This is a genomic window from Streptomyces sp. NPDC046261, assembly GCF_040646235.1.
In the GTDB taxonomy this organism is placed as follows: domain Bacteria; phylum Actinomycetota; class Actinomycetes; order Streptomycetales; family Streptomycetaceae; genus Streptomyces.
Map to the genome: position 1 here is coordinate 57,672 of NZ_JBEYZU010000005.1, position 57,671 is coordinate 115,342.

At 71.6% G+C, this 57,671-nt stretch carries 43 protein-coding genes and 3 pseudogenes (2 of these 46 cut by a window edge); 22 read left to right on the forward strand and 24 right to left on the reverse strand.

The features are described from left to right. From ABZ956_RS11670 to ABZ956_RS11680, 3 genes are all read right to left on the reverse strand, one after another. Positions 1–665 carry the start of a trypsin-like peptidase domain-containing protein gene (locus ABZ956_RS11670; RefSeq protein ID WP_361890653.1) on the reverse strand. It extends 1,231 nt beyond the left edge of the window, so only the first 665 of its 1,896 coding nucleotides appear in the window; its start codon is at positions 663–665; its stop codon lies off the left edge, out of view. Between the two features lie 109 nt (positions 666–774). After that, positions 775–2,364 (reverse strand): S1 family peptidase, encoded by a 1,590-nt coding sequence (locus tag ABZ956_RS11675; protein WP_361890656.1) that lies wholly within the window; start codon positions 2,362–2,364, stop codon positions 775–777. Between the two features lie 54 nt (positions 2,365–2,418). After that, complete coding sequence (locus ABZ956_RS11680) at positions 2,419–2,919, reverse strand: hypothetical protein (RefSeq protein ID WP_361890659.1); 501 nt, start codon at positions 2,917–2,919, stop codon at positions 2,419–2,421. Positions 2,920–3,260: 341 nt separating this feature from the next. On the opposite strand from ABZ956_RS11680, the gene ABZ956_RS11685 reads away from it, so the two are divergent. From ABZ956_RS11685 to ABZ956_RS11700, 4 genes are read left to right on the forward strand one after another with little or no spacing between them, the layout of a single operon-like run. After that, positions 3,261–7,199, forward strand: coding sequence for a polymorphic toxin-type HINT domain-containing protein (locus ABZ956_RS11685; RefSeq protein WP_361890661.1), 3,939 nt, complete (start codon positions 3,261–3,263; stop codon positions 7,197–7,199). Next, complete coding sequence (locus ABZ956_RS11690; protein ID WP_361890664.1) at positions 7,196–7,591, forward strand: DUF5958 family protein; 396 nt, start codon at positions 7,196–7,198, stop codon at positions 7,589–7,591. Before ABZ956_RS11685 ends, ABZ956_RS11690 begins: the two co-directional genes overlap by 4 nt. Positions 7,592–7,633: 42 nt before the next feature. Then, positions 7,634–7,960 carry a hypothetical protein gene (locus tag ABZ956_RS11695; RefSeq protein ID WP_361890666.1) on the forward strand — a complete coding sequence of 109 codons (327 nt, stop codon included), beginning with the start codon at positions 7,634–7,636 and terminating at the stop codon, positions 7,958–7,960. A 30-nt stretch (positions 7,961–7,990) separates the two neighbouring features. Beyond that, positions 7,991–8,113, forward strand: coding sequence for a hypothetical protein (locus tag ABZ956_RS11700; protein ID WP_361890669.1), 123 nt, complete (start codon positions 7,991–7,993; stop codon positions 8,111–8,113). Between the two features lie 6 nt (positions 8,114–8,119). On the opposite strand, the gene ABZ956_RS11705 is transcribed toward ABZ956_RS11700, so the two are convergent. Continuing rightward, positions 8,120–11,926 (reverse strand): GH92 family glycosyl hydrolase, encoded by a 3,807-nt coding sequence (locus tag ABZ956_RS11705; protein ID WP_361891429.1) that lies wholly within the window; start codon positions 11,924–11,926, stop codon positions 8,120–8,122. Positions 11,927–12,512: 586 nt separating this feature from the next. Here ABZ956_RS11705 and ngcE point away from each other — a divergent pair. Genes ngcE through ABZ956_RS11720 form a run of 3 tightly spaced genes read left to right on the forward strand, consistent with a single transcriptional unit; the run spans position 12,513 to position 15,799 of the window. Then, the gene (gene ngcE / locus ABZ956_RS11710; protein ID WP_361890672.1) at positions 12,513–13,949 is read left to right on the forward strand and encodes an N-acetylglucosamine/diacetylchitobiose ABC transporter substrate-binding protein; all 1,437 of its coding nucleotides are present in this window, start codon (positions 12,513–12,515) and stop codon (positions 13,947–13,949) included. A gap of 12 nt (positions 13,950–13,961) precedes the next feature. Beyond that, entirely contained in the window at positions 13,962–14,879 is a 918-nt protein-coding gene (locus tag ABZ956_RS11715) for a sugar ABC transporter permease (RefSeq protein ID WP_361890675.1), read from the forward strand. After that, entirely contained in the window at positions 14,879–15,799 is a 921-nt protein-coding gene (locus tag ABZ956_RS11720; RefSeq protein WP_361890678.1) for a carbohydrate ABC transporter permease, read from the forward strand. Before ABZ956_RS11715 ends, ABZ956_RS11720 begins: the two co-directional genes overlap by 1 nt. Before the next feature lie 23 nt (positions 15,800–15,822). Here ABZ956_RS11720 and ABZ956_RS11725 read toward each other — a convergent pair whose 3' ends face one another. Next, positions 15,823–16,224 (reverse strand): ATP-binding protein, encoded by a 402-nt coding sequence (locus ABZ956_RS11725; RefSeq protein ID WP_361890680.1) that lies wholly within the window; start codon positions 16,222–16,224, stop codon positions 15,823–15,825. 486 nt (positions 16,225–16,710) lie between these two features. Here ABZ956_RS11725 and ABZ956_RS11730 point away from each other — a divergent pair, with 486 nt between their 5' ends. From ABZ956_RS11730 to ABZ956_RS11755, 6 genes and pseudogenes are all read left to right on the forward strand, one after another. Continuing rightward, on the forward strand, positions 16,711–17,913 hold the full coding sequence (locus ABZ956_RS11730; RefSeq protein WP_361891432.1) for an ROK family transcriptional regulator: 1,203 nt from the start codon (positions 16,711–16,713) through the stop codon (positions 17,911–17,913). Between the two features lie 166 nt (positions 17,914–18,079). Next, positions 18,080–19,189, forward strand: coding sequence for a substrate-binding domain-containing protein (locus ABZ956_RS11735; protein ID WP_361890683.1), 1,110 nt, complete (start codon positions 18,080–18,082; stop codon positions 19,187–19,189). Between the two features lie 37 nt (positions 19,190–19,226). Further along, a pseudogene (locus tag ABZ956_RS11740) lies at positions 19,227–20,003 on the forward strand (ATP-binding cassette domain-containing protein); the annotation flags it as partial. Between the two features lie 92 nt (positions 20,004–20,095). Next, a complete protein-coding gene (locus tag ABZ956_RS11745) occupies positions 20,096–21,391 on the forward strand; it encodes a sugar ABC transporter permease (protein WP_361890685.1) in 1,296 nt (431 codons plus the stop codon). Positions 21,392–21,609: 218 nt separating this feature from the next. Continuing rightward, positions 21,610–23,574 (forward strand): 1-deoxy-D-xylulose-5-phosphate synthase, encoded by a 1,965-nt coding sequence (gene dxs / locus ABZ956_RS11750; RefSeq protein WP_361890688.1) that lies wholly within the window; start codon positions 21,610–21,612, stop codon positions 23,572–23,574. 223 nt (positions 23,575–23,797) lie between these two features. Further along, the gene (locus tag ABZ956_RS11755) at positions 23,798–25,330 is read left to right on the forward strand and encodes an amino acid permease (RefSeq protein WP_361890690.1); all 1,533 of its coding nucleotides are present in this window, start codon (positions 23,798–23,800) and stop codon (positions 25,328–25,330) included. Between the two features lie 42 nt (positions 25,331–25,372). On the opposite strand, the gene ABZ956_RS11760 is transcribed toward ABZ956_RS11755, so the two are convergent. Next, positions 25,373–25,765 carry an NTP pyrophosphohydrolase gene (locus tag ABZ956_RS11760; protein WP_361890692.1) on the reverse strand — a complete coding sequence of 131 codons (393 nt, stop codon included), beginning with the start codon at positions 25,763–25,765 and terminating at the stop codon, positions 25,373–25,375. A 117-nt stretch (positions 25,766–25,882) separates the two neighbouring features. Here ABZ956_RS11760 and ABZ956_RS11765 point away from each other — a divergent pair, with 117 nt between their 5' ends. Next, positions 25,883–26,968, forward strand: coding sequence for a hypothetical protein (locus ABZ956_RS11765; protein ID WP_361890695.1), 1,086 nt, complete (start codon positions 25,883–25,885; stop codon positions 26,966–26,968). A gap of 17 nt (positions 26,969–26,985) precedes the next feature. Here ABZ956_RS11765 and ABZ956_RS11770 read toward each other — a convergent pair whose 3' ends face one another. From ABZ956_RS11770 to ABZ956_RS11785, 4 genes and pseudogenes are all read right to left on the reverse strand, one after another. After that, the gene (locus ABZ956_RS11770; protein WP_361890697.1) at positions 26,986–28,095 is read right to left on the reverse strand and encodes an NlpC/P60 family protein; all 1,110 of its coding nucleotides are present in this window, start codon (positions 28,093–28,095) and stop codon (positions 26,986–26,988) included. A gap of 31 nt (positions 28,096–28,126) precedes the next feature. Further along, complete coding sequence (locus tag ABZ956_RS11775) at positions 28,127–28,609, reverse strand: poly-gamma-glutamate biosynthesis protein PgsC/CapC (protein WP_361890699.1); 483 nt, start codon at positions 28,607–28,609, stop codon at positions 28,127–28,129. A gap of 77 nt (positions 28,610–28,686) precedes the next feature. Then, positions 28,687–29,868, reverse strand: a pseudogene (gene pgsB / locus ABZ956_RS11780) (poly-gamma-glutamate synthase PgsB); the annotation flags it as partial. A gap of 4 nt (positions 29,869–29,872) precedes the next feature. Continuing rightward, positions 29,873–32,122 carry a HAMP domain-containing protein gene (locus ABZ956_RS11785; protein WP_361890702.1) on the reverse strand — a complete coding sequence of 750 codons (2,250 nt, stop codon included), beginning with the start codon at positions 32,120–32,122 and terminating at the stop codon, positions 29,873–29,875. Positions 32,123–32,426: 304 nt separating this feature from the next. Here ABZ956_RS11785 and ABZ956_RS11790 point away from each other — a divergent pair, with 304 nt between their 5' ends. After that, positions 32,427–33,485: a hypothetical protein gene (locus ABZ956_RS11790; RefSeq protein WP_361890705.1), complete on the forward strand. Its 1,059-nt coding sequence runs from the start codon at positions 32,427–32,429 to the stop codon at positions 33,483–33,485. A gap of 48 nt (positions 33,486–33,533) precedes the next feature. Here the strand turns inward: ABZ956_RS11790 and ABZ956_RS11795 are convergent, their stop codons facing one another. From ABZ956_RS11795 to ABZ956_RS11815, 5 genes are all read right to left on the reverse strand, one after another. Next, entirely contained in the window at positions 33,534–35,660 is a 2,127-nt protein-coding gene (locus tag ABZ956_RS11795) for a 3-hydroxyacyl-CoA dehydrogenase NAD-binding domain-containing protein (RefSeq protein ID WP_361890708.1), read from the reverse strand. Beyond that, positions 35,657–36,877 (reverse strand): acetyl-CoA C-acyltransferase, encoded by a 1,221-nt coding sequence (locus ABZ956_RS11800; RefSeq protein ID WP_361890711.1) that lies wholly within the window; start codon positions 36,875–36,877, stop codon positions 35,657–35,659. Before ABZ956_RS11800 ends, ABZ956_RS11795 begins: the two co-directional genes overlap by 4 nt. A 254-nt stretch (positions 36,878–37,131) precedes the next feature. Next, on the reverse strand, positions 37,132–38,412 hold the full coding sequence (locus ABZ956_RS11805) for a ribonuclease D (RefSeq protein WP_361890713.1): 1,281 nt from the start codon (positions 38,410–38,412) through the stop codon (positions 37,132–37,134). 78 nt (positions 38,413–38,490) lie between these two features. Continuing rightward, positions 38,491–39,150 carry a response regulator transcription factor gene (locus ABZ956_RS11810; protein ID WP_071963467.1) on the reverse strand — a complete coding sequence of 220 codons (660 nt, stop codon included), beginning with the start codon at positions 39,148–39,150 and terminating at the stop codon, positions 38,491–38,493. A 301-nt stretch (positions 39,151–39,451) separates the two neighbouring features. Then, positions 39,452–40,147 carry a DUF3000 domain-containing protein gene (locus tag ABZ956_RS11815; RefSeq protein WP_361890716.1) on the reverse strand — a complete coding sequence of 232 codons (696 nt, stop codon included), beginning with the start codon at positions 40,145–40,147 and terminating at the stop codon, positions 39,452–39,454. Between the two features lie 91 nt (positions 40,148–40,238). Here ABZ956_RS11815 and hemE point away from each other — a divergent pair, with 91 nt between their 5' ends. Next, positions 40,239–41,303 (forward strand): uroporphyrinogen decarboxylase, encoded by a 1,065-nt coding sequence (gene hemE / locus ABZ956_RS11820; protein ID WP_361890719.1) that lies wholly within the window; start codon positions 40,239–40,241, stop codon positions 41,301–41,303. A 96-nt stretch (positions 41,304–41,399) separates the two neighbouring features. Here the strand turns inward: hemE and ABZ956_RS11825 are convergent, their stop codons facing one another. The 3 genes and pseudogenes from ABZ956_RS11825 to ABZ956_RS11835 all read right to left on the reverse strand — a co-directional run bounded on the left by ABZ956_RS11825 (position 41,400) and on the right by ABZ956_RS11835 (position 44,468). After that, positions 41,400–42,776, reverse strand: coding sequence for an FAD-dependent oxidoreductase (locus tag ABZ956_RS11825; RefSeq protein ID WP_361890722.1), 1,377 nt, complete (start codon positions 42,774–42,776; stop codon positions 41,400–41,402). 72 nt (positions 42,777–42,848) lie between these two features. Beyond that, positions 42,849–43,142: pseudogene (locus ABZ956_RS11830) on the reverse strand (protocatechuate 3,4-dioxygenase subunit alpha); the annotation flags it as partial. 132 nt (positions 43,143–43,274) lie between these two features. Next, positions 43,275–44,468, reverse strand: coding sequence for a thiolase family protein (locus ABZ956_RS11835; protein ID WP_361890725.1), 1,194 nt, complete (start codon positions 44,466–44,468; stop codon positions 43,275–43,277). 111 nt (positions 44,469–44,579) lie between these two features. Between ABZ956_RS11835 and hemG the strand changes: the two genes are divergently transcribed. Both hemG and hemQ read left to right on the forward strand, forming a co-directional pair. Next, the gene (gene hemG / locus ABZ956_RS11840) at positions 44,580–46,025 is read left to right on the forward strand and encodes a protoporphyrinogen oxidase (protein WP_361890727.1); all 1,446 of its coding nucleotides are present in this window, start codon (positions 44,580–44,582) and stop codon (positions 46,023–46,025) included. Positions 46,026–46,030: 5 nt separating this feature from the next. Next, positions 46,031–46,747 (forward strand): hydrogen peroxide-dependent heme synthase, encoded by a 717-nt coding sequence (gene hemQ, locus ABZ956_RS11845; RefSeq protein WP_361890729.1) that lies wholly within the window; start codon positions 46,031–46,033, stop codon positions 46,745–46,747. A gap of 58 nt (positions 46,748–46,805) precedes the next feature. Here hemQ and ABZ956_RS11850 read toward each other — a convergent pair whose 3' ends face one another. Next, positions 46,806–48,368, reverse strand: a complete 1,563-nt coding sequence (locus tag ABZ956_RS11850) for an alpha/beta hydrolase (RefSeq protein WP_361890731.1) — start codon at positions 48,366–48,368, stop codon at positions 46,806–46,808. Between the two features lie 283 nt (positions 48,369–48,651). On the opposite strand from ABZ956_RS11850, the gene ABZ956_RS11855 reads away from it, so the two are divergent. Beyond that, positions 48,652–49,344 (forward strand): nuclease-related domain-containing protein, encoded by a 693-nt coding sequence (locus ABZ956_RS11855; RefSeq protein ID WP_361890733.1) that lies wholly within the window; start codon positions 48,652–48,654, stop codon positions 49,342–49,344. A gap of 26 nt (positions 49,345–49,370) precedes the next feature. Here ABZ956_RS11855 and ABZ956_RS11860 read toward each other — a convergent pair whose 3' ends face one another. Then, on the reverse strand, positions 49,371–49,772 hold the full coding sequence (locus ABZ956_RS11860; RefSeq protein WP_361890736.1) for a BlaI/MecI/CopY family transcriptional regulator: 402 nt from the start codon (positions 49,770–49,772) through the stop codon (positions 49,371–49,373). A 301-nt stretch (positions 49,773–50,073) separates the two neighbouring features. Here ABZ956_RS11860 and ABZ956_RS11865 point away from each other — a divergent pair, with 301 nt between their 5' ends. After that, on the forward strand, positions 50,074–52,014 hold the full coding sequence (locus ABZ956_RS11865) for a transglycosylase domain-containing protein (RefSeq protein WP_361891435.1): 1,941 nt from the start codon (positions 50,074–50,076) through the stop codon (positions 52,012–52,014). A gap of 40 nt (positions 52,015–52,054) precedes the next feature. On the opposite strand, the gene ABZ956_RS11870 is transcribed toward ABZ956_RS11865, so the two are convergent. From ABZ956_RS11870 to zapE, 4 genes are all read right to left on the reverse strand, one after another. Then, the gene (locus tag ABZ956_RS11870; protein ID WP_361891437.1) at positions 52,055–53,308 is read right to left on the reverse strand and encodes a hypothetical protein; all 1,254 of its coding nucleotides are present in this window, start codon (positions 53,306–53,308) and stop codon (positions 52,055–52,057) included. Positions 53,309–53,387: 79 nt separating this feature from the next. Further along, the gene (locus ABZ956_RS11875) at positions 53,388–54,104 is read right to left on the reverse strand and encodes a peptidyl-tRNA hydrolase (RefSeq protein WP_361890738.1); all 717 of its coding nucleotides are present in this window, start codon (positions 54,102–54,104) and stop codon (positions 53,388–53,390) included. Positions 54,105–54,234: 130 nt separating this feature from the next. Further along, positions 54,235–55,083: a polysaccharide deacetylase family protein gene (locus ABZ956_RS11880; protein WP_361890741.1), complete on the reverse strand. Its 849-nt coding sequence runs from the start codon at positions 55,081–55,083 to the stop codon at positions 54,235–54,237. A gap of 167 nt (positions 55,084–55,250) precedes the next feature. After that, a complete protein-coding gene (gene zapE / locus ABZ956_RS11885; protein ID WP_361891439.1) occupies positions 55,251–56,306 on the reverse strand; it encodes a cell division protein ZapE in 1,056 nt (351 codons plus the stop codon). Between the two features lie 153 nt (positions 56,307–56,459). Between zapE and ABZ956_RS11890 the strand changes: the two genes are divergently transcribed. Together ABZ956_RS11890 and ABZ956_RS11895 are read left to right on the forward strand one after the other, a co-directional pair. Then, positions 56,460–57,245 carry a pyrimidine reductase family protein gene (locus ABZ956_RS11890; protein ID WP_361890744.1) on the forward strand — a complete coding sequence of 262 codons (786 nt, stop codon included), beginning with the start codon at positions 56,460–56,462 and terminating at the stop codon, positions 57,243–57,245. Between the two features lie 160 nt (positions 57,246–57,405). Then, a protein-coding gene (locus ABZ956_RS11895; RefSeq protein ID WP_361890747.1) for an indole-3-glycerol phosphate synthase crosses the window boundary here: on the forward strand, positions 57,406–57,671 show its 5' portion. 220 nt of this gene lie beyond the right edge of the window; 266 of the gene's 486 nt are visible here — the first part of the coding sequence; it begins with the start codon at positions 57,406–57,408; its stop codon lies off the right edge, out of view.

Here is a 57,671-nt window from a genome sequence, read left to right on the forward strand (position 1 = left end):
AGGTTTCGGCCGCCCTCGGACTTGACCCGGGCGAACGCGAAGTCCAGGTCCGACTCCGCCTTCTGGCTGTTCCTCTCGTACCGCTTGTCCGCGAACCATTCCTCGACCGGCCAGATGCCGTAGGGCTGGTCCTTGAGCGCCTTCGCCGGGTCGTAGCCGGGGACGAAGACCGCCTTGGAGTTCACGCAGTGCCCGGCCGTGAGCATGAGGTTGCGGCCGGGGCTCTCGACGGAGCTCGCCGAGCAGAAGTGGCTGCGCATGTCACGGTCGACGGCGAAGAGCATGCCGACGGACTTGACGCCGGGGAAGCTCGTGGAGACGTCCCGCTTGTCCCGGGCGAGCCCCCTGGGGGGCGCCGGCTTCGGAGCGGCGGGCTTGCCCCCGGCCTCGGTGCCGGGCTGCGGCGCGCGGCCCGAGGGGTCGGTGGCGGAGGCCACGCGCTCGGGCGTCCAGAAGCGCAGGGCATCCGCGACGGACCAGCTGCCGGACGTCTCCTGCGGCGCGGGCGCGGGCGCGGGCGTGGGTCCGGTGCCGGGCGTCTTCTGCGGGGTGGGGCCGGGGCCGGGGCCGGGGCCGGCGGCCAGCGCCGTGGCGCCGGAGCCGAGGGCGAGGAGGGAGCCGCAGGTCATCGCGGCGAGGAGACAGCGCATGCGTGAGGTGCGCAAGGAAGGGGACTCCGTTCGGAGGGAAGAAGGGAGGGAAGCGGGGCGGGGAAGACGACGGCCCCGCGCGCCCCGGACCTCCGGGGCGCGCAGGGCCGGGCGTTGCGTCGGCTCAGCCGACGAGCTGCACCTCGGCGTGCGTTCCGGCCTTGTCCACGCCGGTGTACATGCTGACGTTGCCGTCGTTCCAGCGGACGAGGACGTCGTTCCGGACGATGTTGTCGGCGAACGCGCCCACGGTGATCAGCTTGGCGTTCGTCCACGCCTCCTTGGGCTTGCGCACCATGATCTCGCCGTGGAAGCCGGCGGTGTCGACGCCCGGGTAGATGGTGGACTCACCGTCGGACCAGCGGACCATCAGGTCGTTGGTGCCGTTTCCGGTGAACTCGCCGGACCCGATCTGCTCGGCGTGCGGCCAGGTGGTGTTCGCCTTCTGGATCTGCTTCTCCTTGCCGACGCCGTTGGCGCCGAGGTCGGAGTAGATCGAGACGGAGCCGTTGGCCCAGACGACGAGGAGGTCGTCGCGCAGGTCGTTGCCGGTGTAGCGGCCGGCCGCGATCAGTTTGGCGTTCTCCCAGACCCCGTTCTTGGCCTTGGCCAGCATCTTCTCGTCGTGGAAGCCCTTGGCGTCGACGTGGGAATACTGGGTGACCTCGCCGTCGACCCAGCGGACGACCAGACCGTCGGTGCCGTCGGCCGAGAAACGGCCGGCGGTGATCGCGCGGGCGTACTTGAAGGTGCTGCCGGCCGGCGCGAGCTTGTGCTCGGCGGAGAAGGGGTACTTGGGGTCCGTGTGGTCGGCGCCCTGGTAGAGGGTGACCGAGCCGTCGGCCCAGCGGACCAGCAGGTCCATGCGGCGGGTGCCGCCGGCGGAGCCCCCGGTGAAGTAGCCCGAGGCCAGGTATTCGGCGTTCTTCCAGTCCACGCGCTTCAGCAGGCCGCGGGAGAGCGTGGCCTGGACCCAGCCGGCGACGTCGTCGACACGGGTGTCGACGACGCCCTTGCGGGTCTGGGCCGGGTCGGTGCCAAGGCAACCGGTCTGCCAGGACTGACTGTTGACCGCGGCAAGCTCGACGCGGCCGTTGGTCTCGCGGAAGGCCGGGCCGCCGGTGTCGCCCTTGCAGACGGCCGCGTCGGCGCTCTTGCCGGCGAGCTCGACGGAGGTCGCCTTGACGGCGCCCACGGTGAACGGGGCGGTGTGCAGGCGGTTGGGGAACCACTCGCTCTTGGTGCGGCCGTAGCCGGCGACGCGCAGCTCCTCGCCCTGCGCGGGGGCGGTGGAGCCGATGGCGACCGGGGCGATACCGGTGACGGGCTTGTCGAGCTTGGCCATCACCAGGTCGCGGTCGGTCCGCGGAACCAGTTCGACGACGTTGGCGACGACGCCGCCCGTGGCGGAGAGGTCGGTGCGGCCGATGGTGGCCGTGGTCTTGAGCTTCGGCGCACCGGCGGCGACCTTGGGGTCCTTGGCCGGATTGTCGGCGAAGCAGCTCGCGGCGGTGATGAGCCACTCCGAGTCGACCAGCGCCGCCGAACAGATCTTCTTGCCGCCGATGTCGAGCTTGGCCGTGAACGAGTACGCCCCGTCCTTGGCCTCGTCGCCTGCGACGGCTCCGGCCGGTGCGCCGTTGAGTATTCCGGCTCCTACGACGGTCGCGAGGATGCCCGCTGCCCACGCCGCGCGCGATTGTCTGCCGAACACGTTCTTTCCTTCTTACGGTTTGGTGCGTTGGATTGGAGCGGTGGAGCCGGAGGGTCAGCCGGTGACGCGCAGCTCGACCAGGACGGTGGGCGCACCACCGGGAACGCCTTCGCCGACGCCCTTCAGCTGGCCCTTGGGCACGTCGACGCTCTGCGGCGTGCCGCCCTCGGGGGTGACGGTGGCGCGGACGGGGTGGGTCTCGGTCTGGACGCCGTAGACGGACGGAATCTCAAGGGTCAGGTAGCCGGACTTGCCGGTGACCTTGAAGCAGTACTTGAAATCCTTGGACTGCGTCGTCATTACCTGGATGTCGGTGGTGGTGGCGCAGTCGGCGAGCATGATGCGCCCGTCGCCCTTACGCAGGGTGATCCCCTTTTCCTTGAAGATGGCGTCCGCGTTCGGGTATGAGAAGTCTTCCACCGCGTAAGGCGGAATTTCAGATTCCGCGCCGGGCTGCGGGGCAGCGGTGGCAACGCTGAGCGTGGAAACCCCAACGGCGACCGTGGCGGCACCGGCAATGCCGACCAGCAGCATTTTGCGCGCGCGAGATATCACAGGGAATTCCTTCCGTCGTGCATGCGGCGACAGCTGTGGCCGCAGGTAAGGAAGCGATAAAGGGTGGATGGAATGTACCACCTGACCTGGGGGGACGCATTGGTGAGGGGGCGTCAGGTACCGGATTCTGTACTTCCACTTTCGGAGTCTTTGATTCCGCATTTGCGGAAAGTGACGGGGCCAAGGAAGTGGTACTCGGCGGTTATGCTCGCCACGCCGAACTACGGTGCTTCCAACAAGCAAGAAAGGCAGACTTGGTGAGCAGAAGTGTCTACTCCGCGAGAGCGAGGAGACGCCGGTTCAGCACAGGCCTACGTGTATGGTCTGTGAGTCTGGTGTCGATGGCGCTGGCCGCGGGATTGCTCGGGACGAGCCCGGCTCTTGCCGATGAGGGTTCCGACGGCGAAATTCCCATGACCGAACGAGGCCGCATCGTCGAGTTGTGGAAGTCGGGTAGTCCTGCCCTCAAGGCGCTGGCCGAGGCCGCTCTCTTGGGTTCCGACGAAGACGTGCGGCGCTTCATGGACAGCGAGAAGGATCGCGCTGTTCTGAACGACGACCGCATTACCGCGGTGCAGATGGTCAGTGTCGGTGGCCGGATGGTTCGCGAGGCTGCTCAGAAGGCCCTCGGCGGAACCACCGACGACCTGCGCAAGTTCCTGGAGGACGGCTGGGAGGCCCCGCTCGAACAGGATCAGCGCATTCAGGTCACGCAGATCGCCAACTCGGGTGCCCGCCAACTGCAGGAGGCGGGCAAGGCGGCGCTCGGTGGCTCGGTCGAGGACGTCCGCCAGTTTCTGACTGAGGGTCAGTTCACGGCACGGGAACAGGACAATCGCGTCCGGCTGATGCAGATCCTGAGCGCCGGTGGCCCGGCGACCAAGGAGGCTGCCAAGGTCGCGATGAACGGATCGTCCGATGACATCCAGGAGTTCCTGGATGTCGGTCAGCACGTTGCGCGTACCCGTGATCAAGAGCGTGTCTCGGTCGCAAAGTTGGCCGAGCAGGCCACCGAGGCGGGCAAGCAGGCCAAGCGGCAGACCGAGGAGGCGCAGGAAGCCTCCGACCGTGCGGTGACCGCCTCGAAGCTGGCGAAGGAAGCGGCGAAGAAGGCCGCGGCCGAGACAGCCGAGGCAAAGAAGGACTCCACCAAGGCGGCAGCCTTGGCCGGCCAGGCAGCTGATGCGGCGCAGAGTGCTGCACGGGCTGCCCAGGAGGCCATCGATGCCGCCCGGGCCGCCAACAACTCGGCCCGCATAGCGGCGAGCGCCGCGTCACAGGCCGCCGAGGCGGCTGCAGGTGCGGCCGAGGCGGCGGCACGGGCGCGCGGCGCCGCGGCCTCGGCGGCGTCCGACGCCGGTCAGGCGTCGGCTGCCCGTCAGGCGGCCGAGGACGCACGGAAGGCCGCGAAGGGCGCGCGCATGGCGGCCCAGGCCTCCGTCTACGCGGGCGATGCCGCCAAGGCCGCAGGTGCGGCCGCGCGGGCAGCGCAGAGTGCGGGTGACAACGCTGGTGCCGCGGCGGACGCGGCCGACGAGGCCGGTGGCCTCGCCGGCGAGGCGAGCGCCCAGTCGGCGCGTGCGAGGGCGGCCGCGGCGGCAGCCCGTCGCCACGCGCGGGAGGCGACCCGTGCGGCCAACGCCGCCGACTCGCTGGCCACCAGGGCGGCGAACCTGGCGTACGACGCGCGCGATGCAGCCAACTCGGCTGCCGAGCACGCCGAGAAGGCGGCGGACGAGGCCGAGCGAGCGGCGAAGTATGCCGGTGATGCCGCGAAGGCGGCGAGTGAGTCCACCGCGCACGCGGAGGCGGCCAAGAAGGCGGCCGATGCTGCGAGTGCGGCCGTGGACAAGGCGAAGAAGGTCCAGGAGACCACCCGCGACATCGAGGCCGAGGAGCTCAAGGCTCGTACGGCTGCCGCGATCGAGCAGGCCAAGGACCTCAAAGCGACGGACGACGACAACAAGGCCAAGGCGGCCAGCGCCGCCAAGGAGGCCAAGGACCTCGACGCCCAGGCCGTGCAGCTCGCCACGGAGGCCGCCAAGCCGGGTGCTGACGTCAAGGAGGTCGTCTCCAAGGGCCGCCGGATGGCGCTGCTGGCGATGAAGGCCCGTGGTCCGTGGAGCGCGAGCGCTGCGGAGTCCGCGCTGGCCGGTTCGGACGACGTCGTGCGCGAGTACGTGCAAACCGGGTGGAAGGAGGCCGCGGAGCAGGACGAGCGGGCCCGGGTCGAGCGGATGGCGGACGAGGCGGACTCGGAGCCGGTGCGCACGGCGGCCGAGGAAGCCCTCAAGGGCGACGCAGCGAAGATCAAGGAATTCCTGAGCACCGGCCAGCACCAGGTCGCGGTCAATGACTACCGCAAGCGCGTGGTGCAGATCGCGAACGACAGCGGTCGGGGCATCCAGGACGCGGCGAAGGCCGCGCTGAAGGACGGCTCTACGGACAAGCTTCGCGAGTTCCTCAACGAGGGCCAGTTCACCGCTCGTACGTCGGACGAGCGCGTACGCGCCGTGCAGCTGTTCACCAGCGGTGGACCGGAGCTCAAGGCAGCGGCTCAGGTCGCGCTGGCCGGCCCTCCGCAGCTGCTGCACGCCTTCATCGACTCCGGTCAGTTCAAGGCGGCACGGAAGGACCAGCTGACCGCCACCCACGTGGCCGACATCAAGCGCATCATCTCCGAAGCATCCGCCACCGCGGCGACCGCGCAGCGCAATGCCCTTGAGGCTGCCCGGGTCGCGGCTGTCGCCCGCAAGGCGTCCGAGGAGGCCAAGGGCTACGCCAAGCAGGCCGAGGAGTCGGCCAACGCGGCCAAGGGCTACGCGGACGACGCCCAGAAGTCGGCCAAGCAGGCCGAGGACTCCGCGGCCGACGCCGCCAAGTCCGCCAAGGCCGCCCGGGACGCGGAGGCATCCGCTCAGCGTGATGCCCGTGAGGCCGACAGTTCGGCAGTCCGCGCCGAGAGCTCGGCGGCCTGGGCCCAGGACTCCGCGGACGAGGCGAACATGGCCGCGGACGACGCACGGGCGTCTGCAGTGGCGGCGGGCAAGGACGCCGCGACGGCGGGCAAGGCCGCCAAGGAGGCCTACGCGGCCTTTGTCACCAAGGCGCGTGAGGAGGCCGAGGCAGCCCGGCGCGCGGAGGAGGCCCGGAAGAGGAAGATCGAGCTCCAGAAGCAGGAGGAGGCCAAGCGCAAGTCCCGGTGGGGTCTCTTCAAGGACCTGGGTCACTTGGCACTCGACGTCGTTGGTGCCGTTCCTGGCGTCGGAAGCATCGCCAACGGTGTCAACTGCGCCTGGTACGGCGCAGAGGGCGACTACGTCAACGCCGGACTCTCCTGCGCCGCAGCCATCCCCTTCGCCGGTGAGGGCGCCACTGCGATCAAGCTCGCCAAGTGGGGCAAGGAAGGGAACTTCGTCGAGAAGCTGGTCGGCAAGGGTGTGCAGACTTGTAAGAGGGCCGGGAACGTGCCTCTTCGGAACAGCTTCACTCCTGAGACCCGCGTTCTGATGGCCGGTGGCCGCACCAAGCCGATCAAGGACATCAGGGTCGGTGAGAAGGTCCTGGCGACCGATCCTGCGACGGGCAGGACAGAGGAGCGGCCGGTCGACCATGTGATCATCGGCAGCGGTGAGAAGCACCTGGTCGAGCTGACGGTCGACACCGACGGCGACAAGGGCGACGCGACGGCTTCCGTCACGGCGACTGAGGGTCACCCCTTCTGGCTCGCTGACCAGCGTGCCTGGGTGGACGCCGGCGAAGTCACCCCGGGTGCCATGCTGCGCACGTCCGCCGGTACCTGGGTCAAGGTCACCGGAGCGCGGGCGTGGACCGCGAGCCAGCGTGTCTACAACCTCTCGGTCGACGGAATCCACACGTACTACGTGCTCGCCGACTCGACGTCCCTGCTCGTTCACAACACGAACTGCATGAGCCGGACGTGGCAGGAAGCGGGCATGAACCCGCGCGAAGCCCAGCGCATTCAGAACGCCGCTGACAAGAGCGGTCACCCGGTCACCGTCGTCGGCAGCCGGGCCAAGGGGCCGAAGAGCGCCGACAACCCGGACGGCTACACTTCGGCATCCGACTGGGACTACATCCTCTCGGGGCCCGCGAAGCGGCGCAACAAGATCAAGAACTCGCTGCCGCGCGGCACGGCGGACGGCGAGGGAAGCGGCCGGGGTCGTGATTTCTGGCATGACTACAACCCGAACTCGAAGACGTACACCGAGCTGGACCGCGGCAAGGCGCACGTCGTGTTCCACCCCCGGAGGCGGTGAACGAGGTGAGAGAGTCGGAACGCATCCTCAACGAGCTCGCGCAGGGCGTGCGCAAACCGGAGGAGGGGGTGAGCTGGTTCTCCGGCCTTCCTGAGAACGAGCAGAAGGCCGTGCTCCGGGAGCTTGCTGTCTACATCATGCAGGCGCATCCGACCGTGGAGGAGGCCCGTGCAGGCGTGACTCGTTCTGGTGTGAAGCCGACCGCCACTCCAGCGGTGCTGATGGTGCGTGAGCCGGTGATGTACCAGGGCGGCCAGATCGCAGGTCTGCCCAGCTACGAGTACATGAAGGCGTTCCGCGTCCTCATCTCCACCTTCTCGATCGCCGACACCCGGCGCAGGGAAACGGAGTGCCGCGGCCAGTGCGGCCACCCCTGGCACAACCTCACATAACAGGGAAGCCCCACCGAGCGATGCAACGCTCGGTGGGGCTTCTTGGTTCGGCAGCAAGCGCGGAAGGCTGTCGGCGGTGCGCCGGTCGGCGACTTGGTGGCGGCGGTGGACGGGCTGGCCGCCCAGGCATGCGATGTCGACCGGCCCTCTCTGATGCCCGCCCAGGACGTTTTCGCCGTGCCGCGTCACGGAGCCCGTGTCGTCCCCTGGGCCAAGGAGCTCCTGGGGTCCCCCGGCCCCGGGACTCTTGTCGTCGGCTACGTCGAGCGCGGCGTCGCCGTTCCCGGACAGATCGTCGAGATCGTCGGGAGCGCGCGTGCCCGGGCCGCCCGGATCCTGGGTTTCGTGCAGCCCCACGAGCGTCTGTAGAGGGTCGGGGCCGGCACCCGTGTCGGCATCATGCTCGGCATCGAAGACGCGGACCTCGCACGGGGGCAGGTCCTCGCTGAGCCGGGGTCGGTCACCGCCAGAGAGGGCGGGCAGGCCGTCGGGGCCAGTGTCGTCACCGTCGTCATGGACTGAGGGCTCCTACGATCCCAGCAACTCCACCTCCGCCAGCCGTCGGTCTGCGCCCTCCGCCACCAGCCGGTAGTGCCCGTACGCCCCCGGTGTCCGGACCTCGAAGGGGCGGGTCTGGTGGTTCCAGGTGAAGGACTCGCCCGAGCGGCGGTCCAGGTCTGTCCAGTGCTCGCCGTCAGGGGAGCCCTGGAGGGTCCACGTCGAGGGGGACGTGGTGCGGTCCGAGGAGGTGAGGGTGTATGTCGTCACCCGGGCCGGACCGGACGTCAACGCCAGGTTGGTCGTCGTGACCGGGGCGTCCGTGCGGGAGTGGTCGTCCGTCAGGGCCGAGTCGCCGGGGAGGGTCACGTCCGACAGGGGGGTCGGGACCTTGTCGTCCTCGGTGATGGAGGTGGGGGCGGCCTTCTCGGAGGTGGCCCAGTTCGACGGTCTCGGGCCCATGGTGAACTCCAGGGTGGCGCCCTTGGTCAGGAGGGAGTGGGGGAGGGCGGTGGAGTCCCAGGAGCGGCCGTTGACGCGGAGGGACTGGACGTAGAGGTTGCGGGCGCTGTTGCGGGGGGCCTTGATGACGAGGTCGCGGCCGTTCTCCAGGTGGACGGTGGCCTTCGTGAAGAGGGGGGCGCCGATCGCGTACTCGCTCTGGCCCATTACCAGCGGGTAGAAGCCGAGCGCGCTGAAGACGTACCAGGCCGACATCTCGCCGTTGTCCTCGTCGCCCGGATAGCCCTGGCCGATCTCGCTGCCGAGGTAGAGCCGGGAGAGGACCTCACGGACCTTCTCCTGGGTCTTCCACGGCTGGCCGGCGGCGTCGTAGAGGTAGGCGACGTGGTGGGAGGGCTGGTTGCTGTGGCCGTACATGCCCATGCGGACGTCCCGGGCCTCCGTCATCTCGTGGATGACGCCGCCGTAGGAGCCCGCGAACTCCGGGTCGCCCGTCTCGGGGGTGGCGAAGTAGGCGTCGAGTTTCTTCGCCAGGCCCGTCCGGCCGCCGTAGAGGTTGGCGAGGCCCCGGGTGTCCTGGGGGGCGGTGAAGGCGAAGTTCCAGCCGTTGGCCTCGGTGTAGTCGTGGCCCCAGACGCGGGGGTCGTAGGAGTCCGGTCCCAGCCGCCAGGCGCCGCTCTCGTCCTTGCCCTGGAAGAAGCCGATCCGGGAGTCGAAGTGCTTGACGTAGTTGCGGGCGCGGTTGAGGAAGTAGGCCGACTCCTCGCGGTAGCGGGGCTTGTGCGTGCGGTCGTACAGCGCCCGGGCCATTCTCGCCAGGCCGAAGTCGTTGAGGTAGCCCTCCAGTGCCCAGGAGGCGCCCTCGCGGATCCTGGTGCTCGTGTAGCCGAGGAAGACGGAGGTCTCCATGCCCTTGCGGCCGGTGCCGGGGTCGTCGGGGGCGACGGTCGCGTTCTTGAGCGCGGCTTCGTACGCCGCCTCGGCGTCGAAGGCGACGCCCTTGACGTGGGCGTCGGCGAAGGCGACGTCCGAGCTGGTGCCCGTCATCAGGTCGGCGTAGCCGGGGGAGGACCAGCGGGAGATCCAGCCGCCGTCCTTGTACTGCTGGACGAAGCCGTCGACCAGCTTGCCGGCCAGCTTGGGGGTGAGGAGGGAGTAGGCGGGCCAGGCGGTGCGGTAGGTGTCCCAGAAGCCGTTGTTGACGTACACCTCGCCGTCGACGATCTTCGCGCCGGTCGTGGTCGGGGTGTCCTCTCCCGCGGGCGGCGAGAAGGGGCTGGCGTATCGCAGGCGGGGGCGGCTCGCCGTGCCGGTGTTCTCGTGGCCGGAGTTGGGATACAGGTACAGGCGGTAGAGGCTGGAGTAGAGCGTGGTGAGCTGGTCGCGGCTCGCGCCCTCGACCTCGACGCGGCCGAGGAGGGCGTCCCACGCGGCGCGGGCGCGGTCGTGGACGCGGCCGAAGGAGGACTGCGCCGGGATCTCCTGCTCGAGGTTGGCCTTCGCCTGGTCGACGCCGATGAGGGAGGTCGCGATGCGCAGGGTGACCGTACGGGCCCGGGCCGGCGCGAAGCGCAGATAGCCGGTGACGCCGTCGGCGGTGTCGCCCCCGGCGTCCCCCTTGATCTTGCCGCTCGCGGTGACGGGCGCGTCGAAGACGCCGTAGACGAAGAGGCGGCCGGCGCCCTTGGACAGTCCGCTCCTGACGTCGGAGTAGCCGCTGAAGGCCCGGTTGGCGGGGTCGAGGGTCAGACCGCCCTTGTTCTTGACGTTGTCAAGGATGACGCTCGCATTGTCGCCCGGAAAGGTGAATCGCATCATCGCGGCGTGGTCGCTGGGGACGATCTCGGCCTTCAGGCCGTTCTCGAAGGTGACGCCGTAGTAGTGCGGGCGGGCGATTTCGCGGGAGTGCCGGAAGGGGAGGGCGCGTGCGGAGCGTGAGGCGGAGGGGGTGTCAGGGGCCACCGAGGGCATGACCTGGAAGGTCTGCCGGTCGCCCATCCAGGGGCTGGGCTGATGGCTCGCGCCGAAGGCCTGGACGGTGGGGAGGTTGTCGGGGTTGTTGGTGGCCGCGTACTGGTAGAGCCAGTCCAGGGAACCGGCGTTGGTGAGCGGGGTCCAGAAGGTGAAGCCGTGCGGGACGGCGGTGGCGGGGAAGGTGTTGCCCCGTGAGAAGTTCGAGCTGGAGTGGGTGCCGCGCGTGGTGACGGCCCAGTCCGCGGGGTGGGCCGGGGCCTTCTCGCGGGGGGCCGGGGCGAGCGAGATGTCGTCCACCCAGCCCCGGAACTTCGCGGGGCCCACAGGGGAGTCATAGGCGATCAGGACGCGCTCGACGGTCTTGCCGGCGGCGACGGCCCCGATGTGTGACTCCTTGTTGTTCCACTGATTGACGTACAGCGTCCGGGAGGCGGCCTGGTCCTGCGGGGTCAGCCGCGCGCCGTGCTGGTCGACGGCGCCGAGCTCGCTGAGGTAGGTGCCGTCGGTGAAGGCGAGGTCGATCGAGACATGGGTGGCCGGGTAGCGGGCGTCCCGCTCGGGCATGGAGGGGAAGACCTTGTACGACAGCAGGGTCCTCGGCGTGACCTTGGTGCGTACGCCGAATACCTTGTTGTACGAGTAGCCGCGCCCGGTGGCCTGGTGCATGCCGCCGTAGCGCAGCGCGTGGGTGCCGGTGAATCCCACGCGGGCCTTGGCCGTGGGGGAGCCGGTCGGGCCGCGGTCGATGTGGCTGCGCATGTCGGCGGGCGGGGGAGTGCCGTCGCCGGCCGTGGCCAGCTGCACCTCGGCGAGCTGCAGGACGGGCTCGCCGCCGTTGCGGGTTATCTCCAGGCGGTACTGCCGGTAGGCGGTGGTGCCCGCGAAGGAGAACTCCCGGGTCTGCAGGCGCCTTTCGAAGCTCTGCTCCCGGCGGGAGTCCAGCGTCGTCCAGTTCTTGCCGTCGTCGGAGCCCTTGAGCGTCCAGTCCCGGGGGTCCCGGCCGGGGGCGTCGTTCGCGGAGGTCAGGGCGTAGCGCACGGCCTTGACCGGCTGGGCCAGCTCGAATTCCAGCCAGGCGGCCCGCTCGAAGTCGAGCCATTTGGTCGCGCTCTCCCCGTCGATCAGGTTCTCCTTCACCTCCCCCGCCTCGGCGTGCTCGCCGCTGGCGCGGACGGCGGTGACCCGGTCGGTGACATTGCCGGGGATGCCGCTGGTGTCGTCGCCGTCGACCCCCGCGGAGCGTCTGCGTCCGTCGGGACCGGTCTCGACGGCATTGAGCCAATCGGGCTGCGGCTCGCCCGCCTCGAAGGACGAGGCGAAGCGCTCGGCCGCCGCTTGTGCGGGCCCGGCGGGCCCGGCCGACACGGCGCCGCCCTGCGTGACCTGAGCGGTCGTCACCATTACGGTGGCCAGCAGGAGGGCCGCGGGGCGGGCGCGTCGGCGCCCTCGGCGGCGGTTTCCGAGCCTGAGTCGCATCCCTTGCCTCTCCACGAAGCCGCCTCCACGAAGCCTCGAAGCCCACCGAATCCGACAACATCCGACAACGTTGTCACCCGAGTCGCGCAGTGTTAAGTAGGGCGTGAGACACCAGTGGTGTCAAGGGTCTCGGGACTGGTGTCGCGCGGCGCGCCCGCGTCCGGGCGGACGCGTGGCGAGGCGCGGCGGTGGCGCCGGGCGCCCTGCCGCCGGGCCGTCCGCCGGGGCCCGTGCGAGGTCTCAACTCGGGAAAGACTGAGGGTCAAAGCCGCTTTCGATCTTGCCCAGTTGATCGGAGTGGACTATACCTGTCGGCGTCCGGGGCGCTCGTCATCCGCCCCGCGGACCCGGGGGAGCGCGGCGGCCGGCACCGTCGCGGGGGACCTCACTCCGGCGCACACCCAGCACCACGCTTCAACTGACCCGCGGTGTCGGGCCCTTCGCCGTCGGCGAGTTCGTCCAGGGGAGACCGCCACACCGCCTGAGTCCTGGAGAAGGCGAGGACTTGAGCATGGGATCCACCCCGGAATTCGGCCGACGCGACCTGATCAAGCGGGCGGCGGCCATCGGCCTGATCGCCGTGCCGACGATGAGCGCGCTGAGCGCCTGCGCGAGCGGTGACAGCGGTGGCGACGGCGGCAACCAGGTCGACAAGGGCAAGAAGAGCGAGAAGAACCCGCTCGCCGTCAATGAGAGCGCCCCGCTCGACGTCGTCATCTTCGACGGCGGATTCGGCCAGCAGTACGCCAAGGACGCCGAGGCCGAATACAAGAAGGCCTTCCCCAACGCCACGGTCAAGCACTCCGCCACCCAGGAGATCCAGACCCAGCTCCAGCCCCGCTTCAACGGCGGCACCCCGCCCGACCTCATCGACAACTCCGGTGCCAAACAGATGGACATGGGCACCCTGGTCGGCAAGAAGCAGCTGACCGACCTCAACGCCCTGCTGGACGCGCCCTCCTACGACGATCCGTCCAAGAAGGTACGCGAGACCCTGCGCCCGGGCGTCGTGGAGATGGGCCAGTTCGACGGCAGCGAGACCTGGATCCTGTACTACGCCTACACCGTCTATGGCGTCTGGTATTCCAGGACCAACCTGAAAAAGCTCGACGCCCAGTACCCCGAGACCTGGGACGAGATGCTCAGGGTCTGCGAGGCCGCGAAGAAGAAGGGCATCGCCGGCTGGACGTACGCGGGCAAGCACCCGTACTACCTGCCGTTCAGCCTCTACCCCTTCATCGCCAAGATCGGCGGCGTGGAGGTGCTGAACAAGATCGACAATCTGGAGCCGAACGCCTGGAAGGACCCGGCCGTGAAGTCGGCCTTCGAGGCGTACTACGAGCTCTACAGGAAGGGCTATATCCTCCGGGGCACGCCGGGCCTGACCCACATCGAGTCGCAGACCGCCTGGAACGAGGGCAAGGCCCTGTTCATCCCCAACGGCTCCTGGGTCGAGAACGAGTCGAAGCAGACCACGCCCAAGGACTTCCAGATGGCGGTCGCCGCGCCCTCCAGCCTCGACAAGAGCGACAAGATGCCGTTCGGCACCCTCTGGGCCTCCGGCGGCGAGCCCTTCATCGTGCCGAAGAACGCCAAGAACCCCCAGGGCGGCATGGAGTTGCTGCGCACCATGCTGGGCAAGAAGTCCTCCCAGAACTTCATCCGGTCCGTCTCCTCGCTCACCTCCCTCAACGGCGGCACCGAGGGCCTGACCCTGCCGCCCGGCCTCGCCTCCTGCCAGGAAGCGCTCACCAAGGCCGGCAGGAACGTCGTCAACCCCCGGATCCAGGACTGGTACGTCGCGCTGCAGAAGGAGAAGATCGGTGTGGGGGTGCTCGGCGAGATGATGGCCGGCCGGCTGACGCCCGACGAGGCGATCAGCAAGATCCAGCGTTATGCCGACGACACCGCCAAGGACAGCGCCGTCAAGAAGTACAAGCACAAGTGAGCGGTGGCGGTCATGCAGCACGGTAAGTACCGCTTCATCGCGGGGTTCCTGGTCCTGCCCCTGGCGATCTACGGCATCTTCGTCGTCTCGCCGTTCGTCCAGGCCGTCTACTACTCCTTCACCGACTGGACCGGACTGAGCCCCGACTTCACGGTGACGGGGTTCGACAACTATCAACGGCTGTGGCACGACGAGGTGTTCTGGAAATCCGTCGGCCACAACGTCCTGCTGTTGCTGATACTGCCGCTGGTGACCCTCGGGCTCGGATTGTTCTTCGCCTTCATGCTCAATCTCGGCGGCCGCCGCAGGAAGAACGCGGCGGTGGCCGGGGTCCGCGGGTCGGGCTTCTACAAAATCGTCTACTTCTTCCCGCAGGTGCTCTCGATCGCCATCGTCGCCCTGCTCTTCCAGTTCGCCTACAACCCCAACAGCGGCGCCCTGAATTCCTTCCTGAGCGCGATCGGCCTGGACTCGGTGCGGCCCGAATGGCTGGGCGACCCCTCCCTCGCGCTGTGGTGCGTCATGGCGGTGATGATCTGGAGCAATGTCGGCTTCTACGTCGTGCTGTTCTCGGCCGGCATGAGCTCCATTCCGAAGGACTTCTACGAGGCCGCGCTGCTGGACGGCGCCAACCGCCTCCAGACCTTCTTCCGGATCACGCTGCCGCTGCTGTGGGACACCGTCCAGACCGGCTGGGTCTACATGGGCATCATGGCGCTCGACTCGTTCGCCGTCGTCCAGATCATGACGGTGGGGCCGGGCGGACCGGACTACTCCACCGAGGTCCTGTCCTTCTACCTCTACACCAAGGCGTTCCGGGACGGGCAGGCCGGATACGCGACGACCCTCGGCGTCGCCCTGCTCATCGTCACCCTGATCTTCGCGGGCCTCGTCATGAAACTCGGCCGGCGCGAGCGGCTGGAGTACTGATGGCTCTCACCACGGACCCCACGGAGGGGCACGGCACCACGAAGGCGCCCACCGACAGGCCCACCGACGCCTCCCGCGGGCGCATGGGCAGCGAGGGGACGGTCCTCAACGTCTTCTCGCACGGCGTCCTCGTGCTGTGGGCCCTGATGGTCACCCTGCCGCTGCTGTGGGCGGTGATGAGCGCCTTCAAGACGGACAAGGAGATCTTCACCTCCCCCTGGGCGCTGCCCTCCGGCCTGCACTTCGGCGCCTGGAGCCGCGCCTGGTCACAGGCCCACATGGGGGAGTACTTCCTCAACTCCGTCGTCGTCGTGGCCGGCTCGCTCCTGGGCACCATGCTGCTGGGCTCGATGGCCGCCTACGTCCTGGCCCGCTTCGACTTCCCCGGCAACCGCTTCGTCTACTTCCTCTTCGTCGGCGGCATGAGCTTCCCCGTCATCCTGGCGCTCGTCCCGCTGTTCTTCGTGATGAAGAACATGCAGCTGCTCGACACCTACCACGGGCTGATCCTCGTCTACATCGCCTACTCGCTGCCGTTCACGATCTTCTTCCTCAGCGGCTTCTTCCGGACCCTGCCCACCTCCGTCGCCGAGGCGGCCATGATCGACGGGGCGTCGCACACCCGCACCTTCTTCCAGGTGATGCTGCCCATGGCCAAGCCGGGCCTGATCAGCGTCGGGATCTTCAACTTCCTCGGCCAGTGGAACCAGTACCTGCTGCCCACGGTCCTCAACGTCGGCGACGAGGACAAGAAGCTGCTGCCACAGGGGCTGGTCGCGCTCGCGGTCAGCCAGGGCTACAAGGGCGACTGGTCCGGGCTCTTCGCGGGCCTGGTCATGGCCATGCTGCCGGTCCTCGCCGCGTACATCGTCTTCCAGCGGCAGGTCCAGGCGGGGCTGACGGCGGGCGCCCTGAAGTAGCCCCGGGCCCCACGGGCCGCCCCTCACGCCAGGGTGAACCAGACCGCCTTGCCCCCGCCGTGCGCGGCGGGGGACACCCCCCAGGCCGTGGCGCAGCTGTCGATGAGGGCCAGCCCCCGCCCCGACTCCTCGTCCACGCCCGCCCTGCGCCGCGCCGGGACCGCCGGGCCCGTGTCATGGACGGCCACGTGCAGGGTCCGCAAGCGGCAGCCGAGGTGGACCGTCACCGGGGACTTCGCGTGCACCACGCCGTTGGTGACCAGCTCCGTGGCGAGCAGACAGGCGGTGTCGGCGAGATCCGAACGGCCGTGCCGCCCCAGCGCGAGGCGCAGCGAGTTGCGGACGACGCCGACCATCCAGGGCTGCGCCGGGATCCGGAGGGTGTACCACCAGTCGGCGGTGGCCAGTTGAGGGTCCTCGCACATGCTCGGGGCTCCGTTCGTTCTTGCCGCGGAAGCCCCCAACTATCGGGCAGAGCGCCGGGGCGCATCGCGCCGGACGGGCGCCGGGCATCCGGCGCCGGCGGTGGTTATGTCGGATGAACATGCCGCGGGACCGCTGGAGTGCGGACGTGCCCCGATCCGTCGGCCGGCGGAGCGGCGAACGGTGGATTCGCCCGTTCGAGTTACCGCGACCGACCGGTGCGCCCCCACCCTCGGTGCCCGGGGCAACGGTCCGCTCCGTACGATATGGCGTCGGCGCGAGGTCGCCGGGAGCCCCCGGGAGAGGCCCGGAGGGCCTCGGTACGGCAACGGTGCCGTGGCCGGGATCGCCGTCAAGCCCTTGACGGGACGCAAGCCGTGCGGCGAGCTTAAGAGTTCACATGTTGTATGGATGGCCGGGCTCCAGAGCTGTAGCCCGGCCGGCGGGGCGGCGGTCGTGCCGGCCCGGTGAGGCGGGAGTGGATGGGCGTGGAGACTCCGGGGTCGCAGTCGTCGCTGCACCGGGCCAACCTGGAGCGGGTCGTGCGCGCGGTGCGCATGGCGGGGTCGCTCACCCAGGCCGAGATCGCCCGGGCCACCGGGCTGTCGGCCGCCACCGTCTCCAACATCGTCCGGGAGCTCAAGGACGGTGGAACGGTCGAGGTCACCCCCACCTCCTCCGGTGGCCGGCGGGCGCGCAGCGTCTCCCTCTCCGGGGACGCGGGCATCGTCGTGGGAGTCGACTTCGGCCATACCCACCTGCGGGTCGCCATCGGCAACCTCGCCCACCGGGTGCTGGCCGAGGAGGCCGAGCCGCTCGACGTGGACGCCTCCGCCACCCAGGGCCTGGCGCGCGCGGAACACCTGGTCACCAGCCTGGTCAAGGCGGCGGGCATCAGCCCGGGCAAGATCGTCGGAGTGGGGCTCGGGGTCCCGGGCCCGATCGACGTGGAGTCCGGGGTGCTCGGCTCCACCGCGATCCTGCCGGGCTGGGCCGGCACCAACCCCCGCGACGAGCTCGCCGGCCGCCTCGACGTGCCGGTCCACGTCGACAACGACGCCAACCTCGGCGCCCTCGGCGAGCTGGTCTGGGGTGCCGGCCGGGGGGCCAGGGACCTGGCCTACATCAAGGTGGCCAGCGGCGTCGGCGCCGGCCTGGTGATCAACGGGGAGATCTACCGGGGCCCGGGCGGCACCGCCGGCGAGATCGGCCACATCACCCTGGACGAGTCCGGCCCGGTCTGCCGGTGCGGCAACCGCGGCTGCCTGGAGACCTTCACCGCGGCCCGCTACGTCCTGCCGCTGCTGCACTCGGCCCACGGCGCCGACCTGACCGTGGCGCGGATGGTGCGGCTCGCGCAGGAGGGGGACCCGGGCTGCCGGCGGGTCATCTCGGACGTCGGCCGGCACATCGGCAGCGGTGTGGCGAACCTGTGCAATCTGCTCAACCCCAGCCGCGTCGTGCTCGGCGGCGACCTCGCCGACTCCGGCGAGCTGGTGCTCGCGCCGCTGCGCGAATCCGTCTCGCGGTACGCGATCCCGAGCGCCGCCCGGCAGCTGGAGGTCGTCCCCGGCGCCCTGGGCGGCCGGGCCGAGGTGCTGGGCGCCCTGGCGCTCGTCCTCAGCGAAATGGGCGATTCGTCATTGCTGGACGAGACGCTGCCCGCGCACGCCCCCACGGTGAACCGATAGGGCATTCGCCCGTTTCCCGCGTGGCGCTCTTGAGTTCACGCAGATAACGAATGGCATCGTTGCCATCTCGTTAAGAATTTACTTCTTGACGCTCCCTTGACGGCCGAGTTGACTTCCAGCCACCTCGGCCGCAACGACGCGGCCTCGTCAGGGAGGTATCTGCACCATGAATTCGCATCTGCGTCGTGCCGTCGTGGCCATCGCCGCCGTTTCCATGGCCACCGGGCTGGCCGCCTGTGGCAGCGCCAAGGAAGCCGGCGACAACGGGGAGAAGAAGAAGGACAAGAAGGGCCCGCTGACCATCGGCCTGCTGCTCCCCGAGAACCAGACCGCGCGTTACGAGCGGTTCGACAAGCCGCTGATCGAGAAGAAGATCAAGGAATTGGCGGGGGCGGACACCGTCGTCCTCTACGACAACGCCAAGCAGGACGCCGCCGTCCAGCAGCAGCAGGTCGACACGATGATCACCAAGAAGGTCGACGCGCTGATCGTCGACGCGGTGGACGCGAAGTCGATCGCCAGCTCGGTGAAGAAGGCCAACGACAAGGGCATCCCCGTCGTCGCCTACGACCGCCTGGCCGAGGGCCCGGTCAAGGCCTACACCTCCGTCGACAACGAGCGCGTCGGCAAGATCCAGGGCGAATCGCTGCTCAAGGAGCTCGGCGACAACGCCGCCAAGGGCCAGATCGTGATGATGAACGGCGCGATCACCGACCCCAACGCCAAGATGTACAAGGACGGCGCCCACTCGGTGCTCGACGGCAAGGTCAAGATCGGAAAGGAGTACGACACCAAGGAGTGGAAGCCGGAGAACGCCAACGAGAACATGAAGGGCGCCATCTCCTCGCTCGGCAAGGACACCATCGTCGGCGTCTACTCCGCCAACGACGGCATGGCCGGCGGCATCATCACCGCCCTCAAGAGCGCCGGCTTCGACAAGCTCCCGCCCGTCACCGGCCAGGACGCCGAGCTCTCCGCCGTGCAGCGGATCCTCTCCGACGAGCAGTTCATGAGCGTCTACAAGCCGTACAAGCCCGAGGCCGACGCCGCCGCCGAGCTGGCCGTCGCCCTCGCCCAGGGCAAGGGCACCGACGGGGTCGCCAAGACCACCGTCGACAGCGGCACCCAGAAGAAGATCCCCGCCATCATCGTCACCCCCTTCGCGCTGACCAAGGCGGACATCGGCCAGTACGTCGGCAAGGAGGGCTTCTTCACCCTGAACGAGATCTGCACCGAGAAGTACAAGGCGCAGTGCGACCAGGCCGGACTGAAGTAAGCCCCCAGGCTGCCGCCCCCTCGGGGTGGTGAAGGAGATGATTCACGTGTCCGCTACGCCCGTGCTGGCGTTGCGCGGAATCTCCAAGCGGTTCGGTGCCGTCCAGGCGCTCACCGACGTAGAGCTGGAGATCCACCCCGGCGAGGTGGTCGCCCTGGTCGGCGACAACGGCGCCGGCAAGTCCACCCTCGTCAAGACCATCGCCGGAGTGGGCCCCGCCGACGACGGCGTCATCGAGTGGGAGGGCCGGCCCGTCACCGTCGACCGGCCGCACGTCGCCCAGGAGCTGGGCATCGCGACGGTCTACCAGGACCTCGCGCTGTGCGACAACCTCGACGTCGTCGGCAACCTCTTCCTCGGCCGCGAGATCGTCCGCGGCGGAGTGCTGGACGAGGTCGAGATGGAGCGCCGCTCCCGCGAGCTGCTGTCCACCCTCTCCATCCGCATCCCCAGCGTCAGGATCCCGATCGCCTCGCTCTCGGGCGGCCAGCGGCAGACCGTCGCCATCGCCCGCTCGCTGCTCGGCGAGCCCAAGGTCGTCATCCTCGACGAGCCCACCGCCGCGCTCGGCGTCGAGCAGACCGCGCAGGTCCTCGACCTGGTCGAGCGGCTGCGCGAGCGGGGCCTGGGCGTCATCCTCATCAGCCACAACATGGCCGACGTGAAGGCCGTCGCCGACCGGGTCGCGGTGCTGCGCCTCGGCCGCAACAACGGCACCTTCGAGGTCCGCACGACCTCCCAGGAAGAGATCATCTCCGCCATCACGGGCGCCACGGACAACGCCGTCACCCGCCGCCGCGCCCGCTCCGCGGAGGCCGCCGGGGCCGCCCCGGCCGACACGGCGGGCGAGGCGGAGAAGAGCACCCAGGCCCCGCACGCCGACGAGCCCGAGAAGGAGGCGGGCGCATGAGCACCAAGCTGCCCACGTCGTCCCCCGAGCCGGCCGCCAACGGCAACGGCCAGGCCCCCGCCCACGAGGCCGTCCCCGCCGTCGACCCGCGCCTGCTGGTCCGCGAGGAGGGCTTCGCCGGCTACTGGAGCGAGTTCCGCCGCAAGCTGCGCAGCGGTGAGCTGGGCTCACTGCCCGTGGTCGTCGGGCTGCTCGTCATCGGCCTGGTCTTCCAGCTGCGGGACTCCGCCTTCCTGGGGGCGGAGAACCTCTCCAACCTCTTCGTCACCGCCGCCGGCACCGGCCTGATCGCGGTCGGCATCGTCTTCGTGCTGATCCTCGGCGAGATCGACCTGTCGGTGGGCTCGGTCAGCGGCCTGGCCGCCGCGGTCTTCGCCGTCCTCAACGTCATGCACGGCATGGCGGAGTGGCTGGCCTTCCTCCTGGCCATCCTCTCGGGCGCCCTGGTCGGCGCGCTGCACGGGTTCTTCTTCGCCCGCATCGGCGTACCCGCCTTCGTGGTCACCCTGGCCGGCCTGCTCGGCTGGAACGGCCTGATGCTGCAGGTGCTCGGCTCCAACGGCACCATCAACCTCGACGACTCCGGGCTGGTCGCGGGGCTGACCAACCACTACTTCACCGACGTGGCCGCCGCCTACGGCCTGGCCACGCTGAGCGTCGTGGCGTTCTTCCTCCTCTCCCTGCGCGACAGCAGGCGGCGCGAGGCGGCCGGCGTCCCCAGCCGCCCGCTGAGCGAGATCGTCCTGCGCACGGCCGCCCTGGCGGTGCCCGCCTATGTGGTGGCGTGGCTGTTCAACCAGTACAAGGGCCTGCCGCTGGCCGTGGTGATCTTCCTGGGGATCGTGGTGGCGCTCGACTTCGTGCTGCGCCGCACCTCCTACGGGCGGAAGGTCTTCGCCCTCGGCGGCAGCGTCGAGGCGGCCCGCCGGGCCGGCATCGACGTCGCGGCGATCAGGATCTCCGTCTTCGCCCTCTCGGGGACGATGGCGGCGCTCGGCGGCATGTTCCTGGCCTCGCAGATCAACGCCGCGAACCAGTCCTCGGGCGCCGGCAGCCTGCTGATGAACGCCATCGCGGCGGCCGTCATCGGCGGCACCAGCCTCTTCGGCGGCCGGGGCAAGACCTGGTCCGCGCTGCTGGGCGTGCTGGTGATCCAGTCCATCGCCTCCGGCATGGCCCTGCTGGGCATCGCCTCGGCCGTCCAGTACATGATCACCGGTGCGGTGCTGCTGGCCGCCGTGGTGATCGACTCGGTCTCCCGCAAGACCCAGAAGACGGCCGGACGGGCGTAATCCTCGTACGTACGAACGGGTGGGCCCCGGACCTGCGCGGTTCGGGGCCCACCCCTGCCCTTTCGGGCGGTTTGGGTGACTGTTCGGCCGATCGCGTGACGCAGGTCGCAACACCCGTTCATCGCCACAGCAGGCGGAACATTAGACTCGACGGATCTGGAAGCTTCCGGGCTTCTGCACGCTTCGAACAAGCCGACAGCTCGATGAAGGAGGCACGGGTGGCCCTGCTGACCCGCATCAGGGAACCGCGCGACCTGGACCGGCTGACCCCGGAGCAGCTCGACCGGCTGGCCGCGGAGATCCGCACCTTCCTCGTCGACGCCGTCTCCAAGACCGGCGGGCACCTCGGGCCCAACCTCGGTGTGGTCGAGCTGACCATCGCCCTGCACCGGGTCTTCGACTCGCCCAAGGACAAGATCCTCTTCGACACCGGCCACCAGGCCTACGTCCACAAGGTCCTCACCGGCCGCCAGGACTTCTCGAAGCTGCGCGCCAAGGGCGGCCTGTCCGGCTACCCCTCGCGCGCGGAGTCCGCGCACGACGTCATCGAGAACAGCCACGCCTCCACGGTGCTGGGCTGGGCCGACGGCCTCGCCAAGGCCAACCAGGTCCTGGGCAAGGACGACCACGTCGTCGCCGTCATCGGCGACGGCGCCCTGACCGGCGGCATGGCCTGGGAGGCGCTGAACAACATCGCCGTCGCCAAGGACCGCCCCCTGGTCATCGTCGTCAACGACAACGAGCGCTCCTACGAGCCCACCATCGGCGGTCTGGCCAACCACCTCGCCACCCTGCGCACCACCGACGGCTACGAGCGCTTCCTGGCCCGCGGCAAGGACCTCCTCGAGCGCACCCCCGTCGTCGGCAAGCCCCTCTACGAGACGCTGCACGGTGCGAAGAAGGGCCTGAAGGACTTCATCGCCCCGCAGGGCATGTTCGAGGACCTGGGCCTGAAGTACGTCGGCCCCATCGACGGCCACGACATCGAGGCCCTGGAGTCCGCGCTCCAGCGCGCCAAGCGCTTCGGCGGCCCCGTCCTCGTGCACTGCCTCACCCAGAAGGGCCGCGGCTACAAGCACGCCGAGCAGAACGAGGCCGACCGCTTCCACGGCATCGGCGCCATCCACCCCGACACCGGCCTGCCCGTCGCCTCCGGCGGCGCCAGCTGGACCTCGGTCTTCGCCGACGAGATGGTCGAGCTCGGCCGCGAGCGCGAGGACATCGTGGCCATCACGGCCGCCATGATGCAGCCGGTGGGCCTCGGCAAGTTCGCCAAGGAGTTCCCCGAGCGGGTCTACGACGTCGGCATCGCCGAGCAGCACGCCGCCACCTCGGCCGCGGGCCTGGCCACGGGCGGGCTGCACCCGGTCTTCGCGGTGTACGCCACGTTCCTCAACCGCGCCTTCGACCAGGTCCTCATGGACGTGGCCCTGCACAAGTGCGGCGTCACCTTCGTCCTGGACCGGGCGGGCGTCACCGGCGACGACGGCGCCTCGCACAACGGCATGTGGGACATGTCGATCCTGCAGGTCGTCCCCGGCCTGCGCATCGCCGCACCGCGCGACGCCGACCAGGTGCGCGCCCAGCTGCGCGAGGCCGTCCAGGTCAAGGACGCGCCCACCGTCGTGCGCTACTCCAAGGGCACCGTCGGCCCCGCCGTCGAGGCCGTCGGCCGGATCGGCGGCATGGACGTGCTGCGCCGGCCCGCGCAGGGCACGCTCACGCCGGACGTCCTCCTCGTCTCCGTCGGCGCGCTCGCCCCGATGTGCCTGGAGATCGCCGACCTGCTCGACAAGCAGGGCATCTCCTGCACCGTCGTCGACCCGCGCTGGGTCAAGCCCGTCGACGAGGCCCTGCCGGGCCTGGCCGAGCAGCACCGCGTCGTCGTCACCGTCGAGGACAACGGCCGCGTGGGCGGTGTCGGCGCGGCGATCGCGCAGGCGCTGCGCGACGCGGGCGTCGACCTGCCGCTGCGCGACTTCGGCATCCCGCCGCGCTTCCTCGACCACGCCTCCCGCAAGGAGATCATGGCGGAGATCGGGCTCACCGCCCCCGACATCGCCCGCCAGGTCACCGGGCTGGTCGCCAAGCTGGACGGGCGCTTCGACGATGAGGCGGCCGAGGCGGCCGAGACCACCGGGAGCGCCGGTGCGCCCGAGGCCGTCGAGGCCGTACGCGACTGACGGCGGCTCACGCCCCTCCTCTCACCTCCCGCCGTGCCCCAGGGTCGGCCGGTCACCCCCTGTGCGGGTGGTCCGGTCGGCCCTTCGGCATGGATGCGCCTGTCCTCCATCGGGTGAATCCTGGACGGGGCGGCTGTGGCCGCCCCCGTACGGCCCCGATCATCGCGGACACTCGATCGGTTCAGGGAGGACGAGTGACGCCGAGCAGCGTGGAGGTGAGCCGATGAGCACAGAGCAACCCGTTGGAGGCAGCGGCCGCGGCCGGAGCGGTATGTTCCGGACCAAGACGGTGGAACAGTCCATCCAGGACACCGAGGAGCCGGAGCACGCGCTCCGAAAAGACCTCTCCTCGCTCGACCTCACCGTGTTCGGTGTCGGTGTCGTCATCGGCACCGGCATCTTCGTGCTCACCGGAAAGGTCGCCAAGCAGAACGCCGGCCCCTCGGTGGCGCTGGCCTTCGTCCTCGCCGGCATCGTGTGCGGGCTCGCGGCGCTGTGCTACGCCGAGTTCGCCTCCACCGTGCCGGTGGCCGGGTCCGCGTACACCTTCTCGTACGCCTCGCTCGGCGAACTGCCCGCGTGGATCATCGGCTGGGACCTGATCCTGGAGCTGGCGCTGGGCTGCGCCGTGGTCTCCGTCGGCTGGTCCGGCTACATCCGCTCGCTGATGGACAACGCCGGCTGGCATCTGCCGGGACCGCTGACCGGACCGCACCACGGCGACTTCGGCTTCGACCTCCTGGCCTGCGTGCTCGTGCTGGTGCTGACCGGCATCCTGGTCGCCGGGATGAAGCTGTCCTCGCGGGTGACGGCGGTCGTCGTCGCCGTGAAGGTCACCGTCGTGCTGATCGTCATCATCGTCGGCTCCTTCTTCATCACCGGCGCCAACTACGAGCCCTTCATCCCGCCCTCCCAGAGCGCCGAGGGCGGCAGGGGGATCGCCGCCCCGCTGGTCCAGCTGATGTCCGGCTTCACCCCCTCGCACTTCGGCGTCATGGGCATCTTCACCGCCGCCGCCGTGGTCTTCTTCGCCTTCATCGGCTTCGACATCGTCGCCACCGCCGCCGAGGAGACCCGCAACCCCCAGCGCGACGTGCCGCGCGGCATCCTCGGCTCGCTCGCCATCTGCACCGTGCTGTACGTGGCGGTCTCCATCGTCGTCACCGGCATGCAGAAATACACCGAGCTCTCCACGGACGCGCCCCTGGCCGACGCCTTCAAGGCATCCGGGCACCCCTTCTGGGCCGGCCTGATCAGCTTCGGCGCGGCCGTCGGCCTCACGTCCGTCTGCATGATCCTGCTGCTCGGACAGAGCCGGGTGTTCTTCGCGATGAGCCGCGACGGGCTGCTGCCGCGCTTCTTCTCCACGGTCCACCCGCGCTACGGCACGCCCTACCGCTCGACGATCCTCCTGGGCGTCGTCGTGGCGGTCGTCGCCGGCTTCACCTCGATCGACGTGCTGGCCGAACTCGTCAACATCGGCACGCTCTTCGCCTTCGTCGTCGTCGCGATCGGCGTCATCATCCTGCGCCGCACCCGCCCCGACCTGCCGCGGGCCTTCCGCACCCCGTTCGTGCCCGCCGTCCCCGTGCTGTCCGTACTGGCCTCGCTGTGGCTGATGCTGAATCTGCCGGCCGAGACCTGGGTGCGGTTCGCGCTGTGGATGGCCCTCGGCGTCGTCCTCTACTTCGTCTACGGGCGCCGCTACAGCAGGATCAGCGGGGCACCGCACCGCCCCGAGCCGCCCAAGGTCTGACCGCCCGCCCGCCGGGGCCCGGGGCCGTCGCGGTCCCGGGCCCTACGGCCGTACCGTGCGCGGCCCGGTCACCTCGGCACCCAGCGCCGCCACCCGCGCCCGCAGCGCGCGGTCGGCGGTGACCACCACACAGCGCCGGCCCACCTCGCGGGCGGCCACCACCTCCACGATCCGGTCGTCCCCGCTGCCGCCGGCCGCCTCCACCCGCACCCCCGGCACACCCGCGAGGGCGCGCGCCGCCCCCTCCACCACCAGCACCACCTCGAGCGGGCCCGGCAGCGGCGGGCTCACCGCCCCTTGCGGCAGCCCGTGCGCGGCGTACTCCACCAGGCGGTCACGCAGTCTTCCGGCCGCCCCCAGCCGGTCGCGCCACCAGCCGTCGGGCACGCTGCCGACGACATTCGCGGCATCCACGACAAGAAGAGCAACAGTCATGGCGACAGCCTCGCATGCCGCCCCGCGCCCGGAATTCGCCCCCGGTCACAGTGTTATCGTCGAGGGCCCACGAACAGGGCCCATGGTCAAAGAGAGGCTGGTCAGCGAGGAATGGCAGTGCGGACGGCCACCACCACCGGCTGGTTGCTGCGAGGCAAGGACGGCCGGCTGACGGCCTACGCCCCGGCCCCCGGCGGCATCGTCCGCTGGACCGAGACCCGCCCCGGTGGCCCCGAGTGGAGCGGACCGCAGCGGTTCGAGGTGCCGGGCCTGGAGCCGTACGTCTCCATAACCCAGAGCGCCCAGGGCTACGTCTTCCTCGCCGGAATCCGCCGCCGCGCCCACGAGGACGGCCGGGCCGAGACCGACGTCGTCTACACCACCCAGTTCCAGTCGGGCCGCGCCCTGACCAACTGGCGCTCGATCGGCACCCCTTACGGCCAGGACTGGGAGCGCGCCGACCAGATCGGCACCCCCGTCGCGGTCGTGGACGGCGTGGGCCTGCACCTGTACTTCCGCAACGCCGGCCGCGGCGTCAGCGGACGCCGCCAGGACGCCCGCGGCATCTGGGGGCCGTGGCTGGACCTGCACGGCAGCCGCGTCCTTGACGCGGGGGCCGCCGGCGTGAGCGCCCAGGGGCGCGTGGAGCTGCTCGCCTCCACCGCGGACAGCGTCCTGCGCTGGCGCCAGGAGGAGCCCGGCGGCCCGCTGAAGCGGGTGAAGGACACCCCCGCCAAGTCCCTGACCGGCTCGTTCAGCTGCGCCCCGGCGGACGGCGACCGCGTCAGCCACTTCTGGCGCGCCGGCGCCGACTCCGTCCTGCACGTCCAGCACGCCCCCGCCCCGGGCGGTGAGGAGAGCGCGGAGGCCCCCGCCCCCGTCGCGCTGACCTCCCTGGGCACCGGCGGCACCGGCCCGGTCGCCGTCCTGCGCACCACCCTCGACGGGCAGGACTGCACGGTCCTGGCCCAGCGCTCCGCCTCGGGCCTGCCGGCCGTGGCCGCCTACGCCACACGCGACGAGGCCGCCACCGACGCCACCTGGTCCGAGACCGGCGAGGAGTGCGTGGGCGCCCCCGCCCTGGCCCTCGACGCCGCCGGCCGCGTCGTGGCCGCCGCCCTCGCCACGGACGGCACCCTGCGCGTGGCCCGCCAGCGCCCGGACGCGCGCGGACTGGCGCTGGGGGACTGGGTACGCGTCTAGGCCCCGTCCCCGGCGGCTCACAGCCGCTTGGCGCTGCGCAGCCCCGTCGCGTAGAAGCCGTTGCCGTCCAGGCGGGCCGTGCCGCCCTTGTCGCCGAACGTGGGGCCGTTGGCCTCCTCGCGGCTGGAGATGAAGCGGGGCTTGCCGTCCGTGTCGAGGCCCAGGTAGATCCCGACGTGGTCGAGGCGGTCGCCGGTGCGCTTGTCGATGTCGAAGAAGACCAGGTCGCCCGGCTGGAGCTTGTCGGTGGCCTCCGGCCGCTTGCCGTTCAGCTCCAGGACCTCGACGCCGGGGGAGAGGCGGGCCATGCCGTTGGAGGTGCGGGCCAGGCCGTCGCCCTTGGCGTCCTTGCCCAGCAGAGGGTAGCGGGCGCGGTAGCCGAAGACGGTGCGTACGAAGCCCGAGCAGTCCATGGCGCGCAGCCGCTGGGGCTCGGGGCGCTCGACGGTGCCGTCGCGGAAGGTGTACGGGATGCCCAGGTAGTCGTAGAAGTCGGACTGCTCCAGGCGCATGTCGCCCGCCTGGGAGCCGCCCGGGTTGAGCGGGCCGAACTGGGCGTCACCGGCGTAGAAGATGCCGCGCGCGTCCTTCTTGCGGGGAGCGCCGTCCAGGTACTCCATGGAGATGGCGAAGATGTCCGGGTCCTTCGCGCCCAGGCTCCTGTCGAACCACTCCTTGAACCAGGAGTCCTTCTCCGATCCCTCCTGCCACGCCTCCGGCAGCAGCCGCACCCAGCTGTCGGTGACCACCTTGGCGGAGGTGAACTTCGGCTCGGCGAAGGTACGGCTGGGGCCGGTGAGGACGGCGGTACGGGCGTTGTCGGTGAAGGTCGCCAGGACGCTGCCGTCGGCGGAGCGCACGACCGTACGGGCCGGGTTCGCCAGCCGCTCGAAGCGGCGCTCACCGGCGGGAACGGCCTTGCCGCCGGAGGAGCCGCCCGAGCCGGCGCCCACGGACTCGACCGGCGGGGCCGTGTCCTGTTGGCGCTCGCGCAGCTCGACGGTCAGATAGGCGCTGGTGCCGAGCAGGCCGAGGACCACGAGCGTCTGCAGCGCGCGGCGGCCGCCCTGGCCCCGGGCCTTCTTCCGGGCCTTCGGCTGCTTGCGTTCCGTTGACTTCCGGGACATGGGTGTGCGCTCCGTCGGGAAGGAGAGGGGATCAGGCGGTGGGCATGAAGCCGAGCAGGATCCCGGCGGTCAGGACGACGTAGTTGGCGAGCGAGACCGTGCCGGTGGCCAGCAGGGTCGCGCCGCGGGGCTGGCGCACCAGCTGATAGGCGATCAGACCGGGGACGATGAAGCCGAGGGTCTGGTTGGCGTACATCAGCGGGAACTGCTGCTGGAGGATGAGGTGCAAGGTCGCCTGCAGCACCACGCCGGTCAGCACGACGGCGGCGAACAGCCGCTTGCCGTAGAGAATGACGTGACGCTGCAGCAGCAGCGTCGCCAGGTAGGTCAGGACGGTGATGCCGACGACCATGGCCGCACGCTGGAGGTCCTCGACGAGGGTGAGGGCCAGCCAGCCAGGGGTGATCATGCCGCCGGGGGAGAGATTGGTCGTCAGATAACAGACCAGGGAGAACAGCAGGCCCAGCGCGATCCCGATGGCGGCGATCTCCGGGGTGAGGACGGCGGGGATCAACGGAAGTCTCCTGAAGGATCTATGTACGTCGGGACATACACCGGGGGCTCCGCCGGCTGCTGTGCCTGCGCCGGCTCGTCGTCCGCCGGCAGTTCGGCCAGTCGCTCCAGCAGCAGCTCGCCCTGGCCGTGGATGTTGCCGATGGCCACCAGTGAGGCCCCGGGGCCGAGGCGGTCGAGGATCTCCCGCTCCAGCTCGGCGGCCTCCCGGCGGTCGCCGCCGAGATCGACGACCCGTTCGCGCCACTCGGCGGGGATCGCGTCGTGGGCGCTCTTGGTGGGGTGGCCGATGAGGAAGACCGAGTCCGGCGCCAGCCGGGGGATGATCTCGCCCATCTGACCGTTGCGCTCGACGCGGTCGGGACGGCAGTTGATGAGGACGTGCAGCGGCCGCTCGATCGCCCCCAGGCTCAGCAGCTGCTCGACGTTCATCAGCGTCGACTCCGGGTCGTTGGCCGCGAAGATGTTGGCGAAGCGGAACGGCATGCCCTCGCGGGTGCGGTAGCGCTCCACCGACAGCACGCCCGGGTCCGGCGGCGCGTCGTACATCCCCCGCAGCGCGGTCGCCCGGTCGACGCCCAGGAGCTCGGCGACGGCGAGGGCGATGGCGACGTTCTCCTTGAACGTGAACCAGCTGAAGCCGCGCAGCTCGGCGTCGCTGACCGTCTCCGGGTCCACGGCGATCAGCCGGCAGTCCCGCTTCGCCGCCTCCTCGCGCAGGATGTGCAGCCGGTCGCGCTCGGCCGTCACACAGATGCCGCCGTGCGGCATCGACCGGCTCAGGGAGCGCGCCACGTCGTCCAGGGTCGGGCCCATCTCGGCCAGGTGGTCCTCGCGGACGTTGCACAGCACGCCGATGGTGGAGCGGATCAGCTTGGTCTGGTTGACCTCCTGCAGGGCCGGCATGACGGCCATGCACTCGATCACCAGGGCGTGCGGGCGGTACGCGGCGGCCCGTCGCACGATGCCGATCTGCTCGACGACGTTGGCGATCCCGAACTTGCGGTAGACGGGCTCCTCGGTGGCGTCCGGGTGGATGAAGCGGGCCGCGGTGCCGGTGGTCTTGGCGACCGTGACCAGCCCGCCGCCGCGCAGCGCCCCCGCGCACAGGCGGGTGATGGAGCTCTTGCCGCGGATGCCGTTGATGAGCACCCGGGTGGGGATCAGCTCCAGATTGGTGAAGTGGCGGCGCTGCTCGACGACGCCGGCGACCAGGACGACGGCGCAGCAGATCACGAGCACGGTGTAGAGGAAGAGCACGGGCTCAGGTCCTTCCGGAGGGACGTGCCAGGCGCTGCCGGATCAGCTCCAGGTTCCGTACGACCGCGCCGACCTCGTCGTGGTGCTGGGGGAAGAGCACCGTCTTGCGGTCACCGCCGGCCAGGGCCTCGGCCCGGTCGGCGAGGGCGCGCAGCGGGCGGACGACGACGATGTGCAGCCAGCCCAGGCAGGCCACCGCGGCGCTCACGCCCAGCAGCCCGGCGAGCATGGTGCGCCGCTGGGCGGAGTGCTCGGGCAGCTCGAGCCAGGCGGTCGGCTGGGAGCTGATGACCTGCCAGTCCAGGTCCCGGACGGCGCCGCCGCCGGTGAAGGGGGAGGCCGCCGCGATGTCGGAGGAGCCGTCGGAGCGGTGCAGGAAGGCGGTGCCGGTGCCCTTTCCGCGCTTCTCCCGGGCGGCGTCCGCGAGGACCCCGAGGTGTTTGGACGGCAGCTCGGAGAAGGCGCGGAAGCCGTGGCCGCGGTCGGCGGCGATGACCCGGTGGCCCTTGTCGACGAGCCAGACCCGGCCGAGGCCGGGCCGGGTGACGAGCGAGATCAGGAACCGCGGGTCGTATTCGCCGACCACCGCACGGCCCTTGGCGCCGGGCACGGCCGCGTAGGCGGCGATGACGGGCTCCTTGCCGGAGGTGTTGAGCTGGGCGACGCCGTCCGGGCGGGGCGGCTTGCCGGAGGGGTGGCGCGGGGACTCCCCGGCCCGGGAGAGGACCTTGCCCTCGCCGTCGATCACGTAGACGGCGCGGTAGCGGCCGTGCTCGCGCAGCGTCCGGTCCAGGATGGCCTTGTCGGCGTCCCCGTCCTTGCCGGAGTCGTCCTGGCGGGTGCCGACGGCGACGGTCCGCGCCACGGAGGCCACGTCCGCCCAGCCCTCGTTGAGGGCCCGGCGGACCCGGTCGGAGGCGGTGTCGGTGCGGCGGCGCTGGTCGTCGACGAGCTGCTGGGGTACGGCCACGCCGCTGCCGGCCCGGTTGACGAGCAGCAGCAGCGGTGCCGCCCAGGCGAGCAGGACGAGCGCGCACACCACGACGGTGGAACGGGTGCCGAACCCGCCGCGCGCCCGGCCCGTACGGGTGGGCCGCCCGCCCAGCAGCTGGCCGCGCAGGCTCTCCAGGGCGGCGCCGACGCGGGCCGTCTCCCGGCCCCTGAAACGCGGCAGGGGGCGGTCCAGTTCACCCCGGGCGAGCCTGCGGCTCTCCAGGTACAGCCGCAGCAGCGGTCGCTGGACCGTCCGCAGCAGCACCCAGCACACGAGCAGGGCCAGGACGAGCAGGATGCCGGCCGCGACGAGTCCGAAGGCCTGGGTGCGCACGGTCCTGGAGTCGTCGGTGACCTTGACCGAGGTGATCACCGACAGGCCCAGGGCGCCGGCCGAGCTCGTCTCGCCGGGCGCGCGGCCCGCGGCGGCGTAGCCCACGGCCGTACGGACGTCGCCGCGCACCTCGCCCATGAGGTGGCCGCTGACGCCGGGGTGGCCGCCGGGCTCGGGGGTCTTCGCGGAGTCGGCCGCGGCCTTGCCGCGGGCCTTCTTCGCCCAGGACTTGCGGGCCACGGAGGGGCCGTCGCTGGCCAGGACGGTACCGGCGGAGTCCACGACCAGCAGGGAGCGGTTCTCGCCCGAGGAGATGCCTGGCACGTTGAGGGTGCCGGAAGCGACCAGCAGCCGGGTCTCCGCGCTGCCGCGCAGGGCGGCCACGACGAGCATCCGGGTCTCGCCGGACGGCAGTTTCACCAGCCGTGGGCCGAGGACGTCCCCGAGGTCTTTTCCTTCTTTATCGCGCTGACTGTCCTGATTGCCCTTGTCGTCATTTCCGGGCCGGCCCTTCAGCACGGTCGCGAGCGGGATGTTCTCGCCGCGCGCGGCGAGCAGGGTGCCGCCCGCCGGGTCGACGACGGCGGTGCCGCGCCACTTGTTGTAGACCTTGCCGAGGGTGTCCAGAACGGTGTCGGGCGACGTGCCGCCGCCGAACTGGGCGGCGGCGCGCTCGAGGTCGGTGATGCTCTCGTCGAGGGAGGCGCGCAACGACAGGGCGCCGTCCTCGGCCACGTGCTGCTGGGAGGTGAGAACGGCCGTGTCGATCGCCGTCCGGTCCCGGTCGCCGAGCACCAGCGCCGTCGTGCCGGCGACCGCCAGCAACAGCGCCAGCAGGGCGGCTATCGGGGGCCGGGCGCCGCCCAGCAGGGGCATGTCGGCGCGGCGGCGCGCCTTGCGCCGGCGGGGGCCGCGCGAAGCGGACAACAGTCTTCCTCTCGGTCGCGGCACGCGGGGCATGCCGGGACCACGGGGTGCCTGATCTGTCTGCCGCTCTGCGTATGCGTAGGGTAAAGCGATCGAAGTCTAGGGAAATTCGAAAGAATCACCAAAAGAGTCCGAGCGGTCTTGATCGCATTCTGTGCTTTGCCGTATCTATACCAAGGCCGCCGCTGATGCCGATTCACCCGATTCCGGTCCCCTATTCCGTATGAACGTCTTGTCCGACCGGGCACGGGGGACGATTCGGGCGCGGCGGGAACAGCCCCCGGGCGAGGGTATTTTTGCCGGCATGAAGCTCAAGCCGGCCATGGCGGCCACCGTCAGGCCCGCGCTGTTCGGCGCGGTGACATGGGCGCTGCTCGGCGGCCTCATCGGCTGCGCGCAGCCGCCCGCCCGCCCGCTCACGGGCCCTCAGAGCGGCGCGGCCGGCGGCCGGCAGGACGACGCGGCGGAACAGGGCACACCCGTCGACCTCGGCCGGCGCATCACCGCCTTCACCGACCGCATCGACCAGAACGGGCGGTACCGCGTCCCCGCCGTCCACGACCGCAAGGCCGTCGCCGACGGCGTCCGCCTGCTGCTGGACGGCGACCGCGCGGCCGCCGAGCAGGCGCTGGGCACGGCCGGCTACACCGTACGGACCCTCGTCGACCGGGCCGACGGCGGGCGGCGGTACGCCGAGGTGGCCGACGCCACCCCGGACGGCGACGCCACCCGGGGCTGGGGGCGGGTCTACGTCGACCTGCGCGGCCCCGCCCGCTGGTCGGTCCAGGTGCCGCACCCCACGGCCGACCTGCGCACCGAGCAGCTCGGACTCGGGCTGCTGCGCGGGGCCCCGGGCGGGGTGCTGATCCTCGCGGGCGCCTACCGCACCCTGGGCGACAGCGGCGACAAGGCCGACGAGGGCGCGGCCGACGTCGCGCACCGGTCGGACTCGGTCTTCGCCGCGGTCGCCGACTCCCTCGCCGACCGCCGGCTCCCGGCGGTCCAGGTGCACGGCTTCGCCGACAGCAGCCTTCCCGACCATGACGTGGTCGTCTCACCGGGCAAGGGCGACGCGGGACTTCCCTCGGCCCGGCGCCTGGCGGGCGGGCTGCGCAAGGAGGGGCTGCGGGTGTGCGAGGTGTGGCAGCGCTACTGCGGCCGGCTGGAGGGCCGCACGAACGTGGAGGGCGACCACGCGGACGCGGTGGGGGCCCCGTTCCTGCACGTGGAGCACAGCCGGCGGGTGCGGCTCGACGACACGCTCGTCGCGAGGGCGGTACGGGCGCTGGTGGAGGTGGCCAGGGGATGGAGCATGTCCTCAAACGCCGGACGGGCTGGAAAATCCAGCCCGTCCGGGGGTTGAGGACCGGGGGTCCGGGGGCGGAGCCCCCGAACCCCACGCGTGCGTGCGTTACGCCGGAACGCTCGCCACGCCCTGCGCGAGGAAGCGGCGGCCGAGCACCCGCTCCGAGACGCCCTCACGGTCCAGGTACGGCGTGATGCCGCCCAGGTGGAAGGGCCAGCCCGCACCGGTGATCAGGCACAGGTCGATGTCCTGCGCCTCGGCGACGACGCCCTCGTCCAGCATGAGGCCGATCTCCTGCGCGACGGCGTCCAGGACGCGGGCGCGCACCTGCTCCTCCGTCAGGACGCTGTCGCCCTGCACCAGAAGGGCGGCGACCTCGGGGTCCAGCTCCGGCTTGCCGGAGTCGTAGACGTAGAAGCCGCGCTTGCCGGCCTTGACCACGGCGGCCAGGTTCGGCGAGACCGTGAAGCGGTCGGGGAACGCGCCGTGCAGCGTCTCGGAGACGTGCAGGCCGATCGCCGGGCCGACCAGCTCCAGCAGCACCAGCGGCGACATCGGCAGACCGAGCGGCTCGACGGCCTTCTCGGCGGTGGCCACCGGGGTGCCCTCGTCGATGACGTTCTGGATCTCGCCCATGAAGCGGGTCAGGATGCGGTTGACGACGAACGCCGGGGCGTCCTTGACCAGCACCGCGGTCTTCTTCAGCTTCTTGGCGACGCCGAAGGCGGTGGCCAGCGAGGCGTCGTCCGTCCGCTCGCCGCGCACGATCTCCAGCAGCGGGAGGATCGCGACCGGGTTGAAGAAGTGGAAGCCCACGACCCGCTCGGGGTGCTTGAGCTTCGAGGCCATCTCGGTGACCGACAGCGAGGAGGTGTTCGTGGCGAGGATGGCGTGCTCCGGCACGACCGCCTCGACCTCGGCGAACACCTTCTGCTTGACGCCCATCTCCTCGAAGACGGCCTCGATGACGAAGTCCGCGTCGCCGAAGGCGGCGGCCTTGTCGAGGACGCCGGTCACCAGGCCCTTGAGGCGGTTGGCCTTGTCCTGGTTGATGCGGCCCTTGCCGAGCAGCTTGTCGATCTCGCCGTGGACGTAGCCCACGCCCTTGTCGACGCGCTCCTGGTCGATGTCGGTCAGCACGACCGGCACCTCCAGGCGGCGGGCGAACAGCAGCGCCAGCTGAGAGGCCATCAGACCGGCGCCGACGACGCCGACCTTGGAGACCGGGCGGGCGAGCGACTTGTCCGGGGCGCCGGCGGGCCGCTTGGCGCGCTTCTGCACCAGGTTGAAGGCGTAGATGCCGCTGCGCAGCTCGCCACCCATGATCAGGTCCGCGAGGGCCTGGTCCTCGGCGTCGAAGCCCTGGCGCAGGTCGCCGTTCTTGGCGGCGGCGATGATGTCCAGCGCCCGGTAGGCGGCCGGGGCGGCGCCGTGCACCTTGGAGTCGGCGATGAAGCGGCCGCGCGCGACGGCCTGGTCCCAGGCCTCGCCGCGGTCGATCTCGGGCCGGGACACCTCGAGCTCGCCCTTGAGGACGGACGCCGTCCACAGCAGCGACTGCTCCAGGAAGTCCGCGCCCTCGAAGATCGCGTCGGCGATGCCCAGGTCGAAGACCTGCTTGCCGCGCAGCTGCTTGTTCTGGTTGAGCGAGTTCTCGATGATGACCGACACCGCGCGGTCCGCGCCGATGAGGTTCGGCAGCAGGGTGCAGCCGCCCCAGCCGGGCACCAGGCCCAGGAAGACCTCGGGCAGGGAGAACGCCGGGAGCGCCGCCGAGACCGTGCGGTAGGTGCAGTGCAGGCCGACCTCGACGCCGCCGCCCATCGCCGCGCCGTTGTAGTACGCGAACGTCGGGACCGCCAGCGAGGAGAGCCGCTTGAAGACGTCGTGGCCGCCCTTGCCGATGGCCAGCGCGTCCTCGTGCCGCTTCAGCAGCTCGACGCCCTTGAGGTCGGCGCCGACGGCGAAGATGAACGGCTTGCCGGTGATGCCGACGCCGGTGATCTCGCCCGCCTTGGCCTCCGCCTCGACCTGGTCGATCGCGACGTTGAGGTTGGCCAGGGACTTCGGGCCGAAGGTGGTCGGCTTGGTGTGGTCGAAGCCGTTGTCCAGCGTGATGAGCGCGAACCGCCCCGCACCCGGCAGGTCGAGGTGGCGCACGTGCGCCTGGGTGACGACCTCGTCGGGGAACAGCTCGGCCGCGCCCTTCAGGAGCTCAGCGGTGGTGCTCACTTGTTGCCTCCGTCGAAGTGCGGGTTCTCCCAGATGACCGTTCCGCCCATGCCGAAGCCGACGCACATCGTGGTGATGCCGTAGCGGACGTGCGGCTGCTCCTCGAACTGGCGGGCCAGCTGCGTCATCAGACGGACGCCGGAGGAGGCCAGCGGGTGACCGAAGGCGATCGCGCCGCCGTACTGGTTGACGCGCGGGTCGTCGTCGGCGATGCCGTAGTGGTCCAGGAGCGAGAGCACCTGCACCGCGAAGGCCTCGTTGACCTCGAACAGGCCGATGTCGTCGATCGACAGGCCGGCCTTGGCCAGCGCCTTCTCGGTGGCCGGGACCGGGCCGATGCCCATGACCTCGGGCTCGACGCCCGCGAAGGCGTAGGAGACCAGGCGCATCTTGACCGGCAGGCCCAGCTCGCGCGCCACGTCCTCGGCGGCGATCAGCGAGGCGGTGGCACCGTCGTTGAGACCGGCGGCGTTGCCCGCGGTGACCCGGCCGTGCGGACGGAACGGGGTCTTCAGGCCGGCCAGGTTCGCCAGCGTGGTGCCCGGACGCATCGGCTCGTCGGCGGTGGCCAGGCCCCAGCCCGTCTCGCCGCCCTCGGGAGAGGTGCGGCGCACGGAGATCGGCACCAGGTCGGCCTGGATCTTGCCGTCGGCGTACGCCTTGGCGGCCTTCTCCTGGCTGCGCACGGCGTACTCGTCGGCGCGCTGCTTGGTGATGTGCGGGAGGCGGTCGTGCAGGTTCTCCGCCGTCATGCCCATGAACAGGGCGGACTCGTCGACCAGCTTCTCCGAGACGAAGCGCGGGTTCGGGTCGACGCCCTCGCCCATGGGGTGACGGCCCATGTGCTCGACGCCGCCGGCCAGGGCGATGTCGTAGGCACCGAGGGCGACGCCGCCCGAGACGGCCGTCACGGCGGTCATCGCACCAGCGCACATGCGGTCGATGGAGTAGCCGGGGACCGACTGCGGCAGGCCCGCGAGAATGCCGGCCGTACGCCCGAGGGTCAGCCCCTGGTCACCGATCTGCGTGGTCGCGGCGATGGCGACCTCGTCGATGCGGGCCGGGTCCAGGTCCGGGTTGCGGCGCAGCAGCTCCCGGATGCACTTGACGACCAGGTCGTCGGCGCGGGTCTCGTGGTAGATGCCCTTCGGGCCCGCCTTGCCGAACGGGGTGCGGACGCCGTCGACGAAAACGACGTCCCTAGCGGTACGAGGCACGTTGGCTCTCCTCCAGGTGCGGATCGCTGCGCGGGCATGCCGAGACGGCTCCGCCGCGGTGCGGGCTGACACCGGTCATGCTACTTGCGGGTAACCATGCTGCCCAGACCCTTCGGCGGGAGCGGCGAAGGTCACATTCCGCCGCCGGGGTGCCCCTGCACGGGGCTCCGCCCCGGACCCCGGTCCTCAAACGCCGGACGGGCTGGAAATCCAGCCCGTCCGGCGTTTGAGGACAAGAAGTGGTGAAAGGTGGCTCAGGCCGTCGTCGTCTCCGCGAGGGCCTTCACCAGCACGGGAGTGACCTGCTCCACCTGCCACGCCCGCGCGCCGTGCGCGGAGAGGATCTCCGCCACCGTCTCCGGCGTGGGGTCCTTCGGGGGCTCCCAGCACAGCCTGCGCACCGTGTCCGGGGTGATCAGGTTCTCCTGCGGCATCGTGAGTCGCTCGGCGAGCTCGGAGACCGCCGAGCGGGCCGCCGAGAGCCGGGCGGCCGCGACCGGGTCCTTGTCGGCCCAGGCGCGGGGCGGCGGCGGGCCCGTCAGGGGCTGGCCCGGCTGCGGGAGCTCCGCGTCCGGCAGGGCCCTGGCGCGGTCGACCGCGGCCTGCCACTGCTCGAGCTGCTTACGGCTCATCCGGTGCCCGAAGCCGGGCAGCGCGGCGAGGGCGTGGGCGTTCGGCGGCAGGCTGAGGGCGGCCTCGACGATCGCGGCGTCGCCCAGCACCTTGCCGGGGGAGACGTCGCGCCGCTGGGCGATGTGGTCGCGCACCGTCCACAGCTCGCGGACCACGGCCATCTGCCGGCGCCGGCGCACCTTGTGCATGCCGGACGTGCGCCGCCAGGGGTCCTTGCGGGGCGGGGCGGGCGGCGCGGAGGCGATGGCGTCGAACTCCTCGCGGGCCCAGTCCAGCTTGCCCTGCTCCGCCAGCTCCCGCTCCAGCGCGTCGCGCAGGTCCACCAGGAGCTCCACGTCCAGCGCGGCGTAGCGCAGCCAGGGCTCGGGCAGCGGGCGGGTGGACCAGTCGACGGCGGAGTGGCCCTTCTCCAGGGCGTACCCGAGGACGTTCTCGACCATGGCTCCGAGCCCCACCCGCGCGAATCCCGCGAGCCGTCCCGCCAGCTCCGTGTCGAAGAGCCGCGCCGGAGCCATCCCTATCTCGCGCAGGCACGGCAGGTCCTGGGTGGCTGCGTGCAGCACCCACTCGGCGTCGGCGATGGCCTCGCCCAGGGCGGACAGGTCGGGGCAGCCGACCGGGTCGATCAGCGCGGTCCCGGCGCCTTCGCGGCGCAGCTGTACGAGGTAGGCGCGCTGGCCGTAGCGGTAGCCGGAGGCGCGCTCGGCGTCGACGGCGACGGGGCCGGTGCCCGCGGCGAAGGCCGCGACCACCCGGGCCAGGGCGTCGGCGTCGGCGACGACCGGGGGCATGCCTTCACGCGGTTCCAGCAACGGGATCGGCGCCGAATCGACGTCGTCCGGGGGGCCGCCCCCGGTGGTTCGCAGTGTCGTGTCTGCTGCGGTGTCTTGGGCGTCGGTCACCGGTCAAGGGTATCTGTGGATGGCAAGCGCCCGTCGCCGGAACGTTCCGGCGACGGGCGCGGCGCGGTTTCCCGCGGGTCAGTGGATGATGCCGGTGCGCAGGGCCACGGCCACCATTCCGGCCCGGTCCCCCGTACCGAGCTTGCGGGCGATGCGGGCGAGGTGGCTCTTGACGGTGAGTGCCGAGAGCCCCATCGAGACGCCGATGGCCTTGTTGGACTGGCCCTCCGCAACCAGCCGCAGCACCTCCACCTCGCGTCCGGACAGCTCACGGTAGCCACCGGGGTGGCCGGGGGCGCCCGGTGGGCGCCGCTGCATGCGGGCGGCGGCCGAGCCGATGGGGGCGGCCCCGGGACGGCCGGGGACGCCGAGATTGGTACGGGTGCCGGTGACGACGTAGCCCTTGACGCCGCCCGCGAGGGCGTTGCGCACGGCGCCGATGTCATCGGCGGCGGACAGGGCCAGACCGTTGGGCCAGCCCGCGGCGCGGGTCTCGGAGAGCAGTGTCAGGCCGGAGCCGTCGGGAAGGTGGACGTCGGCGACGCAGATGTCGCGCGGGCTGCCGATGCGCGGCCGGGCCTCCGCGATGGACGACGCCTCGATCACGTCGCGCACGCCCAGCGCCCACAGGTGGCGCGTGACGGTGGAGCGGACCCGGGGGTCCGCGACGACGACCATGGCGGTCGGTTTGTTCGGGCGGTAGGCGAGGCTAGCGGGTTGCTCGAGGAGAACGGACACCAGGCCTCCATTGGGGGGAGTGGCGGGGACCGGTGCCGACTTGGGGATAAGCCGGGGCGATCCGTATGGGAAGGGTCACAAGGTCCTTCGGCAATGAAACGGCCCGGCTTTAGGGAATGATCACGAATTGATGAGTAACAATTCGGGCAATTCGGACGATTGCCCGATCGAGTTGCTCATTTTTGTCACCGGAGATGGCGGAAACCCTGCCGAACAATGGCAGAAACGCACCGCCGGAGACCATCCGGGACACACCGGTGCCCCGGCACGGACGGGCGGGAGCGCGGGAAGGAGGCGCCCCCTAGCGGCTGCTGTGCGGCCCCCGGCGCTGGGGCAGGGTCACGATGCCCGCCTCCGGGGCGCCGCCCGGCGGCAGCCCCGCGATCTGACACAGCAGATCGCACCACGCCGACAGATGCGCCGCCGTGTCCGGCGCCGCTGCCGCGCCCGCCACGCCCGCCGCACCTGCCGGGCCGGCCGGGCCCGCGGCGGCCTTGGCCGGGGCCGGCGACCACGACGCCCGGATCTCGATCCGCGTCGACGGCTCCCGCTCCCGCAGCCCGCCGAAGTAATGGGAGCTCGCCCGCGTCACCGTGCCGCTGGGCGCCGTGTACGGCACCCGCCGGGCCTCCAGAGCACCCGTCAGCCAGGTCCAGCACACCTCGGGCAGCAACGGGTCCGCCGCCATCTCCGGCTCCAGCTCCGCGTGCACCAGCGTCACCAGACGGAACGTGCCGCCCCACGCCTCGTGCCCCGCCGGGTCGTGCAGCAGGATCAGCCGCCCGTCCGCCAGCTCCTCGTCGTCCACCACGACCGCCGCCTCCAGCGCGTACGAGAAAGGCGCCAGCCGCTGGGGCGGTGGTGTGGCGTCCAGCTCGATCTCGGGCCGCAGGCGTACCCCTTGCAGCCCCGCGACCGCTTGCCGGAAGACGGACGGGGTGCCCTCCCCATCCGCGTCGTCCGGACCGTCCGAGAGGTGTCCCTGCGCCGCAGCCATGCCCGGAAGACTAGGCGGAACAACCCGCGGTTCCGGGTAGGGACACCCACACGGGCGGGTCACTCGTTCGGCCCGTGCGAAGATTTGGGGCATGAGTGAGCGCAGCCACCAGCAGACCGGCCGCACCGCGGCACACGATTCGGCGTTTATGAGGGCGTGCCGCCGCGAGAGCGTGCCGCACACCCCGGTCTGGTTCATGCGGCAGGCGGGCCGCTCGCTCCCCGAATACCGCAAGGTCCGCGAGGGCATCCCCATGCTGGAGTCCTGCATGCGGCCCGAGCTCGTCACCGAGATCACCCTGCAGCCCGTGCGCCGCCACGGCGTCGACGCCGCGATCTTCTTCAGCGACATCGTCGTGCCCCTCAAGGCCATCGGCGTCGACCTCGACATCAAGCCCGGCGTCGGCCCCGTCGTCGCCGAGCCCGTCCGCACCCGCGCCGACCTCGACCGGCTGCGCGCCCTCGACCCCTCCGACGTCCCCTACGTCACCGAGGCCATCGGCATGCTCACCGCCGAGCTGGGCGCCACCCCGCTGATCGGCTTCGCCGGCGCGCCCTTCACGCTGGCCAGCTACCTCATCGAGGGCGGGCCGTCGCGGACGTACGAGAACACCAAGGCCATGATGTACGGCGACCCCGAGCTGTGGGCCGACCTCGTCGACCGGCTGGCCGGCATCACCTCCGCCTTCCTGCGCGTCCAGATCGAGGCGGGTGCGAGCGCCGTCCAGCTCTTCGACTCCTGGGCCGGCGCCCTCGCCCCGGCCGACTACCGCCGCTACGTCATGCCGGCCTCCCGCAAGGTCTTCGACTCCGTCGCCGGGTACGGCGTGCCGCGCATCCACTTCGGCGTGGGCACCGGCGAGCTGCTCGGCCTGATGGGCGAGGCCGGTGCGGACGTCGTGGGCGTCGACTGGCGCGTCTCCCTGGACGAGGCCGCCCGCCGGGTCGGCCCCGGCAAGGCGCTGCAGGGGAACCTGGACCCGGCCGTCCTCTTCGCCCCGCGCGAGGCGGTCGAGGCGAAGACGGACGAGGTCCTCGCCGCGGCGCGCGGGCTGGAGGGGCACGTCTTCAACCTGGGGCACGGTGTGATGCCGAGCATGGACCCGGACGCGCTCACGCGGCTGGTCGAGTACGTGCACGAGCGCACGGCGCGCTGACCGGGGGCTCCGCCCCCGGACCCCCGGTCCTCAATCGCCGGACGGGCCGAATTTTCCCGGGGCACCTCCCAGCGGTAGCTGGGGGAGGGCAGGGGCTCACTTGGTCGTGGCCACCGCCGACGCCGCGCGCCGCGCCGCCACCAGTACCGGGTCCCACACCGGGGAGAACGGCGGCGCGTAGCCCAGGTCCAGCGCGGTCATCTGATCCACCGTCATACGGGCCGTCAAGGCCACCGCCGCCACGTCCACGCGCTTCGCCGCCCCCTCGCGGCCGACGATCTGAACGCCCAGCAGCCGTCCCGTGCCGTGCTCGGCGAGCATCTTCACCGTCATGGGCCGCGCCCGCGGGTAGTAGCCGGCGCGGCTCGTCGACTCGATCGTGGCCGTGACGAACCGCAGCCCCATGGCCGTGGCCTGGGCCTCCAGCAGGCCGGTACGGGCGATCTCCAGGTCGCAGACCTTGCTGACGGCCGTCCCGACCACGCCCGGGAACGTGGCGTAACCGCCGCCGACGTTCGTGCCGATGACCTGGCCGTGCTTGTTGGCGTGCGTGCCCAGGGCGATGTGCCGGGTACGGCCCGAGACCAGGTCCAGGACCTCGACACAGTCGCCGCCCGCCCAGATGTTGTCGTGGCCGCGCACCCGCATCGCCAGGTCCGTCAGCAGCCCGCCCGACTCGCCGAGCGGCAGCCCCGCGGCGTCGGCCAGGCCCGTCTCGGGGCGTACGCCGAGCCCCAGGACCACCACATCGGCCGGGAACTCCCGGCCGTCCGTGGCGACCGCGGCCACCCGCCCGCCCGGTCCCGTCACGATGCCGGTGACGGCCGTGTCCGTCACCACGTCGATGCCCATGCCGCACATCGCCTCGCGCACCAGCGCGCCCATGTCCGCGTCCAGCGTGGACATCGGCTGCGCCGAGCGCTCGAGAACCGTCACGTCGTACTCCCGCCGGCGCAGGGCCTCGGCCATCTCCACGCCGATGTAGCCGGCGCCGATGACGACCGCGCGGCGGCCCGGCGTGGACCCCAGCGCGTCGAGGAGCGCCTGCCCGTCGTCCAGGGTCTGCACCCCGTGCACGCCCGGCGCGTCGATGCCCTCCAGCGGCGGACGCACCGGGCGGGCCCCGGTCGCCACGACCAGGTCGTCGAAGCCGTGCCACGCCTGTCGGCCCGACGCCAGGTCACGGGCCCGCACCCGCTGCCCGGCCACGTCGATGTCGGTCACCTCGGTCCGCATCCGCAGATCGATGCCGCGTTCGCGGTGCGCCCCGGGCGTCCGGGCGATCAGCGCGTCCGGCCCGTCGACCACGCCCCCGGCCCAGTAGGGGATGCCGCACGCCGAGTACGAGGCGAAGCGGCCGCGCTCGAACGCCGTGATCGCCAGCTGCCCGGGGTCCTTGAGCCTGCGGGCGCGGGAGGCCGCGGACATGCCCGCCGCGTCACCCCCGATGACCACCAGCCGCCGTTGCGCCATCGCGTCGCCGTCCTCTCGCCGGTTGTGCGGCCCACGTTACGAGCCGGATCCCACCTGGAGAAAGAAGCGGAAGTAGACGCGGGTGAACAGGGGGCGCGGCAGGCCGCGGGCGAAGAGGCACAGCGCCAGGTAGGGGGCGCCGCCCGGCAGCAGCGTGCGCAGCGCGTAGTGGCCGTCGCCGCCGGTGGGGACGCGGGCGAAGCCGGTGAAGGCCGCGCCGTCCCGGCGCAGGCTGCCGGGCGCGCCGGACAGTGAGCCGTCCGGGGCCGCCTGCCGGAACTCCGGCAGCGCGTCCGGCACGGGCTCGCCCGCGCCGTCGAGGACGTACCCGTGCACGGTGACGGCCCCGGGGTGCCCGGCGGGGGCGGCGTTCAGGGACGCCGGTGCAGACGGAGGGCGCTGTCATGGGGCTGACCTACCCCCGGCGGGCGGCCCAGGCCCGGGCGATGTCCCGCCGTTCCCGGACCGCGGACCACCCCGGCTACAGGCCGGCGGGGCTCACCGCTCCAGGACGAGTGCCTGTCCCTGCCCCACCCCGATGCACAGCGCGGCGATGCCCGTGCCCGAGCCCGCCGCCGCGAGCTGATGGGCGAGCGAGCCCGCCAGCCGGGCGCCGGAACAGCCCAGCGGGTGGCCGATCGCCAGGGCCCCGCCGCGCGGGTTGACGATGCCCGGGTCCAGGTCCGGCCATTGGGCGAGGCAGCCCAGGGCCTGGGCGGCGAAGGCCTCGTTGAGCTCGACGTGCGTCAGGTCGGCGAAGGTCCGGCCCGCCTTGGCGAGCGCCCGGCGCACGGCCTCGACCGGGCCCAGGCCGTAGAGGTCCGGCTCGATGCCCGTCACCGCCGACGCCCGCACCCGGGCCAGCGGCTCGCGGCCGCACTCCCGCAGCCCCTCCTCGTCGCACAGCAGCAGCGCGGCCGCGCCGTCGTTCAGCGGTGAGGAGTTGCCCGCCGTGACCGTGCCGCCCACCTCCCGGAAGGCCGGCTTCAGCTTGGCCAGCGCCTGCGGGGACGTGGCGTCGCGAATGCACTCGTCCCGCGCGAGGTCCACCCCGGGCAGCGGTACGACCTCGGCGTCGTACGCGCCCTCCGCCCATGCCCGGGCGGCCTTGCCGTGGCTGGCGAACGCGAACGCGTCCTGCTGCTCGCGGGTGATGCCGTGCCGGTCGGCGATGAGCTCGGCGCCCTCGCCGAGGGAGACCGTCCAGCGCGGCGGCATGGCCGGATTGGTCATCCGCCAGCCCAGCGTCGTCGAGTACAGCTCCTGATGCCCGGCCGGAAAGCCCCGCTCCGGCTTCGGCAGCACCCACGGCGCCCGGCTCATCGACTCCACGCCGCCCGCCACCACCACGGACGCGTCGCCGAGGGCGACGGCCCGGTACGCCTGCACGACCGCCTCCATCCCGGAGGCGCACAGCCGGTTGACGGTCGCACCCGGTACGGACACGGGGAGCCCGGCGAGCAGCACGGCCATGCGGGCCACGTTGCGGTTCTCCTCGCCGGCGCCGTTGGCGTTGCCCAGGACGACGTCGTCGATGCGGGCCGGATCCAGCCCGGGCGACCGCCCGGCCAGGGCCCGCAGCACGTGCGCGGCGAGGTCGTCGGGGCGTACGGACGCCAGGGCGCCGCCGTACTTGCCGACCGGGGTACGGACGGCGTCGACGATGTACACATCCCGGATGCGGTCGCTCATGGGGTCTCCGTAAACGTTCGGGTGATCGTGTCGCGCGAGTCTCGGCCGGGTGCCGGGCGGTGTCAATGGGGTGCCGACGGCCCTGTCATGGGGATTTGAGACAGTGGGGCCATGAGCTCAGCGCACTCTCCCTCGCGGCACGTGGTGGTCATCGGCGGCGGCATCTCGGGGCTGGCGGCGGCCCACCGGCTGCTGGAGGGCGGGGCGCGCGTGACCGTCCTGGAGGCGTCCGGTCGCCTCGGCGGCAAGCTGCGCGCCGGGGAGATCGCGGGCATGCCCGTGGACCTGGGCGCCGAGTCGATGCTCGCGCGGCGGCCGGAGGCAGTCGCCCTGGCCCGCGCGGTCGGGCTCGGAGACCGGCTGCGGCCGCCCTCCGCCACCGCCATGATCTGGAGCCGGGGCGAGCTCAGGCCGCTGCCCACGGGCCACATGATGGGCGTGCCCGGCGACCTCGGCGCGCTGACCGCCTCCGGCGTGCTCTCGGCCGAGGGCCTGGCCCGCATCGCCCGGGACGAGGAACTGCCGCCCACCGAGCTCGGCGAGGACGTCGCGATCGGCGGTTACGTCGCCGAGCGCATGGGCCGCGAGGTCGTCGACCGGCTGGTGGAGCCGCTCCTGGGCGGCGTCTACGCCGGTGACGCCTACCGCATCTCCCTGCGGACGGCCGTGCCCCAGCTCTTCGAGGCCGCCCGGACGCACGGCACGCTCACCGCGGCCGTACGGGCGCTGCAGGCCCGGGCAGCGGCCGCGCCCCAGCAGGGCGGACCGGTCTTCCTGGGCATCGAGGGCGGCATCGGGGAGCTGCCGCTCGCCGTCGCCGCCGCGATCCGGGCCCGGGGCGGGGTGATCCGGACCGACGCGCCCGTGACGGAGATCGCGCCCGCCGGCGAGGGCTGGCTGGTCGAGGTCGAGGACGAGACGCTGCCGGCGGACGCCGTCGTCGTCGCCACCCCCGCGCACGACGCGGCGCGCATCATCGCCCGCGCGGCGCGCGCCCGGGGCGCGGGTGCCGCCGTCGACGCCCTCGTCGATGTGGAGTACGCCTCCATGGCGCTGGTCACCATGGCCTTCCGCCGCTCCGAGGTCGAGGGCCTGCTGCACGGCAGCGGCTTCCTCGTGCCCCCGGTCGACGGCCGGAAGATCAAGGCGTCCACCTTCTCCAGCAACAAGTGGCGCTGGAACGCCGACGCCGACCCGGACCTGTTCGTCCTGCGCACCTCGATCGGGCGGTTCGGTGACGAGGAGGACCTCGGGCGCGAGGACGCCGAGCTGGTGGCGATGTCGCTGAAGGACCTCGGCGACGCCGTGGGCCTCGCGGCCGCCCCGGTGGCCACCCGCGTCACCCGCTGGGACGCCGGGCTGCCGCAGTACCCGGTGGGCCACCTCGAGCGGGTGGCGCGCATCCGCGAACACATCGCCCGCCTGCCCGGCCTGCGGGTCTGCGGCGCGGTCTACGACGGCGTGGGCATCCCGGCCTGCGTGGGCAGCGGCCACCGCGCGGCCGACGAGCTTCTCGCGACCCTGGCCGAGGGCGCGGGGGACGACAGGGGAGAATAGGAACCATGACTGACGCCCCCGTGAAGACCCCGAACGCCGGCAAGAAGGCCAAGGACCTCAACGAGGTCATCCGCTACACCCTCTGGTCGGTGTTCAAGCTGCGCGACGTGCTGCCGCAGGACCGCGCCGGCTGGGCCGACGAGGTCGAGGAGCTCTTCGACCGGCTCGCCGAGAAGGACGTCACGGTCCGCGGTACGTACGACCTCTCGGGGCTGCGGGCCGACGCGGACGTGATGATCTGGTGGCACTCCGAGACCTCGGACGCCCTCCAGGACGCGTACAACCTCTTCCGCCGCACGAAGCTGGGCCGCGCGCTGGAGCCGGTCTGGTCGAACATGGCGCTGCACCGTCCGGCCGAGTTCAACAAGTCGCACATCCCGGCGTTCCTCGCCGACGAGACGCCGCGCGACTACGTCAGCGTGTACCCCTTCGTGCGCTCGTACGACTGGTACCTGCTGCCCGACGAGGACCGCCGCCGCATGCTCGCCGACCACGGCAAGATGGCCCGCGGCTACCCGGACGTCCGGGCCAACACGGTCGCCTCGTTCTCGCTGGGCGACTACGAGTGGATCCTGGCCTTCGAGGCCAACGACCTCTACCGCATCGTCGACCTCATGCGTCACCTGCGCGCTTCCGAGGCCCGCATGCACGTGCGCGAAGAGGTGCCGTTCTACACCGGTCGCCGCAAGGCCGTGGCCGACCTGGTGGCCGGGCTCGCCTGAGGTTCGCGGAGGTTCGCGGCGGACGGCGGGCGCCCCGTGGGGTGCCCGCCGGCCGCCGTCAGGCCGTCGCGCGCGGCTGCGGGCGTGGTGAGCAGTACGTGCGCCGGGCCGGGAGGTCGCCGCCGAGCAGGTAGGCCTCCAGGTAGTCGTTGACGCAGGCGTTGGGTCCGCCGCCGATGCCGTGCGTGCCGGCGCCCCGCTCGGTGACCAGGACCGAGCCCGCGATCCGGCGCTGGAGCTCGAGTGCGCCCTTGTACGGCGTGGCCGCGTCCTTCTCGGCGGCCAGCATCAGCGTGGGCGGCAGGCCGGACCGCCGGGCCACCTTCACATCGAGCGGCCGCTGCCGGGGGCCCTGCCAGAACGCGCACGGCAGGTTCATGAAGGCGTTGCTCCACGTCTCGAACGGGGCCTTGCGGGCCAGCTTGGAGTTGTCGCGGTCCCACACCGGCCAGGAGCGCGGCCAGAACGCGTCGTTGCACTCGACGATGGTGTAGACAGCGTTCTCGTTCTCGGCGGCCCGCGCCGAGCCCGCGTCGGGCGCGGCCAGCGCGATCAGCGGTTTGTCGTCGCCGCGCAGATACGCCGACAGCGCGCGGGCGTCGCGTGCCCAGTGGCTGTCGGAGTAGCCGGCCTTCAGGAAGGCGCCCTGCATCTGGCCGGGCCCCACGGTGCCGCCGGCCGGCTGCTTCTCGAGCCGTTTGCTCGCCTTCTCGTACGCGGCCAGCACCTCCTGCGCCGTGCGGCCCAGGTGGTAGACCGCGTGGTGCTTGGCCACCCAGCGCCGCCAGTCCGCCCAGCGCCGTTCGAAGGCCGCCGACTGGTCGAGGTTGTTGCCGTACCAGATCTTGCGGGGGTCGGGGTTGACGATGCTGTCGAAGACCATGCGGCGTACGTGCGTGGGGAAGAGCGCGGCGTACAGGGCGCCGAAGTAGGTGCCGTAGGACGCCCCCATGAAGTTCAGCTTCCGCTCGCCCAGCGCGGCCCGCAGGACGTCGAGGTCCCGGGCGTTGTTGAGGCTGGTGAAGTGCCGCATGGCGGTGCCGTTCTTGCGGGCGCAGCCCCGGGCGTAGGCGCGGGCCTTGGCCAGCTGCCGTTTCTTGTAGGCGGCGCTGGGGTGGTGCGGGGCCAGGGTGGGGCCCTTGACGAAGCCGGCCGCGTCCACGCAGGACAGCGGGGCGGAGCGGCCGACGCCGCGTGGGGCGTAGCCGATCAGGTCGTAGGCGTCGGCGACGTTGCGCCACTGGGGGAGGCCGGCGAGCAGGGGGTAGAACATGCCGTTGCCCCCGGGGCCGCCGGGGTTGAAGACGATCGCCCCCTGCCGGCCCGCGCCCCCTTCGGTGGCGCGCGCACGGCTGACGGTGAGGCGGATGTGTTTGCCGCGCGGGTGGGCGTAGTCCAGTGGTACGGACACGGTGCCGCACTCCACGGAGCCGTTCAGGCCCTCGACGGCGGGGCAGGTGCCGAAGTCGATGCCCTTGGCGGCGGCCTGCCGGGCCGCGAGGGCCACCCCGCGGGTTTCGGCGAGGCCGGGGTCCAGGGCGTGGGCGGGGGTGGCGGGGAGGCCGGTGAGTCCGGTGAGGATCAGGGATCCGATGGTTCCGTACAGGGCTGCTGCTCTCACTGGGCCCTATCCCTTCAATATGCAATGCGGCAAAAGGGATAATTAGGTCGCCAGTTGGTGAAGTAAAGCACCATGGCGCGATGTCGGACGGGAAGCGCCCGAACGCGCCAGCGACCCGCGAGCCCCCTCGCCGGCCCGGCCGACGATGGGCCCGGGGCGGGTCCGGGCATGGCGGAGGCCCCGCGGTCGGGGGGATGTCGCGGGGCCTCACGCGTTCCAACGGGCGGACGAATGGGTTGGTTCCCGCGCTTCTGCGGCAATATGGCGGGTGGGGGTGATGGGCGTGGGCGAGCGGCCGGAATCGAAGAGGGGCGCGGACGGAAGGCGCTACGACCCGGAAAGGCTCTTCCTGCCTCCCGACGACGACCTCGCGCCGAACCGGCCCGGGGAGATGCTGCGCGCCCGGCTCGAGGCGTCCCGTACCGGCCGCGTCCGGCTGACGCTCGCCAGGCTCCTGGGCCGCCGGCCCGTGGAGGACCACTGGCGGGGGGCGCTGGCCGCGGAGCAGCTCGTCGGGGCGGCGCTGGAGGGGCTGGCGGCGGGCGGCTGGGAGGTGGTGCACTCGATCGTCCTGCCGGGGGACGCGGTGATCCCCCACCTGCTGATCGGCCCCGGTGGGGTCTTCAACGTCGAGGCGGAGCCGGTGCGTGAGGCGCGGGTGGAGGTGGGGCGCGACCTCGCGCCCGGGGCGGCGGGGGAGCGGCGGCCCTGCCCGTACGTCCGCCGGGTCCGGCACAGCGCGGCACGGTCCTCGCTGGTGCTCTCGCGGGGCTGCGGCTTCCTGGTGACCGTCCGGCCGGTCCTGGTGCTGGTCGGCGCGAAGGACGTCGAAGTGGCGGCCTCGCTGGAGGACGTGCGGGTACTGCGGGAGGAGGAGGTCGCCGGGCTCGGCGCGCTCGGTGGCGTCCTCCACCCGGACCGGGTGGACCGTATCCACACCGTGGCGCGCGACCGGCGCGTCTGGCTGCGCGCCTGAGGTGCCCGGCGCGTGCCCCGGGCCGGCTAGCGGGCGCGGGGTACGCCGCCGGAGAGCAGCTGCCGCAGCAGCGCCTCGTCCTCCTCGCCCAGGCCGTCGGCGAAGCGGGTCAGCACGGCCTCGCGGTCGGTGCGGCCGTCGAGGACCTTGTGCATCCGGCGGGCGGCGAGGCCGGCCTCGTCGGTGAGTGGCGCGTAGGCGTAGGCGCGGCCGCGGGGGGTGCGGGTGAGCACCTCCTTGGCGTGCAGCCGCGACAGGATCGTCACCACGGTGCTGTACGTCAGCTCGCCCGGGAGCGTGGCCTGGACCTCGCGGGGGGTCAGCGGTGCGCCCGCCCTCTGCAGTGCGGCGAGAACCTCGCCCTCCAGTGCTCCGCTCGCCCTGCGCCGGCCCTGGCGCACGACACCGGCGGGTGTGGCCGCTTCCATGTGTCCGATGATCCTTCTGCTGATCCCGCTGATTTTCTCTTTACCTCTACAGGAGTGTAAAGGAATCGGACGGTTTTCAACGATCTGACGGATCTTCAGATTCCGTTTATGGCAGACTCCGGGAATATCGAACTGGAATATATCGAGCGGCAGACGCAGCGACGGACGTTCGGACGAGGTCAGGTCATCGGTGGTCGAAAAACAACATAGCGGGGCACGTGCCCGCATAACCCGCATAAAGCCCACCCCTGCGCGTGGCCGCCGACGGCGTGACACCCCTCGCCGTGCCCTGGTGGGGCGCCTGCGTCCCGCCTACCCCCGGCCGGGGCGGACCGGCTTCCGCCGCTGGATACCCTCCTGGCGTCAGACGCTCGGGCTCTTCGGCGCCGTGGCCGGCACGCTCACCGCCCTCGTCGCGATCATGTACGCGCGCACCGAGATACCCGCCGACCTCAACGCCTTCGCCACCCAGCAGGACAACGTCTACTACTGGGCCGACGGCTCCGAGATGGCCCGCACGGGTCCGGTCGACCGCCAGGAAGCGGCCCTGGACAAGATCCCCGAGAAGGTGCGCTGGGCGGCACTCGCCGCCGAGAACGAGACCTTCTACTCCGACAGCGGCGTCTCGCCCAGCGGCATGATGCGCGCCGTCACCAAGATGGTCAGCGGCGGTGACCGGCAGGGCGGCTCCACCATCACCCAGCAGTACGTGAAGAACGCCTACCTGAACCAGCAGCAGACCTTCAGCCGCAAGCTCACCGAGATGTTCATCGCCATCAAGCTCGACAACAAGATGAGCAAATCGGACATCCTGCAGGGCTACCTCAACACCAGCTGGTACGGGCGCGGCAGCTACGGCATCCAGCGCGCCGCCCACGCCTACTACGGCAAGGACGTCTCCCAGCTCGACGTGAGCGAAGGGGCGATGCTGGCCTCCCTGCTCAAGGGCGCCGCCCTGTACGACCCGGCGATCAGCGCCAAGAACCACGAGCGCGCCGTCGAGCGCTGGAACTGGATCCTGGACCGCATGGTCGCCATCGGCAGGCTCTCGCCGCGGGAGCGGGCCACGTACACGAGGTTCCCCGAGCCCAAGGCCCCGCCCAAGCCCGTCGGCCTCAACGGCCAGACCGGCTACCTCGTCGACACCGCCCGCGCCTATGTCAGCGCCCACACCGACGTCTCCGACGCCGACTTCGACCTCGGCGGCTACCAGATCCGCACCACCTTCGAAAAGCCCCGGGTCGAGGCGCTCGCCAAGGCCGTCGCCGACGTACGCCAGGGACTCGAACCCGGCACCCGGGACGCGGACAAGCACGTCCGCTTCGGCGCCGCCTCCGTCTCCACCGACGGGCGCATCCTCGCCCTCTACGGTGGCCCCGACTACCTCAAGCAGGGCTTCAACGACGCCAACTCCACCGTCGTCCCCGCCGGCACCGCCTTCGGCCCCTTCGTCTACGCCGCCGCCCTCCGCGACGGCATCCAGCGCGAACGCGGCGGCCCGCGCACGCCCGTGACCCCCGCCAGCGTCTACGACGGCAACGACAAGGTGGCCGTGCGCACGCCGGAGGGCCCGTACTGGGACCGCTCCGGGAAGATCGTGAAGGCCGTCAACGACGGCAACAAGTCCTGGGGGAAGATCTCGCTCAAGGAGGCGGTCGCGCAGTCCGTCAACTCCCCGATCATGCAGCTGGGCATGGACGTGGGCCTGGAGCGGGTGCGCGGCACGGCGGTGCGGACCGGCCTGCTCGCCGAGAGCATGGGCACCCAGGTGCCCGCCTTCTCCCTCGGCACCAGCACCCCCAGCCCCATCCGCATGGCCGGCGCGTACGCCACCTTCGCCGCCAAGGGCATGCACAGCGAGCCGTACTCCGTCGACAAGCTCAGCCGCAACGGCGACGCCGTCGCCGTCGGAAAGCCCACCCCCGCCCGCGCCCTGCCCGCGGGGGTGGCCGCGTCCGTCGACGACGCGCTGCGCGAGGCCGTGCGGCGCGGCACCGGCACGGTCGCGAAGGGGGCCGGGCCCGACGCGGCGGGCAAGACCGGCACCGGCCCGGGCAACAAGTCCGCCTGGTTCGTCGGCTACCGCGGCACCACGTCCACCGCCGTCTCGCTCTTCCGCATCGACCCCGCCTCGCAGGAACTGCTTCCGCTGGACGGCGTGGGCGGCGCGGCGAAGTCGGCCACCGGGAGCACGTACCCGATCGACATCTGGACGCGGTACATGGGCAAGCCCGGAAACTGACGGCACGCGGGCCCGCCCCCTCGGGAGGCGGGCCCGGGGGCTACTTGATGAAAGTCTTCCAGTCCGGCGCCTGCGCGGGGTCCAGGCTCCGCAGCTTCGCCAGCACCTTCGGGTCCTGGGCGTCCAGCCAGTCGGCCACCTGCCGGAAGGACACGCACCGCACCCCGTCCCGGCGGCAGACGTCCTTCATGACCTCCTCCATGGCCTTCATATAGATCCCCCCGTTCCAGGTCTCGAAGTGGTTGCCTATGAACAGCGGGGCCCGGCTGCCGTTGTAGACCCGCTCGAAGCCGTTGAGGTAACCCTCCTTGGTGAGCCTCAGCCACTCCGGGCGCTTGGCGGGATCACCGTTGGTGTTGTCACCGGACTGGTTGTAGAGGAAGTTGAAGTCCATCGAGAGCACCTGGCGCTCGCTCTTCGGATACGGCAGCAGTTGCAGCGGGAAATTCCAGATGCCGTCGATCTTCGACGGCCACAACTGGAAGTCGCCGGGCGAGCTGGCGTCATAGCGCCAGCCGAGGGACTTCGCCGCCGGTATCAGGGTCTTCTGCCCTTCCAGGCACGGGGCGCGGCCGCCCACGAGCTCCTTCTTGTAGTCGAAGGGCAGCGGGTCGACATCCTTGAAGCCGGTGTTGGTCTTCCAGTTCTGCACGAACGAATAGGACTGCGCTATCTCCTTCTTCCATTCGTCCGTGGTCCACTCACCGCCCCCGCCCTTGCCGCAGAAGTGGCCGTTGAAATGCGTGCCTATCTCGTTGCCCTCCAGCCACGCGCCGCGCAGCTGCTCCAGGGTGTCCTTGATGTGGGCGTCGGAGGTGAAGTCGATGGCCGCCTCGCCCGGCTTGTGCCGGGGCGGCTCGTACTTCTTCCGGTCCGCCTTCGGCAGCAGGTAGATGCCCGTCAGGAAGTACGTCATCTGCGCGTTGTTCTGGCGGGCGACCCGGCGGAAGTGGGAGAAGAGCTTGTCGTCGTTCTCCAGCGCGCCGTCCCAGGAGAAGACGACGAATTGCGGCGGCTTCTCGCCCGGCTTCAGCTTCTCCGGCTTGGCCACCTTCGGCTGCGGACCGGTATAGGACGTCGAGCCGTCCCCGAGGACGTGGACCTTTCCGTCCCACTTCTCTTCCGGCTTCTTGCCGTCGTCGGCTCCGCTCCCGCTCCCGCCCTCGTCCCGGGAGGGGGAGGAGGCCGCTCCGGCCTCCTTCTTACGGTCGTCCCCGCCGGAATCCCCGCGCGTCAGCCCGGCAACGAGTGCCACTGCCACACACACGGAGGCCAGAGCCGTCGCGCCGTACAGAGACTTCGTCGCACTGTACACAGGCTTCTTCGACAACTTCGTACTCCCTGGCGCCAGTACACATGTTCAGGCGCCAGTATCACAGGCCCATATGACAGATCCGTAGCAAAGGGTGGTCCGCGACCACCGTGCACGAGCCGGGAGCGATCTCCGTGAACCCGGCATCCCGCACCACCGGCAGGCCGCTCGTCGTCAGCTCCGCCCACCGGCCGGGCTCCGCCGTCCGCACCGACAGCGGGAAGCCGGCCGCGCGCCAGGCCGCCCGCGCCGCCCCGTCCAGGCCCCACCACGCCAGCTGCGCGCCGTGCCCGGCCTGCGCCATGGCCTTGCCCGCCGACATCTCCAGGGCCGGGTTCAGCCACAGCACCGGCACGGTGTCCTCCGGCGCGGCCGGCGGCGCCGGGTCGTCCAGGTCGGTGCCCGACACCTGCAGTTTGACCAGTTCCCTGGGCCAGCCGTCCAGCGGTACGGGCGGGAAGACCCGCACCTGGGCGCTCTCGCCGGTCACCGTGATGCCCGGCAGCGCCGACGCCTTGCGCCACTCCGCGCCCCGCGCCCTGCGCACGACCTTGCGGATCCTGGCGTCCTGCCAGTCCCGCACGGCCCGGGCCCAGGCACCGTCCTCCTCGGTGGCCCGCTCGTCCGACAGCAGCGCCAGAACCGCGCGGGCCGCCGTCTGGAGCGCGTCGGTCCGCGCGGGGGGCGCCGTCTTCTCGATCCGCACCACGAGCGGCAGGACGAACTGCGGTGCCTCGTCGCGGGGATCCTGGTCCCGGGGAGTGTCAGTGCTGGTCACGCACCTAGTCTGCCAGCCGCACCGCGCGACCCCACCGCCCGCCACCGTGGGGCGCATGAGACTGAGGGGGATCGGGCGCCGCTACGCCGTGGCCTGCGCGGTGAGCGCGCGCCGGGGGTGACGCGGGGGCCTACGGGCGCCCGGCGGCACCGATCAGGTCGGAGACCCGCACGAACTCGTAGCCCTTGGCCCGCAGCTCCGGCACGATGCGCCGCACCGCCTCCTCGGTGGTGGGCGCCGCGCTGCGCGTGCAGTGCATCACCACGACCGAGCCGGGCTTGACCTGGGAGATCACCTGCGCGGCCACGGGCGCGGCCTGCTTGGCGAAGGCGTCGCCGCTGATGACGTCCCACTGCACGGCCGTCACCTTCGCGGGGCCGGTCTCCCGCAGCGCCGCCGCGTCGTGGCAGCCGCCGGGGAAGCGGAAGTACGGCACCACGCGCTCGGCGCCGGCGTGCCGGAAGGAGGCGAAGGCGCGCTCGATGTCGGCGCCGGCCGTGCCGCGGGCGACGGCGGGCAGGCCGTAGCAGGGCGTGGCGAAGGCGTGGTGGCTGTAGGAGTGGTTGGCGACCTCGAAGAGCGGGTCGGTGCCGATGGACCGGGCCTGGTCCGGGTACTGCTCGGCCCACCTGCCGGTCATGAAGACGGTCGCGGGCACCTTCAGCCGGCGCAGGGTCCCGATCAGCGCGGGGTTGTCGAAGCGCTCCCCGCGTGCCGCGCGCGGGCCCTGGTCCACCGTCATGTCGGCGTCGAAGGTGAGCGCGACGCGCTTGCCGCCGTCACGCCTGCCGTGCGAGAAGACCGGGGTGGCGCCACCGGGGCCGGGCGGGAGGGTGGGGGCGGTGGTGACGGACGGGGCGGGGGCTTGGGGAGCCGACGCGGTAGGGGCGGGCTTGGCGCTGCCGGGGCCGCCGCAGGCGGTCAGGGCGCAGCACAGCAGGGCCGCGCCGGCGAGTGCGGCGCGCGAGGGTCGGAGCATGAGCCGAATCCTCCCCGATCCCGCCCCTTCCCGAACCGGGGCTCCGCCCCGGACCCCGGTCCTCAAGCTCCCCCAGCTACCGCTGGGAGGTGCCCCCAGACGGGCTGAAAACCAGCCCGTCCGGCGCTTGAGGACACCGCGCGCAGCGCGGTCCAGGGGCGCAACCCCTACGCGTCGACAAGCCCCTTCGCATCGCGCGCCAGCGCGGTGAGGCGGGAGATGGCCCGGAAGTACTTCTTGCGGTAGCCGCCGTTCAGCATCTCCTCGCTGAACAGCTCGTCGAAGGGCCGTCCCGACGCCAGCACCGGCACCTCACGGTCGTAGAGCCGGTCGGCCAGGACCACCAGGCGCAGGGCCGTCGACTGGTCCGGCACCGGTGTGACGCCCGTCAGGCACACGGCGCGGACGCCGTCGCACATGGCGCCGTAGCGGCTCGGGTGGACCTTGGACAGGTGCTCCAGGAGGGCGGGGAACGCGTCGAGCGAGGCGCCCTCGGTGCGGTGCGCCGCGCGCTCGACGGTTTCGTCGTCGTACGGGGCCGGGGCCTGCGGCAGGCCGCGGTGGCGGTAGTCCTCGCCGTCGATGCGCAGCGGGCGGAAGTGGGCGGACAGGCCCTGGATCTCCCGCAGGAAGTCGGCGGCGGCGAACCGGCCCTCGCCGAGCTTGCCGGGCAGCGTGTTGGAGGTGGCGGCGAGCGCCACGCCCGCGTCGACGAGCTTGCCCAGCAGGGTGGAGACCAGGACCGTGTCGCCCGGGTCGTCGAGCTCGAACTCGTCGATGCACAGCAGGGTGTGATGGCTGAGCGTCTGTACGGTCTGCTGGAAGCCGAGCGCGCCGACGAGGTTGGTCAGCTCGACGAAGGTGCCGAAGGCCTTCTGCTCGGGCGCGGCCGCGGTGGCGTGCCACAGGGAGGCCAGCAGGTGGGTCTTGCCGACGCCGTAGCCGCCGTCGAGGTAGACGCCGCGCGGGCCGGCGGGGGCGGCGGGCCTGCTCTCGCGCCGGAACCAGCGCTTGCGGCCGGTGCCGCTCGCGGCGCCGCCGCCGAGCCCGGCCGCGAAGCCGCCCAGGACCGTGACGGCCTCGGCCTGGCTGGGCTGGTTCGGGTCGGGGATGTAGTTGTCGAACCGCACCGAGCCGAACCGCGGCGGGGGCACCATCTCGGCGACCAGGCGGTCGGCCGGTACGTGCGGGGCGCGTGAGGTCAGCGCGAGGGGCTGCCGCACGGCCGCGCCCTGTCCGGCTGTGGGACCGGGGGCGGCGGAGCCGGCGGCTGCGGTGGACGGTGATGCGGTGGAGGACGACACAGCTGTCCAGCGTAGCCCCGGAAGCGGGAGGAGGCCGTCCCGCGCGGGGCGAGCCATGTCACACTGCGGCCTATGCGACGCCTGTTCCCCTCTCCGCTGCACCCCCGTGACCTCGAAGACCGTGAATGGGGGCTGGACGAGCTCGCCGCCCTCTACGCCTACCCGGACGCGGCCGCGGAGGCCGGGGGCGGCGCGCGGCCGTGGCTGCGGGCCAACATGGTCTCCTCGCTCGACGGCGCGGCCCATCACGAGGGTCGCTCGCAGCCGCTGTCCTCCGCCGCCGACATGCGGATCTTCGGCACGCTGCGAGGCCTGGCCGACGCGGTGGTGGTGGGGGCCGAGACCGTACGGCAGGAGGGCTACCGGCCCGCGCGGGCCCGTGAGGCGTTCGCGGCGCGGCGCGCGGCGCTCGGGCAGGGGCCCGCGCCCGTCATGGCGGTGGTGAGCGCGGGGCTCGACCTGGACTTCTCGCTTCCGCTCTTCACCTCGCCGCTCGTGCCGACCCTCGTGCTGACCGGCGCGGACGCGCCGGCGGAGCGGGTGGCCGCGGCCCGTGCGGCGGGGGCCGAGGTCGTCGTGGCGGGGGAGGGGCGCGGCGTGGACCCCGCCCGGGTGCCCGGGGTGCTGGCCGCGCGGGGGCTGACGCGGCTGCTGACGGAGGGCGGGCCGCGGCTGCTGGGACAGTTCGCCTCGGCGCGGGTACTGGACGAGATGTGCCTGTCGCTGGCGCCGGTGGTCGCCACCGGTACGGCGCCCCGGATCATGGCGGGGCCGCCGCTGGCGGTGCCGGAACGGTTCGTTCTCGATTCCTTGCTGGAGGACGGCGGGTTTCTCTTCACCCGCTACCGAAGGATCTGACAATCGGCGGAATTTGCCGTTCCGGTTTGCTTCCGGTGGGCAGAATTGAGTCAGACGCTCCCCCGAGGGCACAGGATCAAAACAGGCGGGCTCATGGGGAGCACGCGCAGGATGGTTTCTGTTGGGCCCGGTCGGCCCACGTAGGAGAAGGGCCCTCACCGTGTTCACGAGCGTATTGATGATCGAGCAGCCGCTGTCCGCCGCGGATGTCGACTTCGTCACGACCCTTCACGACGACGACATGTCCTTCGTGGTCCTCATGCGGCCCCGCGGGGACGAGGACCGGCTGCTGCGCGCGATCGACGACGTGGCCCTGGGCGAGCTGGAGCAGGCCGTCCACGAGGCCGACGAACCCGAGGGCGAGGAGGCCCTGCGGCCCGCCGCCCTCGCCCTGGAGCACTCCCTGCAGAGCCTGCGGGCGGCCGG

What these genes read in the sequence shown, in the direction of transcription:
- ABZ956_RS11835 (WP_361890725.1), bottom strand. Translation starts at nt 44,468, where the DNA reads ATGAGCGACCGCATCCGGGATGTGTACATCGTCGACGCCGTCCGTACC.
- ABZ956_RS11685 (WP_361890661.1), top strand. Translation starts at nt 3,261, where the DNA reads ATGGCGCTGGCCGCGGGATTGCTCGGGACGAGCCCGGCTCTTGCCGAT.
- ABZ956_RS11735 (WP_361890683.1), top strand. Translation starts at nt 18,080, where the DNA reads ATGAATTCGCATCTGCGTCGTGCCGTCGTGGCCATCGCCGCCGTTTCC.
- ABZ956_RS11790 (WP_361890705.1), top strand. Translation starts at nt 32,427, where the DNA reads ATGAAGCTCAAGCCGGCCATGGCGGCCACCGTCAGGCCCGCGCTGTTC.
- ABZ956_RS11880 (WP_361890741.1), bottom strand. Translation starts at nt 55,083, where the DNA reads ATGCTCCGACCCTCGCGCGCCGCACTCGCCGGCGCGGCCCTGCTGTGC.
- ABZ956_RS11725 (WP_361890680.1), bottom strand. Translation starts at nt 16,224, where the DNA reads ATGTGCGAGGACCCTCAACTGGCCACCGCCGACTGGTGGTACACCCTC.
- ABZ956_RS11715 (WP_361890675.1), top strand. Translation starts at nt 13,962, where the DNA reads ATGCAGCACGGTAAGTACCGCTTCATCGCGGGGTTCCTGGTCCTGCCC.
- ngcE (WP_361890672.1), top strand. Translation starts at nt 12,513, where the DNA reads ATGGGATCCACCCCGGAATTCGGCCGACGCGACCTGATCAAGCGGGCG.
- ABZ956_RS11755 (WP_361890690.1), top strand. Translation starts at nt 23,798, where the DNA reads ATGAGCACAGAGCAACCCGTTGGAGGCAGCGGCCGCGGCCGGAGCGGT.
- ABZ956_RS11770 (WP_361890697.1), bottom strand. Translation starts at nt 28,095, where the DNA reads ATGTCCCGGAAGTCAACGGAACGCAAGCAGCCGAAGGCCCGGAAGAAG.
- ABZ956_RS11720 (WP_361890678.1), top strand. Translation starts at nt 14,879, where the DNA reads ATGGCTCTCACCACGGACCCCACGGAGGGGCACGGCACCACGAAGGCG.
- hemG (WP_361890727.1), top strand. Translation starts at nt 44,580, where the DNA reads ATGAGCTCAGCGCACTCTCCCTCGCGGCACGTGGTGGTCATCGGCGGC.
- ABZ956_RS11860 (WP_361890736.1), bottom strand. Translation starts at nt 49,772, where the DNA reads ATGGAAGCGGCCACACCCGCCGGTGTCGTGCGCCAGGGCCGGCGCAGG.
- ABZ956_RS11700 (WP_361890669.1), top strand. Translation starts at nt 7,991, where the DNA reads ATGCTCGGCATCGAAGACGCGGACCTCGCACGGGGGCAGGTCCTCGCT.
- ABZ956_RS11760 (WP_361890692.1), bottom strand. Translation starts at nt 25,765, where the DNA reads ATGACTGTTGCTCTTCTTGTCGTGGATGCCGCGAATGTCGTCGGCAGC.
- ABZ956_RS11815 (WP_361890716.1), bottom strand. Translation starts at nt 40,147, where the DNA reads ATGGCTGCGGCGCAGGGACACCTCTCGGACGGTCCGGACGACGCGGAT.
- ABZ956_RS11705 (WP_361891429.1), bottom strand. Translation starts at nt 11,926, where the DNA reads ATGGTGACGACCGCTCAGGTCACGCAGGGCGGCGCCGTGTCGGCCGGG.
- ABZ956_RS11890 (WP_361890744.1), top strand. Translation starts at nt 56,460, where the DNA reads ATGCGACGCCTGTTCCCCTCTCCGCTGCACCCCCGTGACCTCGAAGAC.
- hemQ (WP_361890729.1), top strand. Translation starts at nt 46,031, where the DNA reads ATGACTGACGCCCCCGTGAAGACCCCGAACGCCGGCAAGAAGGCCAAG.
- ABZ956_RS11825 (WP_361890722.1), bottom strand. Translation starts at nt 42,776, where the DNA reads ATGGCGCAACGGCGGCTGGTGGTCATCGGGGGTGACGCGGCGGGCATG.
- hemE (WP_361890719.1), top strand. Translation starts at nt 40,239, where the DNA reads ATGAGTGAGCGCAGCCACCAGCAGACCGGCCGCACCGCGGCACACGAT.
- ABZ956_RS11745 (WP_361890685.1), top strand. Translation starts at nt 20,096, where the DNA reads ATGAGCACCAAGCTGCCCACGTCGTCCCCCGAGCCGGCCGCCAACGGC.